Raw genomic sequence first — 55,861 nt, 5'->3', positions numbered from 1 at the left:
GTTGGTGATGACGTTCATGGGGGTGCTTCTCCTCGTACAGGTACATCAGTGGGACTGATGCTTCAGTGGGACTGCGCGGTCACGGTCTGCAGCCCTTCGATCGCGCACCGCAATCATCCGACGCCGTACGGGGGTTGAGCAACGAATGCCGGAACGATCACACGTTCTGGGGAACAACCGCTCCCACGTTCGCCTGTTCGGCTTCGGCGGTGGCGGCGTCCATGACGCCGGTGGCGCTCCGCGCGTCGCGCCGGACCAGGGCCGCGTACTTCCCGTCCCGGGCGAGCAGCTCCTCGTGCGTGCCGCGCTCCGCGATCCGGCCCGCCTCCAGGACGACGATCTGGTCGGCGTCGCGGACGGTGGAGAGCCGGTGGGCGATGGTGATCGTGGTGCGGCCGGCCGACAGGGCGTCGATGGCCTGCTGCACGGCGTGCTCCGTACGGGTGTCCAGGGCGCTGGTGGCCTCGTCGAGGATCAGTACGGGCGGGTCGCGCAGGATGGTGCGGGCGATGGCGAGGCGCTGCTTCTCGCCGCCCGAGAAGCGGTAGCCGCGCTCGCCGACCAGGGTGTCGTACCCCTCGGGCAGTGAGGCGATGTGGTCGTGGATCTGGGCGGCGCGGGCGGCCGCCTCGATCTCCTCGTCGGTGGCGTCCGGCTTGGCGAAGCGGAGGTTGTCGGCGACGGAGGCGTGGAAGAGGTACGTCTCCTGGGAGACGACGCCGACCGCGCGGGCGAGGCTGTCGAAGTCCAGGTCGCGCACGTCGACCCCGTCGAGGGTGACGCGGCCGCCGGTGACGTCGTAGAGCCGGGGCACCAGGTAGCTGAGGGTGGACTTGCCGGAGCCGGTGGGGCCGACGACGGCCAGGCTGCCCCCGGCGGGCACGGTCAGGTCGACGGCGTCGAGCGTGGGGCGGTCCCCGCCCTCGGGGTCGTAGCGGAAGTCGACCTTCTCGAAGGCGACCTCGCCGCGGACCTCGGCGAGCCGGACGGGCTCGGCGGGCTCGGTGATGTCCACGGGCAGGTCGAGGTACTCGAAGATGCGCTGGAAGAGCGCGAGGGACGTCTGGATCTGCACGCCGGTGGAGAGCAGGCTGACGGCGGGCCGGAAGAGGCCCTGCTGGAGCGAGACGAAGGCGACGAGGGTGCCGAGCGAGATGGCGGCCCCGCCGGAGCTGAGGGCGATGCCGGCGGCCCAGTAGATCAGGGCGGGCATGGCGGCCATGACGATGCCGATGGTGGACATCCGCCACCGTCCGGCCATGGAGGAGCGCACTTCGAGGTCGACGAGGCGCTCGGACTCCTCAGCGAAGGACTTGCTCAGGGAGTCGGCGCGGCCCATGGTGCGGCCGAGCAGGATGCCGCTGACCGACAGGGACTCGGTGACGGTCGCGGCCATGGCGGCCATCTGCTTCTGGCGCTGGGTGGTGATCCGCTTGCGCTCGTCGCCGACGCGGCGGCTGATCCACACGAAGACCGGCAGCAGGAGCAGCGAGACGAGGGTGAGGCGCCAGTCGAGGGCGAGCATCGCGGCGACGGTCGCGATGACGGCGGTGAGGTTGGAGACGAGGGAGGTGGCCGTGGAGGTCACGGTCGCCTGCATGCCGCCGATGTCGTTGGCGATGCGGGACTGGACCTCGCCGGTACGCGTGCGCGTGAAGAAGGCGAGCGGCATCCGCTGGAGCTGCTCGTAGACCCCGGTGCGCAGGTCGTGCATGACGCGCTGGCCGACGGTGGTGGAGATCAGGGTCTGGAGCACGCCGAAGACGCTGGTCAGCACGGCGGTGGCGATCATGCCGAGGACGAGCAGGCTGAGCAGCCCGGTGCGCCCCTCGGGGATCGCGGTGTCGAGGATCTCCTTGAGCAGGAAGGGTGAGGCGACGGTGACGAGCGAGGCGGCGCCGACGAGGAGGCCGACGAGCGCCAGGCGGGCACGGTAGGGGCGGAAGAGCCGCAGGATGCGCCCCAGCTGCGCGGGCTCCTTCGGCTGCGAGGAGTCGCGGGGCGGGGGCGTCCAGTCGGACTGGCCGTGGGGGCGCATGGGCTCCTTCGAGGGTTCGGCGATGTCGATGAGAGCTTAGCTCATTGTTACCTATACTCACAATGAACCAGGTCCTGATATTGTTCCCGTATGAGCACCTCCGCCGTCCCGACCGGACCCGGCCGTTCGGGGGAACCCGACACCGAGGGCACCGACGGCCTCCTCGCCGAGCAGCTGCTGCGCCTCACCCGGCGTCTGCACCGGATCCAGAAGCGCCACCTGGAGCCGGTCGGCATCACGCCCGCCCAGTCCAGGCTGCTCCGCACGGTCGCGCACTTCGGGGAGCCGCCCCGGATGGCCGACCTCGCGGCCCGGCTCGAGGTCGTCCCACGTGCGGTGACCAGTCTCGTCGACGGCCTGGAGGCCGTCGACCGGGTGCGCCGGGTGCCCGATCCGAGCAACCGCCGGGTGGTGCGGATCGAGCTCACCGACGCGGGCCGCGCCACGCTGCGCGAGCTGCGCAGCGCGCGCCGGGCGGCCGCAGAGGACATCCTTGCTCCATTGACCGCCGCACAGCGCGAGGTGCTCGGAGGTCTGCTGTCCGCCCTGGTCGACCCCGGCCCGGAGGGCGGCTGCTGACCCCTCGGGCGCGGACGCGCGAAGGGGAGCCGTGACATGCCGCTGTTCGAGCCGAACCCGCAGGCCCTCCGCCCCGGGACGAAGCGGAGTCCGGCCCCGGACCGCGTGCCGGAGCTCCAGGCCAGGGGGACGCCGAGGCGGCTGCGCGAGGAGCTCACCGAGCTCCTCGGCCCGGAGAAGGTCCTCTCGAAGATCTCCGACCTCGTGCGGTACGCCTCCGACGCCAGCCCGTACCGCTTCGTCCCGCAGGTCGTCGTGGTCGCCGAGGACATCGACGACATCTCCACGATCCTGTCGTACGCGCACGGCAAGGGCCGCGAGGTCGTCTTCCGGGCCGCCGGGACCAGCCTCAACGGGCAGGCGCAGGGCGAGGACATCCTGGTCGACGTGCGCCGCCACTGGGCGGGCGTCGAGGTCCTCGACGGCGGCGCGCGGGCCCGGGTCCGCCCCGGCACCACGGTCGTACGGGCCAACGCCGCGCTCGCCCCGCACGGACGGGTCCTGGGCCCCGATCCGGCCAGCGCCATCGCCTGCACGATCGGCGGGGTCGTCGCCAACAACGCCTCCGGCATGACGGCCGGGACGACGAGGAACTCGTACCGGACGGTCGCCTCGCTGACCTTCGTGCTGCCGAGCGGGACCGTGGTCGACACGGCCGACCCGGCCGCCGACGAGGAGCTGGCGCGGGCCGAGCCGCGGCTGTGCGCGGAGCTGATGGAGCTCAAGGCGGAGATCGAGGCGGACACCGCCCTCACCGACCGGATCCGCGCCAAGCACGCCATCAAGAACACCAACGGCTACCGCCTCGACGCGTTCCTCGACGGCGACACCCCGGTGCGCATCCTGCGGGGTCTCATGGTGGGCTCCGAGGGCACCTTCGGATTCATCTCCGAGGTCGTCTTCGACACCCTGCCGCTGGACCGCGAGGTCTCCTCCGCCCTGCTCTTCTTCCCCTCGCTGCCGGCGGCGGCCGAGGCCGTCCCCCTCTTCAACGCGGCGGGAGCGCTGGCCGTCGAGCTGATGGACGGCAACACCCTGCGGGCCTCGGTGAGCGTGGCGGGCGTCCCGGCGGACTGGGCGGAGCTGCCCAAGGAGACGGCGGCGCTCCTGGTCGAGTTCCGGGCGCCGGACGCGGCCGCGCGGGAGGCGTACGAGCGGGCGGCGCGGGAGGTCGTCGGCGGGCTCGACCTGGTGGCCCCGGTGGCCTCCGTGGAGAACGCGTTCACCACGGACCCCAAGCGGATCGGCGGCTACTGGAAGGCCCGCAAGGCCTTCGTGACGGCGGTCGGCGGCTCGCGCCCCTCCGGCACGACCCTGATCACCGAGGACTTCGCGGTCCCCCCGGCCCGCCTCGCGGAGGCCTGCGAGGCACTGCTCGACCTCCAGTCCCGGCACGGGTTCGACGCCGCCGTGGCCGGTCACGCCGCGCACGGCAACCTCCACTTCCTGCTCGCCTTCGACGCGGGGGACCCGGCCGACGTCGAGCGGTACGCCGCCTTCATGGACGAGTTCTGCAAGCTGACCGTGGAGCGCTTCGACGGCTCCCTGAAGGCGGAGCACGCCACCGGCCGCAACATCGCGCCGTTCCTCGAGCTGGAGTGGGGGACCCGGGCGACCGACCTGATGTGGCGGGTCAAGGAGGCCATCGACCCCGACGGGGTGCTCGCCCCGCGGATCGTCCTGGACCGCGACCCGCACGCCCATCTGCGGGGCCTCAAGACGATCCCCACCGTGGAGCGGATCGCCGACCCCTGCATCGAGTGCGGCTTCTGCGAACCGACCTGTCCCAGCCATGACCTGACGACCACTCCGCGCCAGCGGATCGTGCTGCGCCGGGAGATGATGCGGCAGCGGGACGGCTCCCCGGTCGAGGCCCGCCTCCTGGAGTCGTACGGGTACGACGCCGTCGACACCTGCGCCGGCGACTCCACCTGCAAGCTGGCCTGTCCGGTCGGCATCGACACGGGCGCGCTGATGAAGGAGTTCCGGCACGAGCGGCACACCTCGCGCGAGGAGCGGATCGCCGCCCTGGCCGCGAAGAACTTCCGCGCGGCGGAGGCCTCCGCGCGGCTCGCGGTCGCCGCGGCCGACCGGATCGGGGACCGGGTCCTCGAGACGGTGACCGGCCTGGCGCGCAAGGCGGTCAGCACCGACCTCGTACCGGAGTGGCTGCCCGAGATCCCGGGCGCGGCGGCGCGGCGGCTGCCCCGCACCCACCGTCCCGCGGCGGTCGCCGTCTACTACCCGGCCTGTGTGAACCGGATCTTCGGCAATCCGGACGGCGAGCGGGGCCCCTCCCTCCCCGAGGCCGTGGTCGCGGTGTCGGCGCGCGCGGGGAAGCCGGTGTGGATCCCCGACGACGTGGCCGGCACGTGCTGCGCGACGATCTGGCACTCCAAGGGGTACGAGCGGGGCAACGAGGTGATGGCGAACCGGATCGTCGAGGCGGCCTGGGGCTGGACCGCGGGCGGGACGCTGCCGCTGGTCGTGGATGCCTCCTCGTGCACGCTGGGCATCGCGCACGAGGTCGTGCCCTATCTGACGGAGGACAACCGGGCGCTGCACGCCGAGCTGACGGTGGTCGACTCGCTGGTGTGGGCGGCGGACGAGCTGCTCCCCCGGCTCGACGTCCGCCGCCGGGTCGGCTCCGCCGTGGTCCATCCGACCTGCTCGATGCGGCACCTGGGCGACGAGGACAGGCTGACGGAGCTGGCCGGGGCCTGCGCGGAGGAGGTCGTCGTCCCCACCGACGCGGGCTGCTGCGCCTTCGCGGGCGACCGGGGGATGCTGCATCCGGAGCTGACGGCCGCGGCGACGGCCCGGGAGGCGGCCGAGGTGACGGCACGGCCCTTCGACGCGCACCTCTCGGCCAACCGGATGTGCGAGATCGGGATGGACAGGGCGACGGGCCGCAGGTACGGATCGGTCCTCCTCGCGCTGGAGCACGCGACACGGCCCTGACGGCCCTCGCTTCCTCACGGCCCTCGGTTCCCGACGCACCTGGTTCCTGACGCACCTGGTCCTGACGATCCCACGGCTCCCGACGGCCCCTCACCCTTCGTGGTGAGGGGCCTTTCGTACGTTCGGGTGAGGGTGGGTGTCCGGTACGGCCGGGTGAGAGATCCGGAACAGTACAGTCCGACTACCTGTCGCAAGAGTCCTGTCGGCGCCCTTGCGCACCATCGGTCACCGGGGCCAGTGGGCCTGAGCGGGATTCATGAAACAGCCGCGCCCACAGCTCCGGGAGGTTCCATGAACGAGCAGTCACCGCACGAGCCGAGCCGCCGCGAGGTCCTCAGGACCACCGCCGCGGCGGCCGGGACGGGACTCGGCATCGGCGCCCTCGGCGCCCCCGCCGCGGAGGCGGCGACCCCGGCGGGCCCGGCCGCGTCCGCCGCCGCGTCCCCCGCGGCGGCCGGGCGGAAGCGCCTCGGGCCCACGATGGCCGGGGTCCCCTTCGAGCGCCGCTCCACCGTCCGGGTCGGCATCGTCGGCTACGGCAACCGGGGCGCCGGCATGATCGGCCACTTCCTCTCGCTCCCCGGGGTCCGGGTGAGCGCGGTGTGCGACCCCGTGCGCGACAAGGCCGAGCGGGCCGCCGCGGCGGTCGTGGCCGCCGGACAGCCCGCCCCCGCCGTCTACGCGAACGGCGAGAACGACTACGAGAACCTCTGCGCCCGCACCGACCTCGATCTCGTGTACGTGGCCACGCCCTGGGAGACCCACTTCCCGATCGCCCGCGCGGCGATGCTGGGCGGCAAGCACGTCGGCGTGGAGTGCCCGGTCGCGATGCGGCTCGACGAACTGTGGGGCCTCGTCGACCTGTCGGAGCAGACCCGCCGCCACTGCATGCAGCTGGAGAACTGCTGCTACGGCCGGAACGAGATGCGGGTGCTGCGGATGGCGCACGCCGGGAAGTTCGGCCGGCTCCTGCACGGAGCGGGGGCGTACAACCACGACCTGCGCGGGCTGCTGTTCTCCCCGACGTACTACGAGGGCCCCTGGCGGCGGCGCTGGCACACGCAGTTGACGGGCGACCTCTACCCCAACCACGGCTTCGGCCCCGTCGCCACTTACATGGACGTCAACCGGGGCGACCGGGCCGTGAGCATCAGCAGCTTCGGCACGCCGGCGCTGGGCCTCGCCGAGTACCGCGAGGAGCACATGCCGGCCGGCGACCCCAGCTGGAAGGAGACGTACGTCGGGAGCGACCGGACGGTCAGCCTGGTCCAGACGGCGCTGGGCCGGGTCATCCGCCTGGAGCACGACGTCTCCACCCCGCACCCGTACAGCAGGGTCAACAGTCTGGGCGGCACCCGGGGGGTCTTCGAGGACTACCCGGCGCGGATCTATCTGGAGCCGGACCACAAGGACGACCAGTGGGCCGACTTCTCCGCGTACGCGGGCGAGTTCGACCACTGGCTCTGGAAGGACCACGCCAACCCGCCGGGCGGCCACGGCGGCATGGACTACATCATGATCTTCCGCCTGATGCAGTGCATGCGGCTGGGGCTCGTGCCGGACTTCGACGTCTACGACGCCGCCACCTGGACGGCGCCGGTGCCGCTGAGCCACGCGTCCATCAAGGCGCAGGGCGCGCCGCAGGAGATCCCCGACTTCACGCGCGGCGAGTGGCGCAAGGCCCGGTCGGGCGTGGACTCGGTGAAGCCGGCCTGACGCCGGGGCGCCCGGCACCCGGCGCGGGGTGCCCGGCGCGCGGCCCGCACGTGCGGTGCCCGGCCTCCACACCCGGGGCCGGGCACCGCCCGGTTCAGCAGCGCCGCAGGTCCTGGGTGACCGTTCCCTGAACGGTCGTCAGACTGCGGTCGTGGCAGCCCTCGGAGCCGTACAGCCGGTAGCGCTCGGTCGTGGTGCCGACCGCGTGCCGCTGGTCGCGCGGGACACCGGTGGTGTACGTGGCGTCCCCGGTGTACGTGTCGTCGAGCCGGGACCAGGACAGACGGCGGCCGTCGCGCAGGACGGTGGTGTCGGCGCGGTCCCCGAGGGTGAGGACCGTCCTCAGCCGGTCGCCCGCGCCGATCGTGGTCTCGCCGTCCATCGTGTAGGTCCGGTCGACGCGGGTGACGGTCCGGCCGCTGGTCACGGTCTCGCGGTCGGTCCAGCGCGCGGTGAACGCGTCCGGGTTCTCCCCCTCGCCCCAGCGGTGTGCGGAGCCGTGGGCGACGGTCCGGTCGACGGTGGTGGCGACCCGGCCGTGGGAGGTGTTCAGGTGTCCGGCGACGGTGAGCCGGTGGCCGGCGTCGGTGTCGAGCCGGTGGAGGGAGTCCGCGGTGCCCGCCGTGTAGACGGAGGAGTTGCGCGGGGCGGTCTCCTCGTGGCGGTCGAGGCCGCCGGTGACGACCCGGCTGCCCTCGTCCTGCCAGAGGAGCACGTTGGTGGGGGTGGACCAGCCCGCCTGGCCGGCCGGGACCCCGGCGACGGTGACCTCCACGCGGTGGGCGCGGCCGTCGTTGAGGACGGCGGCGAAGGGGGTCAGGTCGTACAGGATCGGCTGGACGTCGAAGGCGCGCGGCCCTGGGGTGACGTACCAGAGGAAGGGGTTCGACCAGCCGCCGGTCCAGACGGTGGGGAAGGGCGCGGCGATCCCGGCGAGGCGCCCGTCGACGGAGACGCGGACCTCCCGGTGCGGTCCGTCGGTGGCCCGGCAGGAGTAGGGGGCCGCGTCGGGGACGGAGAGGTACCAGTACTCCTCGCAGCCGCCGCCGGAGCCGGTGGCGTACACCTCGGCGAGGACGCGCTCGGTGTTGCGCGGGGTGGTGAGGGTGGGGCCGGTGAGGGGGATCACCCGGTCGGGCGTACCGGCGGCGGGCTTCACCCGGCCCTGGGCGGTGTGGAAGGTGAGGGTGACGCGGACGTCGAGGACGCCGGTGTAGGTCTCGTTCACGACATTGCCGATGAGCATCTCGACGGCGCCGGGGCGGCTGAGGGTGTCGCGGTAGCGGGTCACGTCCTTCTCGACCGACCAGGTGATGCCGTCGGGCGAGGGCTGCGGTGTGGAGGTGCGGAGGATCTCCACACCGCCGACGGTGAGGTACCCGAGGCGGTCGTACTGGCGGCCCTTCACCTGTCCTTCGAGGCGCAGGACGACCTTGTTCCAGCGGGTGCCGCATTCCTTCGGCGGGGTGTAACCGCCCTGGTAGGGCGTGAAGTCGCGGAACCGGGCGGCGGCCAGGGTGATCTCGCAGCTGCGGGTGCCGGGCGTCTCGACGGGCGGGGCGGCGGTGACCGGGTCGTGCCAGTCGGAGGTGAACTCGGCCGGGGGCGTCGGGCCGTTCGGGCCGTCGGCGGCGGCCGGGTGGGCGGCGAGGAGCGCGCCCGCGGCGAGGACCAGACCGCTGAGCATGCTCATGATCTTGAGTGATCTCATGGGGCTGGAGTGAAGCGTGCTCGGCGCCGTGCGGTCCAGAGGACGATGAGCGGACATGGCGCGATCTGTTCCCCCGTGGGGAAAATCGATTGCCGCACCTGGGGGAAGACGCGAACCTTGCACGGCCTTCCCCGCCGTCGCACACCCCCGGCGTGCGTTCCCCCCCAGACGAGACCCGGAGACCCTGGGACGCCATGCAGATTCGAGATCTACCCTTCGCCGACCCAGGCGTGCCCGATGTCCGCTCGGGCACCCGGTTCCTCGTCTGGCTCGGCCGTCAACAGCTCGGCGGGCAGGTGAAGTCCATGCTGTGGGGACTTCTGCACCACCTGGGCATCGCCGGACTGCCCCTCGGCATCGGCATCGCCGTCCAGTCGGTCGTGGACCGCGACGGCGGACGCCTCGGGCTCGCCGGACTGCTCCTCGCGGTGCTGGGCGCCGCGATCGCGGTCGGCGACGTGATGCTGCACCGCACCGCCGTCACCAACTGGATCACGGCCGCCGCCCGCGTCCAGCAGCTCCTCGCCCGCAAGACCGCCGAACTCGGCTCCGTCCTGACCCGGCGGGTCGCCGCGGGCGAGGTCGTCGCCGTGTCCACCGGCGACGTCGAGAAGATCGGCTGGTTCGTCGAGGCCCTGTCGCGGTTCGCCGCCGGCGCCGTCGTGCTCGTCGTCATCTGCGTCGGACTCGTCGCCTACCAGCCCGCCCTGGGCGTCGTCGTGGCCGTCGGCATCCCGGTCCTCGCCCTCTCCGTCCTGCCGCTGCTCCCCCGCGCCACGCGCCGGGCGGACGTCCAGCGCGAGAAGGCGGGCAGGGCCACCGAGCTCGCCTCCGACACCGTCGCCGGGCTCCGTGTGCTGCGCGGCATCGGCGGCGAGGAGCTGTTCCTCGACCGCTACCGCGCCGCCTCCCAGGAGGTCCGCGCGGCCGCCGTGCGCAGCGCGCGCATGTGGGCGCTGATCTCCGCGATCCAGGTCGTGCTGCCCGGCATCCTGCTCATCACCGTGGTGGCGTACGGCGCGCGCCTCGCGTTCGACGGGCGGATCACGGTCGGCGAACTGGTCACCGTCTACAGCGCGGTGGCCCTGACGTACCACCCGCTGCGCAACTTCGAGGAGATCGCCATGGCCTTCTCCTTCTCCCGGCCGTCCGCGAAACGGGCCGCCCGGGTCCTGGCGCTGGCCCGCACGGCCGGCACCACCGCCGGCGCGGACGGGGACGAGGACCGCAAGGCGACCGGAGACCTGTACGACCCGCTGACCGGGCTGCTCGCACCGGCCGGCCGCTTCACCGCGGTCGTCTGCGGCGACCCGGACGTGGCCGGGCGGCTCGCGGACCGGCTCGGCGGCCACCCGGCCGATCCGGGCGAGGAGCACACCTCGGTGCTGCTCGGCGGTGTCCCCCTCGACGAACTGCCGCTGGACACCGCCCGTACGGCCGTCCTCGTCCAGGACAAGGACCCGGTCCTGCTCTCGGGCACCCTGCACGAGCTGCTGGACGTGCCACGATCCGGCGAGGTGCTCCCCGACCGGGCCCTGGCCGCCGCCCGGTGCGACGACGTCCTCGACGCGCTCGCCCAGGCGTCCGTGGACGCCGACGGCGATCCGATGCGCACCCGGATCACCGAGCGGGGCCGGTCGCTCTCCGGCGGCCAGCGCCAGCGCCTCGCCCTCGCCCGGTCCCTCGTCACCGACCCGGAGGTCCTCGTCCTCGACGAGCCCACCTCGGCGGTCGACGCGCACACCGAGGCACGGGTCGCCGCCGGCATCGGCGCCCTGCGCGCGGGCCGGACCACCGTGGTCCTGGCCTCCTCGCCGCTGCTCCTGGACCGCGCCGACCGGGTCGTCCTGGTCGACGGGGGCCAGGCCGTCGCCGTCGGCACCCACCGCGAACTGCTCTCCCGAGAGCCGCGCTACCGCGCGGTCGTCACCCGCGAGACCGACGAGGAACTCGCCGCGAAGGCGCCGCCCGCCGACCCGGTCGACGGAGACGCCGGCACCGCACCGGTCGGCGCGCTCGACGCGAGCGACGCACTCGAAGCACTGGAAGGGGAATCGGCATGATCGGCCTGGCGCCGCCGGAGTACGATCCGGCGGCCCCGACGACGGCGACGACACTGCCCGTCGCCGCCCACACGACCGTCCGCGGCTACGTACGCGAGCTGCTGCGCCGCCACCGCCGGGCGTTCGCGCTGCTCATCGGGGTGAACGCGGTCGCCGTGGTCGCCTCGATGGCCGGCCCGTACCTGCTCGGATCGGTGGTGGACAAGCTCGCCACCGGCGCGCGTGACCTCCATCTGGAGCGCACGATCGCCCTGTTCGCGGCGGCCCTGCTCGTCCAGACCCTCTTCGTCCGGCTCGTCCGGCTGCGCGGCGCCATGCTCGGCGAGGAGATGCTCGCCGACCTGCGGGAGGACTTCCTCGTCCGCTCGGTCGGCCTGCCGCCGGGCGTCCTGGAACGGGCCGGTACGGGCGACCTGCTCTCCCGGATCACCACCGACGTCGACCGGCTCTCCAACGCCATGCGCGAAGCCGTGCCCCAGCTGGCCATCGGCGTCGTGTGGGCCGGACTGCTGCTCGGCGGCCTCGCGGTCACGGCGCCGCCGCTCGCGCTCGCCGCGCTCCTCGCCGCGCCCCTGCTCGTCGTGGTCTCCCGGTGGTACTTCCGGCGGGCACCGGCCGCCTACCGCTCGGAGTCCGCGGGGTACGCGGCGGTGGCCGCCGCCCTCGCCGAGACGGTCGACGCGGGCCGCACGGTCGAGTCGCACCGCCTCGGCGCCCGCCGGATCGCGCTGTCGAACCGGCGGATCTCGGAGTGGGTCGCCTGGGAGAGGTACACGCTCTTCCTGCGCTCGGTGCTCTTCCCCGCCGTCAACCTCACCCATACGACCGTGCTGCTCGCCGTGCTCCTGTTCGGCGGGGTGTTCGTCCTGCAGGGCTGGATCGACGTCGGACAGCTGACGACGGGCGCGCTGCTCTCCCAGATGCTGGTCGACCCGATCGGCATCGTGCTCCGCTGGTACGACGAGCTCCAGGTCGCCCAGGTGTCCCTGGCCCGGCTCGTCGGCGTCCGCGACATCGAGCCGGACGCCGGCGACGCGGAGGTGCGGCCCGAGGGCCGGGCCGTCCGGGCGGACGACGTCCGGTTCGGCTACCGCGAGGGGGTCGACGTGCTGCACGAGGTGTCCCTGAGGGTGGCGCCCGGCACCCGGCTCGCCCTGGTCGGCCCGTCCGGCGCCGGCAAGTCGACGCTCGGCCGCCTCCTCGCGGGCATCTACGCCCCGAGGACCGGCTCGGTCACCCTCGGCGCCGCCGAGCTGGCGCGGATGCCCGCCGAGCGGGTCCGTGAGCACGTGGCCCTGGTCAACCAGGAGCACCACGTCTTCGTGGGCTCGCTCCGCGACAACCTGCTCCTGGCCCGGACGGGGGCCGCGGACACCGAGCTGTGGGCGGCGCTGACGGCGGTGGACGCGGACACCTGGGCGCGGGGGCTCGACGAGGGCCTGGACACGGAGGTCGGCTCGGGCGGCCGTTCGCTGACCCCGGCGCAGGCCCAGCAGATCGCCCTGGCCCGGCTCGTCCTCGCGGACCCGCACACCCTGGTCCTGGACGAGGCGACCTCGCTGCTCGACCCCCGCGCGGCCCGGCATCTGGAGCGGTCCCTCGGCCGGGTCCTGGACGGGCGGACGGTCGTGGCCATCGCACACCGGCTGCACACCGCGCACGACGCCGATCTGATCGCGGTGGTCGAGTCGGGGCGGATCAGCGAGCTCGGCAGCCATACGGAGCTGGTCGCGGCGGACGGAGCGTACGCGGCCCTGTGGAGGTCGTGGCACGGGTGACGCCGGAGGGGGAGAGCGGGCCGGGCCGGGGCGTCGTGCGACGCCCCGGCCCGGCCCTTGGGCGCTCGGCTAGAAGAAGCCGAGCGCCGAGGCTCCGCCCACCCCGCCGAGCACCATGAACGCGGGCATCAGGACCTTCAGCTCGACCCAGCTGCCGGCCCGGAAGCGCATGGCCTTCGGCGGGCCGATCGGGTACCAGCGCTTCCGGCCGACCGGGATGGGCCACAGGATCGGGCAGCCGGAGACGGTGAGCGCGTCGCCGATGTCGTGGACGAGGGCGCCCAGCACGATGGGCAGCCCGAGCCACAGGTACTCCTGGCCGGGGGCGGTGAAGAACCAGTCCGCGCCGTTCCCCGGCTTGTCGAGGACGCCCGCCAGGATCCACGCGCTGGTCGCGCCGAGCAGCCAGACCAGGATGTCGCTGGACACCCGGGCGGCCCGCCACAGCAGGCCTTCCACGGCCAGGACCAGGTGCACGAAGAGGATGGCGAGCACCGCCCACCGGCCCCCGGTGACCGCCGCGACGGAGGCGCCGCCGCCTGTCAGGACCGCCCAGAGCCAGGTGTGGGTGAGGGTCCGGTGACCGCCGGACCTGCGGGGGTCGGCGGTGGAGCGGGTGGCCTTGTAGACGGCGTACGACAGTTTGTCGACGATCTCGCACAGGCCCTTGGAGACCGGACCGAAGGCGCGCGAGATGGTCGCCGACTTGTGGTCGAGGTCGGGCGCGAGCGCCGCGCCCGCGCAGATGAGCGCGCCGACGACGAGGACCGGCCACGGCATCGGCCGGTCGAAGGCCGCCGCGGCCGCCCCGACACCCAGCCAGGCCGCCGCTCCGGACAGCGAGTGTGCCGGTCCCATCATGGTTGGCCCGCCCCGTTTCTCCCCTGCCGACGCCCAGTTGACGACCGGTCGACGGACGAGCCTATCGTCCGTGATCTTCGAACCGGTGGCCGGTTCCCTCATCCGAGCGGAATCCAGGCAAGATGGGGGGCGTGACCCTTATCGATCAGCTTCCGCCGACCGCCGACCCCGACGCCCTCTTCGAGGCCTTCTCCTCCTGGGCCGAGGACCGGGGCATCACGCTCTACCCGGCCCAGGAAGAGGCGCTGATCGAGGTCGTCTCCGGGGCCAACGTGATCCTCTCCACGCCCACCGGATCGGGGAAGTCGCTGGTCGCGGCGGCGGCCCACTTCACCGCGCTCGCCAACGACCAGGTGACCTTCTACACCGCGCCGATCAAGGCGCTGGTGTCGGAGAAGTTCTTCGACCTGTGCAAGATCTTCGGCACCGAGAACGTCGGGATGCTGACCGGCGACGCCTCCGTGAACGCGGACGCGCCCGTGATCTGCTGTACGGCCGAGGTGCTGGCGTCGATCGCGCTGCGGGACGGCAAGTACGCCGACATCGGCCAGGTCGTCATGGACGAGTTCCACTTCTACGCCGAGCAGGACCGCGGCTGGGCGTGGCAGATCCCGATCCTGGAACTCCCCCAGGCGCAGTTCGTCCTCATGTCGGCGACGCTCGGCGACGTGTCGATGTTCGAGAAGGACCTGACCCGGCGCACGGGCAAGCCCACCTCGGTGGTCCGCTCGGCGACCCGCCCGGTGCCGCTCTCCTACGAGTACGTGCTCACCCCCATCACGGAGACCCTGACGGAGCTCCTGGAGACCAGGCAGGCGCCGGTCTACATCGTCCACTTCACGCAGGCGCAGGCCGTCGAGCGCGCGCAGTCGCTGATGAGCATCAACATGTGCACGCGCGAGGAGAAGGACAAGATCGCCGAGCTGATCGGCAACTTCCGCTTCACCACCAAGTTCGGCCAGAACCTCTCGCGTTACGTCCGCCACGGCATCGGCGTGCACCACGCGGGCATGCTGCCCAAGTACCGGCGGCTCGTCGAGAAGCTGGCGCAGGCCGGTCTCCTGAAGGTGATCTGCGGGACGGACACCCTCGGCGTGGGCGTGAACGTCCCGATCCGCACGGTCCTCTTCACCGCCCTCACCAAGTACGACGGCAACCGGGTGCGGACGCTGCGCGCCCGTGAGTTCCACCAGATCGCGGGCCGGGCCGGCCGGGCCGGCTTCGACACCGCCGGATACGTGGTCGCCCAGGCGCCCGAGCACGTCATCGAGAACGAGAAGGCGCTCGCCAAGGCCGGCGACGACCCGAAGAAGCGCCGCAAGGTGGTCCGCAAGAAGGCTCCGGAGGGCTTCGTCGCCTGGAGCGACACCACCTTCGAACGGCTCATCGACGCCGAGCCCGAGCCGCTGACCTCACGCTTCAAGGTCACCAACATCATGCTGCTCTCGGTGATCGCCCGCCCGGGCAACGCCTTCGAGGCGATGCGCAAGCTCCTGGAGGACAACCACGAGCCGCGCAAGGCGCAGCTGCGGCACATCCGCCGGGCCATCGCGATCTACCGCTCCCTGCTCGACGGCGGTGTCGTCGAGCAGCTGGACACGCCCGACGCCGAGGGCCGCACGATCCGCCTGACGGTCGACCTCCAGCAGGACTTCGCACTGAACCAGCCGCTGTCGACGTTCGCGCTGGCCGCCTTCGACCTGCTCGACCCCGAGTCCCCCTCGTACGCCCTGGACATGGTCTCCGTCGTCGAGTCGACGCTCGACGACCCGCGCCAGATCCTCGCCGCCATGCAGAACAAGGCGCGCGGCGAGGCCGTCGGGCGGATGAAGGCGGACGGTGTCGAGTACGAGGAGCGGATGGAACGGCTCCAGGAGATCTCGTACCCGAAGCCGCTGGAGGAGCTCCTCTGGCACGCGTACAACGTCTACCGGACGTCGCACCCGTGGGTCGGCGACCACCCGGTGTCGCCGAAGTCGGTCATCCGTGACATGTACGAACGGGCCCTGACCTTCACCGAGTTCACCTCCTGGTACGAGCTGGCGCGGACCGAGGGCATCGTCCTGCGGTACCTCGCGAGCGCGTACAAGGCACTCGACCACACCATCCCCGACGACCTGAAGACCGAGGACCTGGAGGACCTGATCGCCTGGCTGGGCGAGATGGTGCGCCAGGTGGACTCCTCGCTGCTCGACGAGTGGGAGCAGCTCGCCAACCCGGAGATCCAGACCGCCGAGGAGGCCCAGGAGAAGGCCGACCAGGTCAAGCCGGTCACGGCCAACGCCCGCGCCTTCCGGGTCCTGGTGCGCAACGCGATGTTCCGCCGGGTGGAGCTGGCCGCCCTCGACAACCTGAACGCGCTGGGCGAGATGGACTCCGAGGCCGGCTGGGACGCGGACGCGTGGGGCGAGGCGATGGACGCGTACTGGGACGAGTACGACGACCTCGGTACGGGCCCCGACGCGCGCGGCCCGAAGCTGCTCGCCATCGAGGAGGACGCGGCCCACGGCCTGTGGCGCGTCCGGCAGACCTTCGCCGACCCGAACGGCGACCACGACTGGGGCATCAGCGCGGAGGTGGATCTCGCGGCCTCCGACGAGGAGGGCCGCGCGGTCGTCCGCGTGACGGCCGTCGGACAGCTGTAGAGGAGAGAACCGACGTGACCAATCCGGCCGAGAGGCTCGTGGATCTGCTCGACCTGGAGCAGATCGAAGTCAACATCTTCCGCGGGCGGAGCCCGCAGGAGTCGCTGCAGCGGGTCTTCGGCGGGCAGGTCGCCGGACAGGCCCTCGTCGCGGCCGGCCGCACCACCGAGGGCGACCGGCCGGTGCACTCGCTGCACGCCTACTTCCTGCGGCCCGGGCGGCCCGGGGTGCCGATCGTCTACCAGGTGGAGCGGGTGCGGGACGGCCGGTCCTTCACGACCCGCCGGGTCACGGCGGTCCAGGAGGGCCGGACGATCTTCAACCTCACGGCCTCCTTCCACCGGCCGGAGGAGGGCGCCTTCGAGCACCAGCTGCCGCCGCGGCACCTGACGGACCCGGAGAGCCTGCCGAACCTCGCCGACGAGATCCGCGAGCACCTGGGGGCGCTGCCGGAGGCCCTGGAGCGCATGGCCCGTCGGCAGCCCTTCGACATCCGGTACGTGGACCGGCTGCGCTGGACCCAGGACGAGGTCAAGGGCGCGGATCCGCGCAGCGCGGTGTGGATGCGGGCCGTGGGGCCGCTCGGCGACGACCCGCTGATCCACACCTGTGCCCTGACGTACGCCTCGGACATGACGCTCCTCGACGCGGTGCGCATTCCGATCGAGCCGCTCTGGGGCCCCCGGGGCTTCGACATGGCGTCGCTGGACCACGCGATGTGGTTCCACCGGCCGTTCCGCGCGGACGAGTGGTTCCTGTACGACCAGGAGTCCCCGATCGCCACGGGCGGCCGGGGTCTCGCGCGGGGCCGGATCTACGACCGCGAGGGGCAGCTCCTGGTGTCGGTGGTCCAGGAGGGCCTGTTCAGAAAGCTCTGAGCCGGGCGCCGGGCGGGACGGGCACGGCGCCGGGCGGGACGCGGGGCGGCCGGGGCGGCTCGTTGCCGTCCCGGCCCGCCCCGTCGCGACCTGCACCGCTCCGTCCCGACGCCCACCGCGCTGCCCCGCCCCGGACGCGCGCGCCGGTCACTCGTACTCGGTGCCGCCCTTCCGCGTCAGATAGGCCGGGCTGACCGCCTTGGCGATGGCCCGGCCGCCGGTGACCGGGCTGTACCGCTCGGTCGCGGGCCGGATCACGACGCCCTCCCGCAGGTGCGCCTCGCGTCCCGAGACGGTCTCCCGGCCGCTCGCGTGGGCGAGGACCGTCTCCAGGTCGTACGGACCGGAGTACAGCCGCGGTACGAGCGGGACCTCGCCGGGCTCCAGGACCTCGGCCGGGTCCAGCCACTCCACCCGGCCGTCGATCTCGGCCGACACGTCGAACAGCGCGTAGCCGACGGTCTGGGAGCGGGCGTCGGCGCCGTAGGCCAGATCCTGCACCCCGGAGCCGTAGACCTCGCCGAAGAAGCCGACCCGGCGGGCGCCGAGACGTTTCGCCAGCCGCTCGGCGACGGCGGGCAGGCCGTGGCCGTGGACGGCGCGCCAGTACAGGTTGCGCGGGTCCTCCTGGAGGGCGAGGCCCTTCGACCCGAAGCCCTTGGACGAGACCTGGACGCGCCCCTCCTCGGCGAGGAAGGTCATCAGGCAGGCCGAGCCGTGGAGCTTCTCCGTCAGGACGACGGGCTCGCCGGGCTCGAAGACGTCCGGGTAGCGCTGGAGGTTCTCGATGTCGACCCAGGGCAGCAGGTCAGGGGCGACCTCCACGTCACCGCTCATGGTCGGCGGTATCGGCGGCACCCACTTGGTGATCCCCAGCGTCTGCGCGAAGTCGGTCCGCTCGGCCGCGGCCAGGGCCAGGTCGGCCCCGGCGAGCGCAGCGGGCCGGCACACGATGCCCTGCGACAGCTCCCCGCGCAGCCGGACGGCCTTGACCCGGTCCGAGTTCCCGCCGGCGAGCCGCCCGGTGAGTCCGAGCTCCTCGACGAGCCCGGCGGGCAGGACGGCCTGCTCCGGGATGTAGACGGCGGCGTCCCCCGTCCGGTACGCGCCCTTGGCGACGACGGCCCGGTACAGGCCGACCTGCGCCAGCTCCAGGGCGTCGGCGTTCGGATGGGGATGGACGGTCAGGACTTCGGCGGTGACGCGCAGGGTCGACATCTCAGGACTCCGGGTGCTCGGGTTTCAGTCTCATCGGGGCCCACTGTGCCGACGGGGAAACGGCTGGGCGATCTCTTTTCGGGCTGGTAGCGTCGCCGGGTTCCGGCCCAAAGCCCCTACAGGGCCTGGTCGATGCCCGGCAGCGTGTCCTGGTCCACCTCGTGCCGGCGGGTGCGGATGTCGGCGGCCGGCGGGTGCAGTTTGGCGTCGCAGGTGGGGCCGAGGCCCGTGCGGCGGGAGTCGGCGCCGGTGAGGGGGCGGCCGCAGAGACGGCACGCGATCCGGCGCGGTCGGGGCCCCGGTTCTGCCTCCGCCGCGGAATCGATCGAGATTGCCAGTGGTTCGTCTCCCATGCTGAGATCAAACCCTATTCCGACGAGGAGCAGTCCATGAGCCTGTACGACATCCCGCTGAAGACCCTGACCGGCGAGCCCGTCTCCCTTGCCGACTACCGGGACCGCGCGGTCCTGGTCGTGAACGTCGCCTCCAAGTGCGGCCTCACCCCGCAGTACGAGGGCCTGGAGAAGCTGCAGAAGGAGTACGGCGACCGCGGCTTCACCGTGCTCGGCGTGCCCTGCAACCAGTTCGCCGGCCAGGAGCCCGGCAGCGCCGAGGAGATCCAGACCTTCTGCTCGACCACGTACGGCGTCTCCTTCCCGCTCCTGGAGAAGGTCGACGTCAACGGCGACGCCCGCCACCCGCTCTACACGGAGCTGGTCAAGGTCGCCGACGCCGAGGGCGAGGCCGGTGACGTCCAGTGGAACTTCGAGAAGTTCCTGATCGGCCGCGACGGCCAGGTCACGCGCTTCCGTCCGCGCACCGAGCCGGGCGCCCCCGAGATCGTCTCCGCGATCGAGGCGCAGCTTGTCTGATGTCGAGAGCGGCACGGGGGTCGTCGAACGGCTGCGGGCCGCGGGCTGTGTCTTCGCCGAGGAGGAGGCGGAGATGCTGCTCGCGGCGGCGGCCGGGCCCGCCGAACTCGACCTGATGGTCGAGCGGCGGGCCTCCGGCCTGCCGCTGGAGCACGTCGTGGGCTGGGCCGAGTTCGCCGGGCTGCGCATCGAGGTGGACGGCGGGGTGTTCGTGCCCCGGCGCCGTACGGAGTTCCTGATCGAGCACGCGGTGGGCCTGGCCCGGCCGGGCGCCGTCTGCGTCGACCTGTGCTGCGGCTCCGGCGCGGCGGGCGCGGTGCTGCTCGACCGGGTCGAGGGCGCGGAGGTGCACGCCTCGGACATCGAGCCGGCGGCGGTGCGCTGCGCCCGCCGGAACGTCGAGCCGCGCGGCGGCCGGGTGTACGAGGGGGACCTCTTCGCCGCGCTGCCCCCGGAGCTCCGGGGCCGGGTCGAGGTCCTGGTCGCCAACGTGCCGTACGTCCCCACCGGGGACATCGGGCTGCTGCCCCCGGAAGCCCGCGACCACGAGCCGCTCGTCACCCTCGACGGCGGTCCGGACGGCCTCGACGTGCTGCGGCGGGTCGCCACCGAGGCACCGGGGTGGCTGGCGCCGGGCGGGCGCCTGCTGGTCGAGACGAGCGAGCGGCAGGCCGAGCGGGCGGTGGACGCGGTCACCGCATGCGGCCTGGAGGGACACGTCCTGAGCTGCGAGGAGCGGTACGCGACGGTACTCGTCGCGACGCGGGCCGGCTGACGGTACCGGTCGGCGGCGGTCGGCTGACCCGGGCCGGCTGACAGGTCGGCCGACAGCGGTCGGCTGACCAGGGCCGGCCGGCAGGTTCGGCCGGCAGCCGCCGCGGCCGCCGCCCGGTGTCCGAGCTCAGCGGCTCCTGGGCGCCGCTCGGTGTCGAGCTCAGCGGCTCACGGACCCGTCGGCCACGACCGGCTCCGTCCCGGAGCCGGGTCGCCGCCGGATGCCCGCGTAGGCCGCCACCGCCATGAGCTGCAGGGCCGCGATGGCGGCCAGGTCCCCGGTGGCCGAGCCCGAACCGGCCCATCCGGCGAGGGCGGCCCCGAGAGCGGCGGCGGAGATCTTCAGTCCGGCACCGATGGTGAACACCTGGGTCCGGCGGTGCGGCGGCGCGTGGTCCGCGCGCAGACGCAGGGTGGCGGTCAGCAGGAGGCCGTCGAACACCCCGGCGGCCGCGAACGCGGTCGCGCAGACGAGGGGCCCCGGAGCGAGGGCCGCCGCGGCGAGGGCGAGTCCGGTGCCGGCCAGCCCGGACATGGCGAGGCGTTGGGGGGCCGCGGCCGGCCGCAGCCTGGCCAGCGCGAGGGAGCCGGCCAGGGCGCCCGCGGCGAACGCGGTCATCAGCCAGCCGCCCGCGCCGGGGCGCCCCTGGCTGTCGGCGAGCTGGACGGCGGTCGTGGTGAGGGCGCCGAGGCCGAGGAAGGCCAGACAGGTGGCCGCGGTGATCGCCCGCAGTTCCCTGCTGCCCCGGACCGCCACCAGACCGGCGAGCAGGTCGCCCCGTACCGGAGAGGTGCCCGGCCGGGCGGCCGGGCGCGGAGGCAGGGGCAGCGCGCAGGCCAGCGCCGCCGCGCAGGCCGCGGCCACGGCCAGGGCGGCCACGGCCGTGCCGGAACCCGCCGCCGCGGCGGCCGACCCGGCCGCTGCCGGGCCGACGACTCCGGCGGCGTTGTAGACCGAGGCGTCCAGGGCGTAGGCGCGTTCCCGCTCCGGGCCCGGGCCGAGCATCAGGGCCGGCAGGCTGGAGAGGCCGCCGGAGACGACCGGGCCGCAGCAGCCGCCCGCCGCGGCGATGAGCAGCACCGCGGGCAGCGGAAGCCGCCCGACGCTCACCGCGAGGGCGGCGATGGCCGCGGCGAATCCCGCGAGGGCGACCGCGTAGAACACCCCGGGCCGCCGCGCCCGAGCCGCCAGGGCGCCTGCCGCCGGGGCCGCCAGGACGTGCGGCGCCATCCACGCCGCCAGGATGAAAACGCCCTGCGTGGCGCTGTCGAGGCGCTGCGCTGCGAGCATCACCACGCCCACCGCCATGCCCTCCTCGGCCGTCCGCGCGCAGAACGCCGTCGCCAGGTAGAGCCTCGTGCCCCCGGGTCCGGACATGCCCACCGTCACCCACTCCCCCCTGCGTAACGGGTTATCGCGATAAGAAGTTACAGTAGAGGTGTGCCGGAGCGGTGATCCCTGACAGATGGATACTGCGGACGGATACGGCAGGCATCGACGCCCTGGAGGGAGCGCCGTGAACCAGCAGGGCTTCCAGCCCGCCCAGCGTCTGATCGACATCGCGAGCGCGGTACGGACCACCCCGGACCTCTCCCGCGCCGCGCTCGCGGAACTCCTCGCGCGCCACGGCGAGAGCCCCGACGACCTGACCGAGGCCGCGTTCTCCGAGGAGGACGCCCGGGAACTGCGGGAGGCGGCCGACCGGATGTCCGGGATCCTCGCGGAGGCCGACATCGACCGGGCCGCACTCGCCCTCAACGGCGTGCTCGCGAGGCATGCCGCCGCGCCCCGCCTCTCCCGCCACGACGGGCACGCCTGGCACCTGCACATCGACCACGGCGACGACGCCGGCTGGGGCGACTGGTTCCTCGCTGCCGGCGCCCTGGCACTCGCGCAGATCCTGAGCGAGCACGAGCGCGTGACCTGGGGCGCGTGCGAGGCCTCGAACTGCGCGAACTTCTATCTCGGCACCGGGCCCGGCAGCCCCCGCCGCTACTGCTCGCCCACCTGCGCGTCACGCGCTCGGGTCGCGGCCCACCGCCGCCGCAGGCGGGAAGCGGGCCCCGCGGACGGGCCGGGCCACTCGGACGGGCCGGGCTCCGTGGACGGGCCGGGCAGTGCGGACGGGCCGCCGGCCAGCTAGCCGCCGCCCGGAGGCCCCACCGCCGGATCAGCGGCCGAAGGTGTCGATGTTCTCGACGAGCCAGCGACCGTCGCGGAGCACGACGTCCACGGCGAACATCGCACCCGCGTAGACACCCTGGTCCTTCGCCTCGGCCGCCTTGCCCTTCGCCGGCTTGCCGGCCGTGCTCACGCTGCTCTGGTCGGCATAGACCAGGACACGGGCGCGGTCGCCGTCGATCCGCTCCACGGCGCTGTCGGTGACGGAGGTGGTGATCACCGTCTTCTGCTGGGCCGCCTTGGCGAGCACACCGCCCAGCAGGGTCCGGTGCTGGGCGACGGCCTTGCCCGTGAGGAGCGTCCGGCCGGCCCGTTCGAAGGGAGCGGTGTCGGCGTGGTCGTACGAGAAGAGCGCGGAGACCGCGGCGCCGGTCTGCCCCTTGATCTCGCTGGTGCGGGCGAGGTCCGTGAGGGCGGTGTTGCCGCGTGCCGGGTCGTCACGGATCTCCGCGGCCCTGCTGTACGCCCATCCGGCGAAACCGCCCAGCAGAAGCGTCAGGACGCACAGGACGACGAGGGGGACGCGCCCGGACGGATCGCCGCTCGTCCGCTCACGGCGGGTGCGCCCGCCGCCGGTGCTCCGACCGCCGGTCGTCTCGCGGACCCGCGCCTCCCCCTTCGGCTCCGCGGCCGTCTCCCGTACGGACGTCCCGGCCGGTCGTTCCCGGATTCCCGGGTCGGGGTCCGTGAGCACCCCCGCGGGGGTACGGGGCCCGCCGCCGGGCGCCTGCCGGTCGGTGAGGGCCGCCCGGCGGCGGCGCTGGCGGTTGAGGTGGTGGCGGGGCGTCGGCATCGTGCGTGTCCTTTCGGGTGCGGGCGGCTGTCGCGGTACGGCCCGGTCAGCCGACCGCCGTGCCGCCCACCGGGGCCTGCCCCAGCGCACTCAGCTTCCAGTGGCCGTCGGTGCGGGTGAGTTCGCCGAGCATGCGGCTGTCCTTGTCCGTGCTCTTGCTGTCGGGTGTCGTGACGGTGATGCGCAGGGCGACGAGCAACCGGGCCCGCCCGGCCCGGTCGTCCAGCTCGGTGACGGCCCCGGACAGCACCCGGGCGGTCGTCACCGTCCTCGCGGCCTTCACCTGGCCGGTGAACTCCTCCCGTCCCTCGACCAGTTGCTTGTGCAGTTCACCGGTCGTGGAGGACTCCCACAGGTCGAGCCCCTGCTCCACCCGCTGGTGGTCCAGGGTGTTGAGGTTCTGCACGGCCTGCTCCCCGGCCGCGAGCGCCTCGTCGCGCTGCACGGCGTACGCGGCGGAGTCGTCGTGGGCGGCGGCGTACCAGTCCCGGCCGGCCCAGGCCGCGGAGGCACCCGCGGCGAGGGTGAGCACGAGGGCCACGGCCAGGGCGGGGCGGATGCCCGCCCGGGTGCGGACCGGGCGTGTCATGGGGTGCTCCCGTCTCCCGCTCATGCTCAGCGGGCCTTGATGTCGACGATCAGCCACCGGTCGCCCTGGAACGTGGCGGTGACGGTGAGCTGGGCCGCTGCGGACGTGGCGGTCGCCCTGTCCTGACGGGCCTTGTCCTGGGGCGTGCCGGCCCCGCGCGGGCTGTCCCGGCGCGAGGTCTGGTCGAGGAACACGAGGAGGCGCGCGCTGTCCCCGTCGAGTTCGATCACGCCGGTGCGCACGGTCTGGGTGCTGAGGGTGATGCGCTGCTCGACGAGCTTGGCGCGGACCTGGGTGAACAGGTCCGCGTACTGTCGGGCGGCGCGTCCGGCGAGAACGGTCCCGGCGGAGCGCTCGACCGCGTCGTCGCTCGTGGGCGTGTAGGAGAAGATCCGGGCGAGGCCCTCGCCCACGTCACCGCCGACGCGTGCGGTGGCCCCGGCGTCCGTGAGCGCGTGGTTGCGCGCGGAGGGCGTGGACCTGAGCTGGTGGGCGCCGTAGAAGAAGGCGCTCCCGGCGAGGAGCAGAACGGCCACGAGCGCGGCGAGGGCGGCCTTCTGCCAGGTGGCGGGGAAGCGGCGGGCGGCATCGCCCTCGGGAACCTCGGCGCCGTCGTCCTCGGGAACCTCGGCGGCGCCGCCCTCGGGAACGCCGGCGTCCTCGTTCGCCGTCTCGTTCGCCGTCTCTTCAGCCGATTCCTTCGCCGATTCGTTCACCGCTTCGTTCGACGTCTCGGCCGCGCCTTCGCCCCCGGCCTCCGCGGCGGGCTCGGCCGACCGGGAGTTCGTCGTCCCGCGCAAGAGTCGCGTCATTCGTCGTCCTCGCTCTCCTCGGCCCCGGCGACGGGCACCGCACTCAGCGCCGCGACCCTCCACGTGTCCTCGCCGGTGCGCGTCAGGACCGCCTCCAGACGCTTGCGGTCGCTGGACGCGGCGCCGCCCCCGCGCGGAGTGACGTCGACGCGGACGGTCGCGATGAGTTTCGCCGTACCGGCTCTCGCGTCGAGCGCGGTGAGGGCGGCCTCGGTCACCGTGGCGCGCGCCGAGGCGCCCACCGCGGGTGCGGTGCGCCCCAGTTCGGTGCGGAGCGGTCCGGTGGACGCGTCGCGCCAGGCCCGGATGCCCGCTTCGGCCTGTTCGCGGGTCGAGGCGTCGAGGGAGTTGAGGACGGTGAGGCGGGCCCGGCCCTCGGCGAGGGCCGTGTCCCGCTCGCGGCTGAAGGCGAGGCCCTCGTCGGTACGGGCCTCGGCGTAGGTCCAGGCCCCCGTGCCGCAGAAGCCGAGGGCGACGACGAGGGCAGCGGCGCCGAGGATCCCGCCCCGCCTCATCGGGTGCCCCCGGTGCCCAGGCCGAGGAGGCCGGCCATGTCCGTCGGCCCGCCGTTCTGGCCGGGCAGCGCGAGCGCTCCGGGCAGTGCCTGCCGGTTGTCCGCCGTGGTGCGCGCGCTGCCCGAGGGCAGCGAGCCGGGCCGGGCCGGTACGGGGACGGGGCCGCCCTTCGGCGCGTTCGCCGAGCCGCGGACGTTGACCCCGGCCGCGGCGGAGCCCGTGCAGGAGGCGCCGGTGTTGAGGGCGGGCGCGGTGCCCAGGTCGAGGCCGTTGCGGTAGCGCGTGGCGCCGTACCCCGAGGTGCAGGGCAGGGGCTTGAAGAAGGTGACGGCCATGCCGAAGTTCATGCGGCCCCCCTCGACGGCGGTGGCTCCGGCCGAGACGGCCGCGGGGTACTTCACGAACAGTTCCTCCATGCCGCGCTGCCGGGTGACGGCGATCTCCGAGGTGGTCAGCAGGTTGGCGAGGACGACGCTCAGACTCGGGTCGAGGTCGCGCAGGAGCCCGCTGACCTGGCCGGTCGCGTCGGGGGTGACGGCGAGGAGGCGGCGCAGGTCGGCGTCGGATCCCTTGAGGGTGGCGGCCAGGGTGCGCGCGCCGGTCGCGAAGTCCCGGATGGCGCGGCCCTCCTCGGCCTGGGTGCGCAGGACGACCTCGCCGTCGTTGATGAGCCGGGTGGTGGCCGGCAGCGACGTGTCGGCGGCCTGGACGAAGCGGCTGCCGCTGTCGAGGAGGACCTGGAGGTCGTCGCCGTGTCCCTGGAAGGCCTTGCCGAGTTCGTCGACGACCGTGCGCAGGGACTCCAGGGGTACGGAGTCGGTGAGGTCGTTCATGCTCGCGAGCACGTCGGTGACCGGTGCCGGTACCTGGGTGTCGGACTGTTCGATGCGGGCGCCGTCGGCGAGGAAGGGGCCGTCGTCGCTCTCGGGGCGCAGGTCGATGTACTGCTCGCCGACGGCGGAGAGTCCGGCGACGACGGCCCGGGCGTCGGCGGGGATGCTCGGGGCGGACTTCTTGATGCGCAGTTCGGCCACGACGCCTTCGGCGGTCAGGCCGATGTCGCCGACGCGGCCCACGGAGACGCCCCGGTAGGTGACGTCGGAGTGGGTGAACAGGCCGCCGGTGCGGGCGAGATGGACCCGCACGGTGTAGTGGTCGGCGACGCCCGCGTAGCGGCCGAGGTCGGCGTAGCGGACGCCGACGAAGCCGAGGACGAGGACGGCGATGACGAGGAACGCGAGGTTCTTCAGCCGTATGGTGCGGGTGATCACCGGGACTCGCCTCCGTCCTTGGGCGGGGTGGCCGGGGGCAGCGGCAGGGGCTGGTCGGGGCTGGGGACGCCGGTGCCGGCCCCGCTTCCCCGGCGGGCGGCCGGGCCCGGGTCGGTCGGGGCGGGCGTGGGCGCGGGGGTGGGCTCGGTCCTGGGGATCAGCGGCGGGATCACCTCGGTTCCGGGTGCGGCGGCGAGGTGCAGATAGGTGTTGAGGTAGTCGCCCTTGACGCCGCGCAGCACCTCGTCGGTGAAGGGGTAGGTGAGCAGGACCTGGAGCGATTCGGGCAGGTCGGCACCGGCGTCCGCGAGTGCCGTGAGGGTGGGCGCGAGGGCCTTGAGGTCGGCGACCATGTCCTTCTTGCTCGCGTCGATGGTGGTGACGGCGACCCCGGACAGGGTGTCCAGGGCGCGCAGCATGGTCAGCAGGGAACCCCGCTGGTTCTCCAGGGTCTTGAGGCCGGGCGAGAGTCCGGTGAGGACCGTGTCGACGTCCTTCTTGCGGCCGGCGAGGGTGGCGGAGAGCCGGTTGATGCCGTCGAGGGCGCGGGTGATGTCGCCGCGGTGGGCGTCCAGGGTGGTCACGAGGGTGTTGACCCTCCGGAGCATCGAGCGGACCTCGGGTTCGCGTCCGCCGAGCGCGGCGTTGAGTTCGCGGGTGATGGTCTTGAGCTGGTTGACGCCGCCGCCGTTGAGGAGCAGGGACAGTGCGCCGAACACCTCCTCGACCTCGGTGTTGCGGCTGGTGCGGGCGAGTGGGATGACGCTGCCGTCGGTCAGCCGTGCGCCGGCGTCCTTCGGCGGGGCGACGAGCTGGATGTACTTCTCGCCCAGGAGGCTCGACTGTTCGAGGCGGGCGCCCGCGTCGGCGGGCAGCCGGACGTCGCCGTTGATCTTCAGGGTGACGCGGGCGGACCAGGTGTCGGTCGTCCCGAGCTCGATGGCGGTGACCCGGCCGACGGCGACGTCGTTGACCTTCACCGCGGACTGCGGCACGAGGCTGAGGACGTCGTCGAGTTCGGCGGTGACCGTGTAGGGGTGGGGGCCGAGGTCGGCGCCGCCGGGCAGCGGCAGGTCCTCGATGCCGTCGAACCGGAAGGGGTTCCCCGGGGTCGCGCCGAGGACGACGGCGAGTCCGACGCCGAGCGCGACCACTCCGACGGCTCCGGCTCCGGCCGCCCGCCGGGTGGGCAGGGTGGGGCGTCTCATCGCTTCCCCTCTCCGGTGGCCGCCGAGGGAGCACCGGTCGGTGTGGAGCCGCCGGGTCCCGCCGCGCCGCCGGGTCCCGCGGATCCGCCGGCCGACGCGGAGCCGCCGGTCACCGGCAGCGGGAGCAGCGCTCCTCCCATGCTGATCTCGTTGAGGTTGGCGCGGCCGTCGAGGGTGCGGGTGTCCGTGTTGTAGGCGTTGACGACGTTGGTGGCGGCGAGCGGGGCGACGTCGAGGGCTTCGGCGAGGGAGGCGCGCTGGTCGACGAGGGTCTGGGTGAGGGGGACGAGCCGGTCGACGTTCTTCTTCAGTTCGCCGCGGTTGTCCTTGATGAACGCCTTGACCTGGACGAGGGCCCTGCCGAGTTCCTTGAGGGCTCCGGCGAGGTCGTCCTTGTTCTCGGCGAAGTAGCCGACGACCTCGTCGAGGCGTTCCTGAGCGGTGCGGACGTCGCCGTCCTTGTCCTTGAGCATGGTGGTGAAGGTCTGGAGCTGGCCGAGGGTGGTGAAGAGGTCCTCGCTGCTGCCGTCGAGGGTCTTGGCGGCCTTGCCGAACTCCTTGATGGAGGTGCCGATGGACGTGCCGTTGCCCTTGAGGTTCTTCGCGCCGGTGTCGAGGAGTTCGGACAGGGCGCCGGTGGAGTTGGCGCCGTTCGGTCCGAGTGCCCGGCTCAGTTCGGTGATCGAGTCGTAGAGCTGGTCGATCTCGACGGGGGTGCGGTTGCGGGCGGCGGGCAGTTCCGCGCCGTCGGCGAGGGCGGGGCCGGTGCTGTACGCGGGGGTGAGCTGCACGTACCGGTCGGCGACGATGCTCGGGGCGACGACGAGGGCCCGGGCGTCGGCGGGGACGCGGACGCCCTCGTCGAGGTGGAGCCGGACGCGTACCCGGGTGCCCTGCGGCTCCACGGACTCGACCTCTCCGACGCGTACGCCGAGGACGCGCAGGTCGGAGCCGGCGTAGATGCCGACCGTCCGGTCGAACCAGGCGGTGATCCGGGTGCCGTCGTCGTCGAGGACGCGGACGGCGACGAGACCGCAGGCGGCGAGCAGCACGAGGGCGAGCCCGGCGACGAGGGGTTTTCCGGGTCTGGTCATCATTCACCGCTCCCCTTGGCCGTCGCCTTCTGTTTCGGCGGCAGGCATCCGGTCGTGGGCTGCGAGGTCTCGGGCAGGTAGGTGCGGGGCACCACGCCGCACAGGTAGCTGTCGAACCAGCGGCCGCTGCCGAGGGTGTTGCCGACGAGCCGGTAGTACGGGCCGATCAGCGCGAGGGTCTTGTCGAGCTGGCCGCTGTTCTTCTCCAGGACTCCGGTGACGCGGCTGAGGGCCTTGAGGGTGGGGCCGAGCTGCCGGTCGTTGTCGCTGACGATGCCGCCGAGTTCGGTGCCGAGCGCCCTGCTGCCCTTGAGGAGGGCGCGGATGGCGTCGCGGCGCTTCTGGAGTTCGCCGAGCAGGGAGCCGCCGTCCTCGATGAGGGTCTCGAAGCTGGAGTTCTTGGTCTCGAGGGTCTTGGTGAACTTCCTGCTGTTCGCCAGGAGCCGGGCGAGTTCGGTGTCGCGCTCGGAGACGGACTTCGACAGTTCGGAGAGGCCGGTGGCGGCGTTGCGGACGTGCGGCGGTGAGTTCTTGAAGGTGTCGGAGATCGTCTCGAAGCTCTCCGCGAGCTGGGCGGTGTCGATGGCGTCGACGGTGCCGCTGAGGTCCTGGAAGGCCTGGGTGACGTCGTACGGGGAGGTGGTGCGCGACTGCGGGATGCGGGTTCCGGGGTCCTGCCGGGCGGAGCCCAGCGGGTCGAGCGCCAGGTACTTCTCGCCGAGGAGGGTCTTGATGGCGATGGCGGCGGTGGAGCGGTCGCCGACCCAGGCGTCGCCGACCTCGAACGTCACCTTGACCTTGGGTCCGTCGAGGGAGACCCCGGTGACCTTGCCGACCTTGACGCCGGCGATGCGCACCTCGTCGCCGGTGTCGAGTCCGGCGGCCTCGGAGAAGTCGGCGCTGTAGGTGGTGCCGTCGCTCACGAGGGGCAGCCGTTCCACGTTGAACGCCAGGGCGGCGACCAGGGCGAGGAGGAGCAGTCCGGCGACGGCGACGGCGACCGGGTTGCGTTCCTTGACCGGCTTGAGCCGGGGGCGGGGGCTCATCCGCGGCACCTCGGCTGGGTCACGGCGATCCCGGTCGGCGGCTTCGAGCCGTCGGAGGTTGCCACGCCGCTCACGCGCGCCTCGCAGAGGTAGAGGTTGAACCACGATCCGTACGAGGACAGCCGGGCCAGGGCGGTCATCTTGGCGGGGGTGCGGGCGAGGAAGGCCTCGATGGCGGGGGTGTGGTCGCCGAGGGTGCCGGAGAGCCGGCCGAGTTCGCGGATGTCCTTCTTGAGGGGGGCCCGCGCCTCCTGGAAGAGGCCGGCGGTCGTCGTGGTGAGGTCGCCGATGGCCTGGACCGCCTCGCCGAGGGGCTTGCGGTCGGTGTTGAAGCCGGTGACGAGTTTCTGGAGGGTGACGACGAGGTCGTCGAAGGCCGCCTCGCGGTTGTTGAGGGTGGTGAGGACGGTGTTGAGGTGGGTGACGACCTGGCCGATGACCTTGTCCTTGGCGGCGACCGTCCTGGTGAGGGATCCGATGTGGCGCAGCAGGCTGTCGACGGTGCCGCTCTCGCCCTGGAGGACCTGCACGAGTGATCCGGCGAGGTCGTTGACGTCGGCGGGCGAGAGGCCCTCGAAGAGCGGCTTGAACCCGTTGAAGAGCAGGGTCAGGTCGAGGGCGGGCGTGGTGCGGGCCAGCGGGATGGTCTCCCCCTCGCCCAGGGTCCCGGTCAGGTCGCCGCTGCCCCGGCCGAGGGAGACGTAGCGCTGCCCGACCATGTTGAGGTACTTGACGGCGGCGGTCGCCGAGCGGGGCACGGAGCGGTCCTCGCGGACCGAGAAGGTGACCTGGGCGGTGCGCCGTTCGACGACGCGTACGTCGGTCACCTCGCCGACCTTCACCCCGGCGATGCGCACGGAGTCGCCCTTGACGAGCCCGGTGACGTCGGTGAACAGCGCCTTGTACGAGCGGGTGGCGGATCCGACCCCGGTGTTGGCGATGCTGAGGCCGAGGACGGTGGTGGCCATGGCCGTGACCAGGACGAACGCGAGGGACTTCAGGAGGGTGCCGGTTAGTCCGCGGCGGCGGGTGTGGGTGGGCGTCCTGGTCATCGGAGGGTCACCTCCGCGCCGCGGAACGCCGGGCCGACGAGGGTGCTGCTCCAGTCCGGGAGGTCACCGGGCCGCTTGTCCGCCCCGGGGGCGAGGAGTTCGTTGACGAGGTCGTTCTCCTGCGGGGAGTTGGCGGGGCCGAGGTCCTGGGCGGCCGCGGCGGAGGCCCGCGCGGCGGGTGCGACCGGGAGGCCGAGGTAGGGCACGGGGTAGCAGCGGGGGCCGCCGCCGGAGCCGTACGACGGTGTGTCGCGGCCGGGGGCGTACGCGCCGCGCGAGGGCACGGTGGTGACGTCGACGTGCAGTCCCGGCTGGTTCGTTCCCTTGCCGAGGGCCTTGTCCATGGCCGGGACGAACTGGGCGAGGGTGCGCAGGGTGCAGGGGAAGGAGGGCGCGTACTCGGCGAGGAGCTCCACGGTGGGACGGCTGGTGGCGCTGAGCCGGATGATGTTGTTCTTGTTCTGGCGCAGGAAGGCGGTCAGGTCCTGGGCCGTCCGGGTGGTGGAGCCGAGGGCGCCGGCGAGGTCGGCCTCCTTCTCGGCGAGGGTGCCGCTGGTGGTGGTGAAGTCGGTGAGCGCCGTGACGATGTCCGGTGCGGCGTCGGCGTAGAGGTGGCTGACCTTCACGAGTTCTTTCAGGTCGCGGGTGAGGGCGGGCAGTTGGGGGTTGAACTTCCGGAGGTGGCCGTCGAGCCGGGTGAGGGTGTCGCCGAGCTTGTCGCCGCGTCCTTCCAGCGCCTGGGAGACGGCCGACAGGGTGGCCGAGAGCTTCTGCGGCTGGACGGCGGTGAGCAGGGGCAGCACGTTGTCGAGGACCTGCTGGAGTTCGACGGCGTTGCTGGAGCGGTCCTCGGGGATGACGGCACCGGGGCCGAGCGGGTCTGCCGTGGAGCCGCCGGGCGGTACGAGGGCGACGAACCGTTCGCCGAAGAGGGTCGTGGGCAGCATCTGGGCCCGCACGTCGGACGGCACGTGGCGGAGGGTTCCGGGGCGCATGGCGAGGATGAGGCGGGCGCCTCCGTCGGTGGCGTCGATGGCGCGGACCTCGCCGATGACGACGCCGCGGAGTTTCACCTCGGCGCCGAGGTGCATCTCGTTGCCGACGCTGCCGGTCTCGACGACGATCGGGTCGGAGTCGGTGAACTTCTTGTCGTAGACGGCGACCGCGAGCCAGGCGAGCAGGGCGGGCACCAGGAGGAAGACCAGGCCGGCGAAGCGGCGGCGCAGGGTCTCGGCACGGGAGTCGCTCATCTCACCCCGCCACCTTCACGGTCGTGGTCGCGCCCCAGAGGGCCAGCGACAGGAAGAAGTCGGTGACGCTGATCAGGACGATGGCGTTGCGTACGGAGCGGCCGACCGCGATGCCGACGCCGGCGGGGCCGCCGGAGGCGCGGAAGCCGTAGTAGCAGTGGGCGACGATCACCATGACGCTGAAGATCAGCACTTTCAGCACCGACAGCAGGACGTCCGTCGGTGACAGGAAGAGGTTGAAGTAGTGGTCGTACGTGCCCTGGGACTGGCCGTTGAAGAGGACCGTCACATAGCGCGAGGCGAGATAGGAGGAGAGCAGGCCGATCGCGTAGAGCGGGACGATGGCGACGACGCCGGCGATGATGCGGGTGGTGACGAGGTACGGCATGGAGCGGATGCCCATGCCTTCGAGGGCGTCGACCTCCTCGTTGATGCGCATGGCGCCGAGCTGGGCGGTGAATCCGGCGCCGACGGTCGCGGAGAGGGCGAGTCCGGCGACGAGCGGGGCGATCTCGCGGGTGTTGAAGTAGGCGGAGACGAAGCCGGTGAACGCGGCGGTGCCGATCTGCTCCAGGGCGGCGTAGCCCTGGAGGCCGACGACGGTTCCGGTGAAGAGCGTCATCGCGATCATGACGCCGATGGTGCCGCCGATGACGCCGAGGCCGCCGGAGCCGAAGGCGACCTCGGCGAGCAGTCGCTGCACCTCCTTGAGGTAGCGGCGCAGCGTCCGCGGGACCCAGAGCAGGGCCTTGACGTAGAAGAGGAGCTGGTCTCCGGAGCGGTCGAGCCAGACGAACGGGGAGGCCATCGGTCAGCCTCCCTTCGGCGGGACGATCTGCAGGTAGATGCCCGTCAGCACCATGTTCACGAAGAACAGCAGCATGAAGGTGATGACGACGGACTGGTTCACCGCGTCGCCGACCCCCTTGGGGCCGCCGCGGGGGTTGAGTCCCCGGTAGGCGGCGACGATGCCGGCGATGAACCCGAAGATCAGGGCCTTGAGTTCGCTGATGTAGAGGTCGGGCAGCTGGGCGAGGGCCGAGAAGCTGGAGAGATAGGCGCCGGGGGTGCCGCCCTGGAGGATGATGTTGAAGAAGTAGCCGCCGAGGGTGCCGACGACGGAGACCATCCCGTTGAGCAGGACGGCGACGGCCATGGTGGCGAGGACCCGGGGGACGACCAGCCGCTGCACGGGCGAGACGCCCATGACCTCCATCGCGTCGAGCTCCTCGCGGATCTTGCGCGAGCCGAGGTCGGCGCAGATGGCGGAGCCGCCGGCGCCGGCGATCAGGAGGGCGACGATGAGGGGGCTGGCCTGCTGGATGACGGCGAGCACGCTGGCTCCGCCGGTGAACGACTGGGCCCCCAGCTGCTGGGTGAGCGAGCCGACCTGGAGGGCGATCACGGCGCCGAACGGGATGGAGACGAGCGCGGCCGGCAGGATGGTGACGCTGGCGACGAACCAGAACTGCTCGACGAACTCCCGGAACTGGAAGGGGCGTCGGAAGACGGCCCGGGTGACCTCGGCGGCGAGGGCGAAGAGCCGCCCGGTCTGCCGCAGCGCGCCGGTGATCACGAGCCGCTCCCGGTGATCCGCGTCCGCTGGGGCAGGGTGTACGCCGCGTCCCTGGCGTAGGTGTCGCGGATGGCGGCCTGGGCGGCGTGCGGCAGCCGGTCGAGCATGCCGAGGACGCGTTCGCGGCGGCGTGCGACGGCCGCGCGCGGCGGGAGGCCGGGCGAGGGTTCCAGCTGCGGGACGATGGCCCGGGGCAGGGCCGGGCGGCCTGCGGGGTTGTCCAGCTCGGCGGCGAGCAGGGCGGCGTCCTTCTCCTCCGACATGCCGATGGGGCCTTCGCGGCGGCCGGCGAGGAACTGGGTGACGACCGGTTCGTCGCTGGTGAGGAGGACCTCGCGCGGGCCGAAGGTGACGAGGTTGCGCCGGAAGAACATCCCCATGTTGTCGGGGACCGTGGCGGCGATGTCCAGGTTGTGGGTGACGATCAGCATCGTCGCGTCGATGCGCGCGTTGAGGTCGATGAGCAGCTGCGACAGATAGGCGGTGCGGACGGGGTCGAGCCCGGAGTCCGGTTCGTCGCAGAGGACGATCTGCGGGTCGAGGACCAGGGCGCGGGCCAGGCCGGCCCGTTTGCGCATGCCGCCGCTGATCTCGCCCGGCAGCTTGCCCTCCGCGCCCAGCAGGCCGACGAGGTCGATGCGCTCCATCACGATGCGCCGGATCTCGGACTCGCGCTTGCGGGTGTGCTCGCGCAGTGGGAAGGCGATGTTGTCGAAGAGGGTCATGGAGCCGAAGAGGGCGCCGTCCTGGAACATGAGGCCGAAGAGTTTCCGGGTCTCGTAGATGTCTCGTTCAGGACTGCTCACCATGTCGACGCCATTGATGAGGACGCGGCCCTTCTGGGGCTTGAGCAGCCCGATGAGCGATTTCAGGAAGACCGTCTTCCCGGTGCCGGAAGGGCCGAGCATCACGCTCACCTCTCCGGCCGGCAAGGTCAGGGTCACGTCCTGCCAGATATTCTGCTTGCCGAAGGACATGGTCAGACCCTCAACGACTACTTCGATTCCCATCCCACCTCCAGCAAGCGTGCGTCGGGGGTGCGCCGCGGGCGCACGTTAAGTCGGTGCGGATCACTTGGACAAGAGGCGTGGCGCAAAATCCTTGATCCGCTCCTGTATTTGTCACCACGGAGACAAAGACCGGGTTCGACTTTGTCTGCTCGGAGACACACGGATGGGCCGACCTGCGACTCCTGGCGTCGCCACGGGAACGTTACGGCCGAGTAACCTCCCCGGGCAATACCGGATCCGGAGTTTTCGGCGAAGGGAGGGAGGCGGCCGGGCGTTTATCAGCTGGGAGACAGTTCCTTTTCACCGCTTGTCACCTGGGAGAGCAATGCTGAATCCAGCCATCCCTGATCGATCATTATTGTCGACATTGCGCACCGCGGAACCAAGCCGATTCCGGCCACCGCTCACCCGCTTGACAGGCAATTAGCCTTCTTCAAAGAATCATGGACAGCGGCATTGTTCAGCTAAGTTTCTCGCAAGTAACGTCAGGTTTCGCGGCCGAGAAATACCGGGCCGCCGGCCGCTCCCCCCACCGCGGTCGCACCCTCAGCTGGTCAATCCACAAGGAGAGTCCGGGACCCATGAAGAAGCAGATCAGAAACTTCGCCGTCGTCGCCGGGGCGGCCACCGCCGCGTTCGCCCTCGCCGCCGGCCCCGCCTCGGCCGTGCCGTCGACGGTCTGGACCGTCAACCCGTCGCCCGCCAGCTTCACGGCGACCAACAGCGGCAACGTCGTCCTGAGCGTCAACGGCATCGCCATGACGTGTACGAACTCGAAGGCCTCGGGCAGCATGGCGAGCGCCACCGGCAACCCGGCGACCGTCGCCTCCATCAGCGCCATCGCCTTCGGCGCCACCGGCGCGCCCTGCACCAGCGTCCTGGGCAACGTGACCACCGTCGCGACCACCCCGTGGACCCTCGTGGCACAGGACTACACCGCCGCGACCGGGGTCACCAAGGGCTACGTCGGCAACGTCGACGCCAAGGTGACGGTGGGCGCCTGCGTCTTCCGCGTGACGGGCAAGGCCTCCGGCACGTACACCAACTCGACGGGCAAGCTGGCCGTCAACAGCGTCACCGGCGAGCTCACCGTCGTCTCCTCGACCAACTGCGGCTCCGCCGTCCCGGTCGGCGCCAAGCCGCTCTTCAAGGGTGACTACCTGGTCAAGGTGGCCAACACGACCACCATCCCGACGATCGTCGGCTCCAACCCGTAGGACGTGAGAGCCCGCGTCCGCCCGGCCGGTGACCCCGGCCGGGCGGACGCGGGCCGTCCGCGACCCCGACGGCCTTGCCCCTCGCGCCCGCGCACCCGACGCTCGCGCGCACGATCCGAGCGGAGCACCAGATGAGAGGCCAGCGAGCCGCCCTGCGGCCCTCCCGCGCCCAGACGCGTGGCGCGGCGATCGCCGCACTCGTGGCACTCGCCCCCCTTCTCCCCGCGGCCGCCGTGGCCCTGGGCTCGCACGAGGTCGACACCCGGCTCCCCTACCTCTGCACCCTGCCCTCGGGCCCGCAGAGCGCGACGGTCCGGATCAGGGCGACCGTCCCCGACCGGGCGACCGTCGGCGAGACGATCGAGCCCGCCGACGTCAGCACGACACTGGAACTCCCGGCCGCGGTCGCGGCCGAACTCACCGCCCTCGGGGCCGCCACGGTACGGGCGGAGACGACGCTCGCGGTCGGCGTGGGCCAGAACGGCGCGCGCACGGACATCACATGGCTCGGCACGGCCCAGCCCGCCGCCGTCCCCGCCGAAGGCCCGCTCACGCTCACCGGCACCGGCGACGTCCCCGCCCTCACGACGGACACCGCCGGCGACCTGACCCTCACCGCCGGGAGCCTCGCCGTCGGCCTCGCCCCGAGCAAGGCCGACGGTACGCCCACCGGTCCGGCGTCCCTCTCCGTCAGCTGCGTCCCCGGGCCGGACGCGGAGGGCCGGACGGCGCTCGCCGCGATCCCCGTCACGCCGGGCTCCGCCGCGACCACAGCCCCCGGGACGCCGTCCACCTCCCCTGCCGCTCCCTCGTCGTCCCCGCCCTCCTCCCCCTCGTCCTCGGCCACCCCCTCCGGGCGGCCGTCGGCCCCGGCCGTCCGGGAGACCACGGGAGGAACGACCGGAGCACCGACCGGCCCGGCGTCCGTCACGAACCCCGGCAAGGGCCCGAGGGTGGCCACCGACAACGCGCCCGGCACCGCCGGACGCCCGAAGGCACCGCCCTGCGTCACCGAGAAGCCGACCTCCACCTCGCTCTCCGCGTACATCACCGGCTACTCCAACGTGCGCAAGCTCGACGGGGCCTCGCTCATCCCGGTGTCCTGCGTGCAGCTCGAACAGGGCGAGCCGGTGATCGACTTCCGCCCGGACGGCACCCTGCACCTGCTCCAGAAGTCGGAGGGCTCCCTCCGGTACCAGGGGCGCAAGCAGACCCCGCCCTTCACGTCCACCTTCCTGACCTTCGGCTTCGCGCCCACCACGGCGACCCTGGTGCTGGAGCAGGCGGGACCCCTGGTCGTCGAGTCGGACGTCCTCCTCGTCTTCCCCGACAACATCGCGGAGACCTACATCCGGGTCCCGCTCGTCCTGCGCGTCCTCGACGTCGAGGTCAACGGCACCCGGCTGGACGTCGGCCCCGACTGCCGTACGGTCACCCCGCTCAGGTCCCCCGAGCCCCAGCCCTCCAAGTACCCCGGTGACCACCTGGTGCTGCTCGGCAAGGGCCAGCTCCTCAACGGCACCGACGCCACCGGCTACGTCCTCACCAGTGGCGGCCCGCTCACCGGCGAGGTGACGGTGCCCGCGTTCAAGGGCTGCGGCACCGGCGGCGAGAACCTCGACCGCCTCCTCACCGCCTCCATCTCGGGCCCCGGCAACCACATCCGGCAGATCCAGGGCCAGACCTGCGCGGTGGGCGTGGAGGTGCCCACCGAGGGCCAGTGCACCGCGGACCGCCAGCCGTACGTGGTCCCCAAGCCCGAGCGCTGAGCCGGAGCACCCTCGCACCCTCGCTCCACCGCTCGCCCCGCAATCGCACCGCCGCACCCCGCACCCCGCACCCCCTCAACGGAAGGCATCGTCATGCCCCTCGTCTCCTCCCGCACGCGCCTCGCCACCCTCTCCGCCCTGACGGCGCTCGGCGCCTTCGCCTCCATCGGGTCGGCGACGGCCGCCGACCCGCAGCTGAACGGCAGTTGGGGCCCGTCCACCCGCTGCCCCGTCGACGCCGGAGCCATGCTCGCCTCGGACGGTCTCGACACCTCGCCCCAGTGCGTCGTCTCCTACTCCACGAGCGGCTCCATCAAGCTGGGCAACACCACCGTGACCACCGGCAGCACCAACCTCCAGATCGGCGTCGTCCAGAACGCGGACGGCACCAGCACCGTCGCCGCCCCGGCCGGCGGCGCGCTCATCGCCGCCCCTGCCACCGTCCCCGGCGGCCTCCTGGGTCTGATGTGTCCCAGTGACATCCCGTTCATCAGCGACATCTGCCGGCAGCTCACCGACGCCAAGCTCAACAAGATCACCGCCACCATGGAATCGGTCGGCACCCCCTCCGACTTCGACCAGATCGCGGGCGTCCTCACCGACAAGCCGATCGTGTCCATCCCGGTCCGCATCCGCCTGGAGAACCCGTTCCTGGGCGGCAACTGCTACATCGGGACCAAGGCCAACCCGATCATCCTGCGGCCGAGCAACCTCACCTCGCCCGACTTCGGCGTCGAGCGCTTCAACGGCGACGGCTCCCCGAACGAGGAGGGCGACATGAGCCGCCTCAACATCCTCGGCTCCACCCAGAGCGACAAGACCTTCGCCGTCCCCGGCGCCAGCGGCTGCGGCCTCGGCTGGTTCGGTCTGATCGACGCCGCCGTCAACCTCAAGACGGGGCTGCCCTCCGCCGCCGGCAAGAACAGCCTCACCCTCAACAACACCCAGACCCACCTCACGGGCCTCTTCGCCCCCGGTCTCGCGGCCCCCGACGCCGGCAAGGCACTCTCCCGGAACTGGCACTCGGCCGTCCGGTAACAGCCACTCAGGGTCGATTCCCGGCCTACTAGGTAAGCGCGTACCCCTCAGGCACGCCAACTCTTGCGCAACGTGTGTACAGCACACAGCAGGTGACCTAGCTTCAGCAGATCACGTTGGTACGCACCTGACGACCAAGGCGGCGCCCACCACGCCAGGCTGGGCTCCGCACCGTCGCTCCCCCACCGGTCGCGTAGGAGAGCAAGGGATCGGTTCATGCCCGCAATCACCCAGTCGCCGGACATCGGTGAACCGCTCGAACCGCTCCCCAGGGAGTTCGCCGCCCTGATGAGGCCGGAGATACCCGGCCTCATCAAGGAGATCGGCATGGAGGTCCAGCGGACCTACCCCGTGTACGCCCATCTCTTCAACGGGCCGCACTCGGACGCGATCCGCCAGGGCGTCGAGCAGGCGCTCGCCGCCTTCGTGGAGCGGGTCGCCGACCCCGGGACGAACTCGGCCCTCAGGGACGAACTGCTCCGCAAGTTCGGCCGCGTGGAGGCCTACGAGGGGCGCGACCTCGACACGCTGCTGGGCGCCTACCGCCTGGGCGCACGCGTCGCGCTGCGCCGGGCCAAGATCATCGGGCGTACGTACAACCTCTCCCCCACGCTGATCCTCGCCTTCGCGGACGCCCTCTTCGCCTACGTCGACGAGCTGGAGGCCCTCTCCCGCGAGGGCTACGTCATGGTCCAGAGCCGGGCGGTGTCCGATGTGGCCGCGCTGCGAAGACAGTTACTCCACCTGGTCGTCGCCGGCCCCCCGCTGCCCCGGGCGACCATCGCCGAGCTGTGCCGGGACGCCTCCTGGCAGCTCCCCGCCGAGTGCACGCTGGTCGCCCTGCGCCCGCCGCTCGCCGAACTCGTCCAGGCGGGGCTCGACCGGGACGTCCTCGCCGACCTCAGCCTTCCCCAGCCGTACCTGCTCATCCCCGGGCCGCTGACCGCCGACCGCCTCGCGATGCTCGGCTCCGCCCTGGCCGGCACCTCCGCCGTCGTCGGCCTGACCGTGCCGCCCGCCCAGGCCGCCCACTCCATCCGGTGGGCCCGGCGCGTCCTGCAGCTCATCGACGACGGCGTGGTCGCCGACGCTCCCCTCGTGCACTGCGAGGACCACCTGACAACGTTGTGGCTGCTGTCCGACCCGGCCCTGGTGGCCCAGCTCGCCCAGCGCGAACTCGCGCCGCTCGACGAGCTCTCCGGCACCCGGCGCGACCGGCTGATCGAGACCCTCCGGGTCCACATCTCCACCCGGGCCCCCGCCGAACAGGTCGGCGAACTCCTCGGCGTACACGCCCAGACGGTCCGCTACCGGCTGCGGAACCTGGACAGCCACTTCGGCGACCGCCTCCTCGACCCCGACCACCGCTTCGCCCTCGAAGCGGCTCTGCGCGCACTCCACCTCGGCGGGCGGCGGACGGACTGAACCGGGCCGGGTACGCGCCTCCGCGTCCCGGCCCCGGTCGTACGGACAGCCGCCTACGCCGTCCGGGGCGTGAGGCGGCAGCGGGCCGGGCCCGCCGCCTGCAGGGTGATCGCGGGCGCCACGGGCACCACGGTGTCGACGGCCTCGAGGTCGTACCGCTGCAGGATCATCGCCAGCGCGACCACCGACTCCAGCATCGAGAAGTGCTGGCCGATGCACGCGCGCGGGCCGCCGCCGAAGGGGAACCAGGCGTAGCGGGGCCGGGCGGCCTCCGCCTCGGGCGTGAAACGGTCGGGGTCGAAGCGCTCCGCGTCCTCCCAGTAGTCCGGGTGCCGGTGGGTGACCCAGGGGGCGACGATGACGTCCGCGCCGGCCGGGATGGCGACGCCGCCGATCGAGGTGGCGGCGACGGCGCGGCGCCCGATGACCGGGGCGGCCGGGAAGAGCCGCATGGCCTCCTTGAGGACCCGGGTGACGTACGGCAGGGCGTCGAGGTCCGCGGCGCCGGGGGTGCGGCCGGCGAGGACCCGGTCGACCTCCTCGTGGGCCCGCTTCCGCTCCTCCGGGTGCAGGGCGAGGAGGTGGAGGGCGAATCCGAGGGAGGTGGCGGTGGTCTCGTGGCCGGCGAGCAGGAAGACGAGGACCTGCTCGCGCAGCTCCGTCGCGTCGAAGCTGCCGTCCTCGGCGCTCTCGGCCTCGACGAGCAGGGTCAGCAGGTCCTGGCCGTCGCCGGGGGCCCGGCCCGACGCGCGGCGCTCGGCGATGATCCGGTCGCAGACCTCGTACAGCGCCCGGTGGACGGTGGCGGCGCGGCGGTTGCCGGGGGTGGGCCAGTCGCGGGGGACGTTGAGCGGGGAGTAGCCGCGGCGCAGGACGTAGGCGCCGACGTCGGGGAAGCTGTTCTCGACGATCTCCACGGCCGTGTCCACGTCGGTGCCGAAGAGGATGCGGGCGACGGCGCGCAGGGCCAGGCGGGCCATGTCCTGGAGGACGTCGACGGAGCCGGCGCCGACCTCCCGCCATTCCTCGGTGAGGGTGGTGACCTCGGCCGCGATCGCGGCGGCGTAGCCGTCGACCCGGCGGCGGGTGAAGAGGGGCTGGACGAGCCGGCGCTGGCGGAGGTAGTCCTCATCCTGGCTGGTGAGGAGCCCGTTGCCGAAGGACTCGCGGACCTCCTGGTAGAAGGCGTTGTCCTTGCGGAAGTTGGCCGATTCCCCGGCGAGGACCTGCTGGGCGCCCTCGGCGGAGAAGACGCCGTAGACGGTGGCGCGGATTCCGGGCGGGCCCGCGGTGATCCGTACGACGTCGCCGTGGTCGCGGCGGGCGCGGAGGAAGGTGCCCAGGGAGTCGTTCTTGAGGTCGAGCATGGAGCCGAGCAGCGCTCGTCCCTCGAGTTGCGGCGCTTCGGTACCGGTGGTGACGGCCATGAACGGTTCCCCCTCGATGTCGCCTGACGGGTGATTGTCCCGCAGTAGGTGACTCGCGGGTAGGGATGCCCGAACAGCGGACCGGATCTGGCCTGTTGGCTCGATCCGGCGCCTGAGGGAGTGCTCGCTCCGGGCCACTGTCAGTGCCGTCTGAGAGGCTCGCCGCATGGAGCGACCCGAGATGACCCTGCAGCTGACCATCGACTGCGCCGATCCCCAACGGCTGGTGCCGTTCTGGCTGGAGGCCCTGCGCTACGTCCCCGATCCGCCGCCCGAGGGCCACGCCACCTGGCGGGACTACTGGGAGGCGATCGGCGTCCCCGAGGACGAGCTGGGCGAGGACGCCGGGGAGCTCCCGGAGTCCATCGTGGACCCGAAGGGCGTGGGCCCCCGGGTCTGGTTCCAGCGCGTCCCCGAGCCGAAAACGGCCAAGAACCGCGTCCACCTCGACCTGAAGGTCGGCGGCGGCCGCGGGGTACCGCTCGCCCTGCGCCGCGAGCGGGTGGACGGCGAGGTGGCACGGCTCACGTCCCTCGGCGCGACGATCCTGTACACGATGGACGAGCCCAACGGCATGGAGTACTACGCGGTGGTCCTCCAGGACCCCGAGGGCAACGAGTTCTGCCTCGTCTGACCGCCCGCCCGCCCCGCTTGGCGGGACGGGCGGCGGAGGCGCGCCAGGGGGCCGGTCCCGCGGTCTTCCGGGTGGGAAGCGTGGCGCAACGCACGCCCGAACCGTGCCCGGTTCGCCCGACGGGGGCCCTAGCCTTGTACACATGTCCGATCACCACAGAGAGACCCCTGGCCCCGAAGCCCTGAACGACGCCATCCGTACGTTGTGGGTGCGCGCCGGCGAGCAGAAGCGCTCGCTGACGGCCGACGAGCAGCGGATCTACCAGGTGCTCGTGGCGGCGTGGGCCGAGGCGACGCAGATCGACCAGGGCCTCGCGGCCTAGCCGGACACCCGCCAGGGTCGTCCTGCCGGGCTCGCGGGGCCTGATCGGCAAGGCACTCCTAGGGCCGCCACTCGGTGCGGTAGTCGGGGTGGCCCGCGTACGGCAGGGCCAGGACCCGGATCGTCCACTCCGGTGTCACGGGCGGAGCCGTGAACCGGGCGCCGGTGTCGTCGTGGACCCAGCGCCCGCCGTCGGCTTCCGTGACCGGCCCCATCCAGCGGAGGGCGCACGCCCCGCTGAACGCGTGCTCGCCGCCGCGACCGCACGCGGGCGGGCAGGCGACGGCGGAGGCTTCGAGCAGCTGCCGCTTCGACATGACCTCGGTCACCACCCGTGCCCTGGCGATCCGGAGGTGCGGATCGCCGGCGATCTCCCACGGACGCAGGCTCTCGACGCTCCCGCCGGGCCGGGCCGCGGTCGCGACTTCCTCGTCGTACCGGGCCGTGAGGAAGGCGATCAGGTCGTCCACGGGGCTCTCCGGAAGGTGTCCCGCCCCGGTACGTCGCCTCGGGGCGGGCCCGGGTGCCGCATCGGCCGGCGGGGGCGGATGGATGGCCCCACTGTACGAGCGGCCGCCGGCGGTTCGGGGGCGTTCCCCCGGGTACGGCGGAGAGGCCCGCACCCGCACGGTGCGGGCCTCTTCCCCGGCCCTCCTCGGTGCGCGTCCGCCCGGAGCTCCGGCCGCGCTCCCGCCTACTTCGCGATGGCCCGGCTGATCACCATGCGCTGGATCTCGCTGGTGCCTTCGAAGATCGTGTAGATGGCCGCGTCGCGGTGCATGCGCTCCACCGGGTACTCGCGGGTGTAGCCGTTGCCGCCGAGGATCTGGATGGCCTGGGCCGTGACCTTCTTGGCGACCTCGCTGGCGTACAGCTTGGACATCGAGCCCTCGGCCGCCGTGAAGGGCTTGCCGGCGGTCGCCATCCAGGAGGCACGCCAGACGAGCAGGCGGGCCGCGTCGATCTGGGTGGCCATGTCGGCGAGCTGGAAGGCGACGCCCTGGTTCTCGATGATCGGGCGGCCGAACTGGACCCGGGTCCTGGCGTAGTCGAGGGCGACCTCGTACGCGGCGCGGGCCGTGCCGACGGCCATGGCGCCGACCGCCGGGCGGGAGGCCTCGAAGGTGGCCATGGCGGCGTTCTTCACGCGCTCGCCGCCGCCGGCCTTCGCCTTCTCGCGGGCGCGGGCGAGGCGCTCGTCGAGCTTCTCCTTGCCGCCGAGCAGGCAGTGGCCGGGGACGCGGACGTCCTCCAGGACGACCTCGGCGGTGTGGGAGGCGCGGATGCCGTGCTTCTGGAACTTCTGGCCCTGGGAGAGACCGGGGGTGTTCGGCGGCACGATGAAGGAGGCGTGGCCCTTCGAGCCGAGCCCGGGGTCGACGACCGCGACGACGACGTGGACGTTGGCGATGCCGCCGTTGGTCGCCCAGGTCTTGGTGCCGTTGAGCACCCACTCGTCGTTGGCCTCGTCGTACACCGCACGGGTACGCATGGAGGCGACGTCCGAGCCCGCGTCGGGCTCGGACGAGCAGAACGCGGCGACCTTGACGTCGTTCGCGTCGCCGTACATCTGGGGGACCCAGGTGCCGATCTGCTCCTCGGTGCCGTTGGCGAGGACGCCGACGGCGGCCAGGCCCGTGCCGACGATGGAGAGGGCGATGCCGGCGTCGCCCCAGAAGAGCTCCTCCATCGCCATGGGGATGCCGAGACCGGTCGGGTCGAAGAACTGCTGGGCATAGAAATCGAGCGAGTAGATGCCTATCTTGGCCGCTTCCTGGATGATCGGCCAGGGAGTCTCCTCACGCTCGTCCCATTCGGCGGCCGCGGGGCGGATCACATCGGCGGCGAAGCCGTGGAGCCAGTCGCGGACCTGCTTCTGGTCATCGTTGAGATCGAGCGTGAACTCGCCCATCGTCCCTCCCAGCTGTACGTTACTTGCGGTAACACCAGTCTGTTACCGGCGGGTACGGGCTGTCAACCTGCAGGGGAGCGGTTCGGCCCGACCCGCGGCGGACACCGACCGGGTGTTACGTTGCGACAGCCTCACGAATCGCACGGGCGGGGAGACACGCTTATGGACATCGCACACCGGGACACCGACCAGCAGACGCCCGCCGAACTGCGGCGACGCGAACTGCTGGAGGCGGCGGACCGGGTGGTGCTGCGGGACGGCCCCAAGGCGTCCATGAACGCGATCGCGGCGGAGGCGGGCATCACGAAGCCGATCCTCTACCGCCACTTCGGCGACAAGGGCGGCCTCTACCGCGCCCTCGCGATCCGGCACACGGACGCCCTCCTCGCCGCCCTGCGGGCCGCGCTCGACGCGCCGTCCGACCGCCGCCGCCGCGTCGAATCCACCCTCGACACCTACCTCGCCTCGATCGAGGCGCTGCCGCAGGTCTACCGCTTCCTCATGCACCCGGCGGAGGAGTCGCACCAGACCGAGCAGGGCTTCGACGTCGGCCGCCACTCCGCGCCGCTGCTCCGGCGGATGGGCGAGGAGCTCGGTCAGGTCATCGCCGAGCGCGTCGACCTCGGCCCGGGCGCCGAGGCCCAGGCCCGGATCTGGGGTCACGGCATCGTCGGCATGATGCACGCGGCCGGCGACTGGTGGCTCGGCGAGCGCCCCTGCTCCCGCGAAGACCTCGTCCGCAGCCTGGCCGACCTCCTGTGGGGCCGCCTCGCGCAGGCACCGGACCTTCCCGGCGGACCGGGGTTCTGACGTCCCGCCGGGGCCGCCGGGCCCCGGCGACCGCGGGACCGCCCGGGGCCCGGCGCGCTCGATCCGCCGGAGCGCCGGACCCGGCCGCCCGCAGGCCTTCCGGCCCCGGGACGCTCGCGACACCACGGGGCCCCCGCGACGCCTCCGCGCCGACCCGGCCCCTCGACCTCCGGTCCCACGGGGCCTCGTCAGCCCTCCAGGACGCCGGCCCCGCTCCCCCAGGGCTGCTTGCGGATCGCGCGGATCAGACGTGACTTCCGCCACCCCGTGACGCGGTCCGCGTAGACCCCGCCGTCCAGGTGGTCGGCCTCGTGCTGGAGGCAGCGGGCGAAGAACCCGGTGCCCTCCACCCGTACCGGCGTCCCGTCCAGCCGTACGCCCTCGACCACCGCACGGTCGTAACGAGGCGTCGGAGCCTCCAGACCCGGCAGCGAGAGGCAGCCCTCGGGCCCCCGGAACACCTCGCCGTCCGCCTCCACCAGGCGCGGGTTCACGACATGTCCCAGGTGGCGGGTCTCCTCGTCGTCGGGGCAGTCGTACACGAACACCCGCAGGCCCACGCCCACCTGGTTCGCCGCCAGGCCGACGCCGTTCGCCGCGTACATCGTGGCGAACATGTCCTCGACGAGCCGGGCGAGTTCGGGCCCGAAGTCGGTGACGGGCGCGCAGGGCGTGTGCAGCACGGGGTCGCCGAGCAGAGTCATCGCTCGGACCAGGCCGGAACTGCCGGGGATGGGGCGGTTTCGCATGGCCGTAAGGGTACGGTCCGCCGTGACCTGGCTGTTTCGGGTGTCTCACCACGGTGCCGCTGTTCGGGCTGCTGGCCGGATCTCGATAGGCTGAGCCCGGACCGACGCAAGGAGGAACAAGAACGATGTCAGGACACCCCGGTAATCCAGAGCCGCTGTCGCCGCGCGCCAAGCTGGCCGTGACGGCGGGCAGGGCCGCGGCCGCGGTGTCGCGTGCGGCGGGACGCGGCAGCGGATCGGTGATCGGCGGCAAGGTGGCGCTGAAGCTCGACCCCGACCTGCTCGGCCGGCTCGCGCAGCATCTGGACGTCGTCCTGGTGTCGGCGACCAACGGCAAGACGACGACGACCCGGCTGATCGCGGAAGCGCTGCGCGCCGCCGGCCCCGTCGTCTCGAACGCCCTCGGCGCCAACATGCCCGCCGGCATCACCTCGGCGCTGGCCGGTGGCTCGGACTCCAAGTACGGCGTCATCGAGGTCGACGAGAAGTACCTGGCCGGTGTCGCCCGCGACACCACGCCCAAGGTGATCGCGCTGCTCAACCTCTCCCGCGACCAGCTCGACCGCGCCGCCGAGACCCGCATGCTCGCCGAGAAGTGGCGCGAGGGCCTCAACGGCACGAAGGCCGTCGTCGTCGCGAACGCCGACGACCCGCTCATCGTGTGGGCCGCCTCCTCCTCGCCGAACGTGGTGTGGGTCGCCGCCGGCCAGGAGTGGAAGGACGACGCCTGGTCGTGCCCCGCCTGCGGCGGTGTGATGCAGCGTCCGGGCGACGACTGGTTCTGCGGCGAGTGCGGCTTCCGCCGCCCCGCGCCGAGCTGGGCGCTCAGCGGCGACCACGTGCTCGACCCGCACGGTTCGGCCTGGCCGATCCGGCTCCAGCTGCCCGGCCGCGCCAACAAGGCGAACGCCGCGACCTCGGCCGCCGTCGCCGCCGTCTTCGGAGTGCCGCCGCAGGTGGCCCTGGAGCGCATGTACGCGGTGCAGGCCGTCGCCGGACGCTACGACGTGGTGTCCTTCCAGGGCCGCGAGCTGCGCCTGCTGCTCGCGAAGAACCCGGCCGGCTGGCTCGAGACGTTCTCCCTCATCGACGGGCCGCCCGCCCCGGTGATCCTCTCCGTCAACGCGCGCGGCGCCGACGGCACGGACACCTCCTGGCTGTGGGACGTGGACTACGGCCGGCTCGCCGGGCACCCGATCATGGTGATCGGCGACCGCAGGCTGGACCTCGCCGTCCGCCTGGAGGTCGCGGGTGTGGACTTCCGCGTCTGCGAGACGCTGGACGAGGCCGTCGCGATGGCCCCGCCCGGACAGATCGAGCTGATCGCCAACTACACCGCCTTCCAGGACGTCCGCCGCCGCGTCGGCAACTGACCCGTAGAGGACTTGCAGCATGAGTGACAGCAGCCTGCGCCTGGTCTGGGTCTACCCGGACCTGCTCAGCACCTACGGCGACCAGGGCAACGTCCTCGTCGTCCAGCGCCGCGCCCTCCAGCGCCGGCTCAACGTCGAGCGCGTCGACGTCCGCAGCGACCAGCCGGTGCCGACCTCGGGCGACATCTACCTGATCGGCGGCGGCGAGGACCGTCCCCAGCGGCTCGCGGCCGAGCGGCTGCTCCGCGACGGCGGACTGTCCCGGGCCGCCTCGAACGGCGCGATCATCTTCTCGGTCTGCGCCGGCTACCAGATCCTGGGGCACGAGTTCGTCAACGACGTCGGCGAGCGGCAGCCGGGCCTCGGCCTGCTCGACGTCACGACGACCCGCGGCGAGGGCGCCCGCTGCGTCGGCGACGTCCTCGGGGACATCGACCCGCGCCTCGGCCTGCCCCAGCTGACCGGCTTCGAGAACCACCAGGGCATCACCCATCTCGGCCCGACGGCCCGGCCGTTCGCGCGGACGGTGTTCGGCAACGGCAACGGGACCGGCGACGGCACCGAGGGCGCGTACAACGACACCGTCTTCGGTACGTACATGCACGGCCCCGTCATGGCCCGCAACCCGCAGATCGCGGACCTGCTCCTGAAGCTGGCCCTCGACGTGAACGCGCTGCCGCCGACGGACGACCGCTGGTACGAGGCGCTGCGCGCCGAGCGCATCGCGGCCGCCACGCAGCCCGCGTAGCGGTCGTACGGCCCGTCCGGGACGGGCCCCGGGGGCAACGCGCGCGCCGCTGTTGGTCCCTCGTACGAACGTACGTTGTCCACTGTGCGGACATCCGGTTCGGCCCCGCCACCCTGCGGCGATAGGGTGGCGGGGATCCAGCCGGACGACGTGGTCCGGGAGTCGGCCCACGTTGCAAAGGTTTTTGGGCTATGCGCATTGGCGTGCTCACCTCCGGCGGAGACTGCCCCGGTCTGAACGCTGTCATCCGTTCCGTCGTGCACCGCGCCGTCGTCGACCACGGCGACGAGGTCATCGGCTTCCACGACGGGTGGAAGGGCCTCCTCGAGTGCGACTACCGCAAGCTCGACCTCGAGGCGGTGGGCGGCATCCTGGCCCGCGGCGGCACCATCCTCGGCTCCTCGCGGGTCCAGCCCGCGCACCTGGTCGACGGCGTCGAGCGCGCCCGCGGCCATGTGGCCGACCTGGGGCTCGACGCGATCATCCCGATCGGCGGCGAGGGCACCCTCAAGGCGGCGAACCTGCTCTCCGAGGCGGGTCTCCCGATCGTCGGCGTCCCGAAGACGATCGACAACGACATCGCCTCCACCGACGTCACCTTCGGCTTCGACACGGCCGTGACCGTCGCCACCGAGGCCCTCGACCGGCTGAAGACCACCGCCGAGTCGCACCAGCGCGTCCTCGTCGTCGAGGTCATGGGCCGTCACACCGGCTGGATAGCGCTGCACTCCGGCATGGCCGCCGGCGCGCACGCCGTGGTCGTCCCCGAGCGCCCCTTCGACATCGACGAGCTGACCACCCGGGTCGGCGAGCGCTTCGAGGCCGGCAAGCGGTTCGCGATCGTGGTCGTCGCCGAGGGCGCGAAGCCGCGTGAGGGCTCCATGGACTTCAAGACCGCGGGCACCGACATCTACGGCCACGAGCGCTTCACCGGGATCGCCAACCAGCTCTCCGTGGAGCTGGAGCGGCGCCTCGGCAAGGAGGCGCGTCCGGTGATCCTGGGCCACGTCCAGCGCGGCGGCACCCCCACCGCGTACGACCGCGTCCTCGCGACCCGCTTCGGCTGGCACGCGGTCGAGGCCGCGCACCGCGGCGAGTTCGGCATGCTGACGGCCCTGCGCGGCACGGACATCACGATGGTCCCGCTGGCCCAGGCCGTGGAGAGCCTCAAGACGGTCCCGGCCGACCGCTACGCCGAGGCCGAGTGCGTGATCTGACGCACGTCGGTACGGACGCGTTCGCGTGAACCGCCCCCGGTCGCAGTCGCGGCCGGGGGCGGTTCTAGTCTGGTGCGGACAACAAGCGCGAATCGGGCTCCAGGAGTACTCACGATGGATCACAGCGGGCACGGCATGACCACGGATCTGCCGCCGTTCACGCTGGGACGGGGCCTGGAGTTCTCTCCCGACCTGTTCTTCCTGATCGGCTGCCTCGCAGCGCTCGGTCTGTACGGCTGGGGTGTGGCGCGGCTGCGGCGGCGCGGGGACGCGTGGCCGGTGAGCCGGACGGTGTTCTTCACGGTCGGCGTGCTGACCATCGCGCTCGTCATGTGCACCAAGCTCAACGACTACGGCATGGTCATGTTCAGCGTGCACATGGTGCAGCACATGGTGATCTCCATGCTGTCGCCGATCCTGCTGCTGCTCGGCGCGCCGGTGACGCTGGCCCTGCGGGCGCTGCCGGTGGCGGGCCGGGGCTCGACGGGGCCGCGCGAGCTGCTCCTGAAGCTGCTGCACAGCCGGTACATGAAGGTGATCACCCACCCCGGCTTCACGATCCCGATGTTCATCGCGAGCCTGTACGCGCTGTACTTCACGCCGCTCTTCGACTTCCTGATGGGCTCCAAGCCGGGCCACATCGGGATGATGGTCCACTTCCTGATGGTGGGCGTGGTCTTCTTCTGGCCGATCATGGGCGTCGACCCGGGGCCGCACCGTCCGGGCTACGTGATGCGGATGCTGGAGCTCTTCGCGGGCATGCCGTTCCACGCCTTCTTCGGCATCGCGCTGATGATGGCCTCGGAGCCGATGGTGAAGGCGTACGAGAACCCGCCGGCCTCCCTCGGCATCGACGCGCTCACCGACCAGAACGCGGCGGGCGGCATCGCCTGGGCGTTCAGCGAGATCCCGTCGGTGCTGGTGCTGATCGCGCTGGTCTACCAGTGGTACCACTCCGAGCAGCGGCAGGCCGTCCGCCAGGACCGGGCCGCCGACCGGGACGGGGACAAGGAGCTGGAGGCGTACAACGCGTATCTCGCCTCGCTCCAGGCCAAGCGGTGACCTGCGGCGCGCGGTGAGCGGTCGCTCTCCGGGCCCGGTGCGGGACCTCTGACGGGGTCCGGCGCCGGGCCCGGTTTCCTTTTCCGGCGCACGCCGGAGCGTCCGGGGAGTAGCGCGCGCCCCTCTCGGGGGGTCACGATGGGCTGGACGGCTTCCACGGCCTCGGTCGGGAGGAGGGCGGACTGATGTCCGGTGGCACGAAGACGATGGCGGTGCTCACCTGCGCCGCGGTGGTGCTCACGACGGCGTACACGGTGGCGCTCGGCAGCAGCGGCTGGCTCTGGTTCGGCTCGGTGGTCCTCGCCGTGGCGACGATCGGCATGGCCGCGTCGGACAGCGCGGCCCCGGCGGGCCCGCGCCGCCGGCCGCCCGCCGGTCCTGGCCCGGCGAACCCCTGAGGCGGCCCGACCGCCCCGCCGCGCGCTCAGGCCCGCGGTGCCAGGACCACGGGCCCGGGCGACCCGCCGCGCGCTCAGGCCCGCGGCGCCAGGACCACCCACACCTGGCCCGGTGCGAAGGCGAGCGGCTCGCCGCCCGGGGTCGTGAACGTGGTGCCCGACGTCGGCGACGTACGGGACCAGCGGGCCTCGTACGCGCGCCCGTCGCGCAGGACGAGCGCGCTGCCGCTCCCCACGGTCTCGGTGTACGGGGAGACCGCTCCGGTGACGTCGTGGAAGCGGGAGGACCGGACGGCGACGTGCTGGACGACCACGGTCGACGGGGCGAGGGGTCCCGTGTCGGTGGCGCGCGCCGTACGGCCGTCCATCGCCACCCGCCAGGTCCGGTCGGGGGCGGACCAGGTGAAGGTGTAGCGGGCCGCCGGGTAGCGGACGGTCTCGGAGCCGACCGCTGTGCCGCCCGCCGGGGCGGGGCCGAAGCGGAAGCCGATGTCCCGGGCGTCCTGGGGCTCAGGGACGGCCGCGAGGGCGCGCGCAGGCCGCAGGTAGAGGTTGTGCGGGGCGGCCCGGTCCGGGGAGCGCAGGAAGGCGCCGGAGCGGGTGGACTCGGTGACGGGGTCGAGCGGCGCGGCGCTCAGCAGCGGGTTCAGGGCGGACTGCGCCCCGGAGTAGGCGAGGACGGGCCGGCCGAAGGCGCCGAGCAGCTCGATGTCGGACTCCCGGGCGCTGCGGACGGGGCCGACGCGCTCGGGCAGGCGGGAGGAGTACACGGCGAGCAGCCGGGTCGTCCCGCCCTCGACCTGTTCGACGTAGACGAGGTCGGCGGCGCCGAGTCCGGTGTGGGGGCGGGCCGCGGCCACGTTGTCGATCTTCACACCGAGGACGGGTCCGGACCGGGCCGGGAGCCCGGTGAAGGGCGAGAGACCGGTCCGGGCGGGGGCCGTGGTGGTGGGCGCGGGTGTCGTGGTGGCGGGCGCCGGCGTGGTGGGCGCGGGTGTCGGCGTGGGGGCCGGTTCCGGCGAGCCCGGGTCGGAGCAGCCGTACAGCCCGGCCGCCGTCACCGCGCACAGCAGGGCGGTGAGGACGCGGCCGGGGCGCCTGGCTCCGCGCTCGCGTGTCATGGTGACGCTCCCCCACCAGTGGACCACGGGGCCGCGCACGGATACAACGGGCTTGACGGACGACGAACGGGGGTCACGGGTGTTCTACCACCTGATGAAGTACGTACTGCTGGGACCGCTCCTGAAGCTGCTGTTCCGGCCGCGTATCGAGGGACTCGAGCACATTCCCGAGGAGGGAGCGGCGATCGTCGCGGGCAATCACCTCTCCTTCTCGGACCACTTCCTGATGCCGGTGGTGCTCGACCGGCGGATCACCTTCCTGGCGAAGCAGGAGTACTTCACGGGGCCGGGGATCAAGGGCCGGCTCACGGCCGCCTTCTTCCGGGCGGCCGGGCAGATCCCGGTCGACCGCTCGGGCAAGGAGGCCGGCAAGGCGGCGATCCGGGAGGGCCTCGGGGTGCTCGGGAAGGGTGAGCTGCTCGGCATCTACCCGGAGGGCACGCGCTCGCACGACGGGCGGCTCTACAAGGGGAAGGTGGGCGTGGCGGTGATGGCGCTGACGGCCGGGGTGCCGGTGGTGCCCTGCGCGATGGTGGGCACCTTCGAGATCCAGCCGCCGGGGAAGGTGGTGCCGAGGATCCGCCGGGTCACCATCCGGTTCGGGGCGCCGCTGGACTTCTCGCGGTTCGCCGGGTCGGCGGGTGAGAAGGCGGTGGTCCGCGCGGTGACGGACGAGATCATGTACGAGATCCTCCGGCTGTCCGGGCAGGAGTACGTGGACGACTACGCGGCGGTGGTGAAGGCGGCGGAGGCCGACGGCTGAGCCCCGGCCGCGGGTTCCCGCGGCGGGAACGCTGTGAGCGGATCCGCGCTCGGCGCAAAGCCCTGGGCCGCCGCGGCGGACGGTCGTAGCGTCTCGATCATGACCAAGGGAACCGCGTTCGTACTGGGTGGATCGGGACAGGTGGGGCGGGCGGCCGTGCGGGCGCTCGTCGCGGACGGCTGGGAGGTGACGGCCGCCTCGCGGGGCGGCGGCAGGGACGGGAGGTGGCCGGCCGAGGTCCGGTCGGTGGCGCTCGACCGGACACGGGAGGGTGCGCTCGCGGCCGGACTGGGCGACGGGTGCGACGTACTGGTGGACATCGTGGCGTACGACGCCGGGCACGGCCGACAGCTGACGGGGCTCGCGGACCGGATCGGTTCGGCGGTGGTGGTGTCCAGCGGCGCCGTCTACGAGGACGCGCGGGGACGCAGCTTCGACACCCAGGACCGGCCGGACGGCTTCCCCGACTATCCGCTGCCGATCCCGGAGGACTGGCGGACGGTGGCGCCCGGCGACACGTCGTACGGCACGCGGAAGGTGGCGCTGGAGCGGGAGTTGCTGGCGGCGGGCGACGCCCTGCCGACGACGGTGCTGCGGGCGGGCGCCATCCACGGGCCGTACTCCCCCGGTCCGCGGGAGCTGTGGTTCGTGAAGCGGGCGCTCGACGGGCGGCCGGTGCGGCTCCTCGCGTACGGCGGGGCCTCGCGGTTCCACCCGGTGCACGTGGACAACCTGGCGGAGCTGGTCCGGCTGGCGGCGGCGAACCCGGGGAGCCGGGTGCTGAACGGCGGTGACCCGGAGGCGCCGACGGTGGCGGAGATCGGGGCGGCGGTCGACGCGGTCATGGGCGTCGCCAGTGAGACGGTGCTGATCGAGGGTGCGCCGCCGGGGGACGTCGTGGGGGTCACCCCGTGGACGGCCCCGCGGTCCGTGGTCTACGACATGGCGGCGGCGGAGCGGGAGCTGGGGTACCGGCCGGTGGTGTCGTACGCCGATTCGCTGCCGGAGACGGTCGCGTGGCTGACCGAGCGGGTGGCGGGCCGTGCGTGGCGGGAGGCCTTCCCGGGTCTCGCGAAGTACGGGGTGGACTTCTTCGACTACGCGGCGGAGGACGCCTGGCTGGCGTCGCGGGGATGACACGGGTGAGGGGAGGGACGGCCGCCCCTCCCCTCACCTCGTCGTCAGCGTGTCACGGCTTCGGCGTGGCGTGCGGGGCGCAGGTCTGGTCCCTGGCGTCCAGCTTGCCGGTCAGCAGGTAGGCCTCGACCTTGGTGTTGAGGCACGGGTTGACCAGGCCGGTGATGCCGTGCGAGCCGGCGTCCTTCTCCGTGATGAGGCGCGAGCCCTTGAACCGCTTGTGCAGCTCGACGGCGCCGGCGTACGGGGTCGCGGCGTCGCGCTCGGACTGGGCGATGAGCACCGGCGGCAGGCCCTTGCCGGTCTTCACCTCGGTCGGGCGCTGGCGCGGCGCGGACCAGGTGGCGCACGGAAGGTTCATCCATGCGTTGGCCCAGGTCATGAAGGGGTACTTCTGGTGGAGCCGGGTGTTGTCCCGGTCCCACGTCTTCCAGCTGGTCGGCCAGGGGGCGTCGGCGCACTCGACCGCGGTGTAGACGGCGTTGCCGTTCTCCGAGGCCGCGTTGCCGGCGGTGTCCGTGGGGTCCGAGGCCGCGTTGTCGATGAGCGGCTGCGGGTCACCCGCGGCGTACGCGCTCCAGGCCTCGGCCACCGGGGCCCACATGGAGTCGTAGTAGGGGGCGTTCTGGAAGAAGCCGATGAGCTCGGCCGGGCCGACCTTGCCGCCGAGGGGCGCCTTCTTGGCGGCGGCGCGCAGGGTCACCCACTGCTGCTGGACCTCGGCCAGGGTGTCGCCGAGGTGGTAGGTGGCGTCGTTCTGGGCGACCCAGGTCATCCAGTCCTTGAGCCGGCCCTCGAAGGCGATGTCCTGGTCGAGGTTGACCTCGTACCAGATCTTGCGGGTCGACGGGTTCACGACGCTGTCGAGGACCATGCGGCGGACGTGGGTCGGGAAGAGGGTGCCGTAGACCGCGCCGAGGTAGGTGCCGTAGGAGACGCCGACGAAGTTGAGCTTCTTCTCGCCGAGGGCGGCGCGGATGACGTCGAGGTCACGCGCGGTGTTGGGGGTGGTCATGAAGGGCAGCATGTCGCCGCTCTTCTCGGCGCAGCCCTTGGCGTACTCGGCGGCGAGCTTGCGCTGCGCGCGCTTGTCGGCCTCGCTGTCGGGGACCGGGTCGGGCTTGGGGCCCTTGACGAACTCGCTCGGGTCGACGCAGGAGATGGGGGCCGACTTGCCGACGCCGCGCGGGTCGAAGCCCACGAAGTCGTAGGCCTTGGCGGCGCCCGCCCAGATGGCGTTCTTGGTGGTGACCCGGCGCGGGAAGCGCAGGCCGGAGCCGCCGGGGCCGCCCGGGTTGTAGAGGAGCGCGCCCTGGCGCTCGGCGGGGGTGCCGGTGGAGTTGATCCGGTCGACCGCGATCTTGATCTTCTTGCCGTTGGGCTTCGCGTAGTCGACGGGGACGGTGACCCAGCCGCACTGGATCGGCTTCTCGAGGCCCCAGTCGGCCGGACAGTCCTGCCAGTCGATGCCCGCCTGGGCGGCCCGCGCCGCCGCGACGGCGACGCCGATCGACTCGGCGTCACGCAGGTGACGGTTGCTGTCGGCGTTCGCTGCCGGGGCCGCGAGCGCGCCCGCGACGAGCGTGCCCGCTATCAGGGTGCCGGCCGAGCCGAGCATTGCCGTACGTCTCAACGTGTACTCCCCCAAGATGAGCGCCACCCCCCGTGGCGGCGCTGTGTGTTGGCTGTCCGGGGGATCCTTTCGTCCTGAGGGCACCCGATGAAAGGGCGAACACGTGTTTCTTTGCCGAACCAATAACCGGTGAACGGTGTACCGCTGAGCGGTGACCCCCCGGCGGTACGCGCAAATCCGGTCAGAACTATTCAGAACGGGGCGAGTTCGGACAGCGCGGTGTCGAGCAGCCGACGGACCGCGAGGGCGTCCGGGGCGACGGCGGTGACGAGGGCCGCGGGTCCCGCGAGCGGCGTGACGGCGGCGAACTCGCCGAGCAGCCGCGACCGCACCGGCTTGTCCTCGAACGCCGGATCGACGACGAGGAGCTGCCCGGTAGCCCGGTGGCCGCCGAGGACCGCGCCTCCGTCCCAGCCGCCCGGGGCCCCGGGACCGAAGGCCAGCTCCTGGTCGAGGAGGGGGCGCCCGGCGCGACGGACGGTGAGCCGGGTGACGAGAGTGCCGGGCGGTTCGCCGTGCCGGCCGAGGATCTGCTCCTCGCGGAGCACCAGCCGGGCCGTGGAGCCGAGTTCGACGACGGTCCGCATCCGCAGGTGGGAGCCCTGCACGGAGACC

Annotated in this window: 50 protein-coding genes (1 of these 50 only partly in view); 24 read left to right on the top strand and 26 right to left on the bottom strand. The window is 72.6% G+C overall.

Features of this window, described 5'->3' with window-relative positions; genetic code table 11:
- Positions 1–157 precede the first annotated feature (157 nt).
- The gene (locus AMK27_RS00970; protein WP_073902122.1) at positions 158–2,038 is read right to left on the bottom strand and encodes an ABC transporter ATP-binding protein; all 1,881 of its coding nucleotides are present in this window, start codon (positions 2,036–2,038) and stop codon (positions 158–160) included.
- Positions 2,039–2,128: 90 nt separating this feature from the next.
- On the opposite strand from AMK27_RS00970, the gene AMK27_RS00965 reads away from it, so the two are divergent.
- The 3 genes from AMK27_RS00965 (at position 2,129) to AMK27_RS00955 (ending at position 7,294) form a co-directional block, all read left to right on the top strand.
- Positions 2,129–2,617: a MarR family winged helix-turn-helix transcriptional regulator gene (locus AMK27_RS00965; RefSeq protein WP_073902121.1), complete on the top strand. Its 489-nt coding sequence runs from the start codon at positions 2,129–2,131 to the stop codon at positions 2,615–2,617.
- A 36-nt stretch (positions 2,618–2,653) separates the two neighbouring features.
- Positions 2,654–5,578 carry an FAD-binding and (Fe-S)-binding domain-containing protein gene (locus AMK27_RS00960; RefSeq protein ID WP_073902120.1) on the top strand — a complete coding sequence of 975 codons (2,925 nt, stop codon included), beginning with the start codon at positions 2,654–2,656 and terminating at the stop codon, positions 5,576–5,578.
- A 291-nt stretch (positions 5,579–5,869) separates the two neighbouring features.
- Entirely contained in the window at positions 5,870–7,294 is a 1,425-nt protein-coding gene (locus tag AMK27_RS00955; protein ID WP_073902119.1) for a Gfo/Idh/MocA family protein, read from the top strand.
- 94 nt (positions 7,295–7,388) lie between these two features.
- Here the strand turns inward: AMK27_RS00955 and AMK27_RS00950 are convergent, their stop codons facing one another.
- The gene (locus AMK27_RS00950; protein WP_073902118.1) at positions 7,389–9,005 is read right to left on the bottom strand and encodes a peptide-N4-asparagine amidase; all 1,617 of its coding nucleotides are present in this window, start codon (positions 9,003–9,005) and stop codon (positions 7,389–7,391) included.
- A gap of 194 nt (positions 9,006–9,199) precedes the next feature.
- Here AMK27_RS00950 and AMK27_RS00945 point away from each other — a divergent pair, with 194 nt between their 5' ends.
- Together AMK27_RS00945 and AMK27_RS00940 are read left to right on the top strand one after the other, a co-directional pair.
- Positions 9,200–11,068, top strand: coding sequence for an ABC transporter transmembrane domain-containing protein (locus AMK27_RS00945; protein WP_073902117.1), 1,869 nt, complete (start codon positions 9,200–9,202; stop codon positions 11,066–11,068).
- Positions 11,065–12,846, top strand: coding sequence for an ABC transporter ATP-binding protein (locus AMK27_RS00940; RefSeq protein WP_073902116.1), 1,782 nt, complete (start codon positions 11,065–11,067; stop codon positions 12,844–12,846). The genes AMK27_RS00945 and AMK27_RS00940 overlap by 4 nt, the downstream gene beginning before the upstream one ends.
- A 69-nt stretch (positions 12,847–12,915) precedes the next feature.
- On the opposite strand, the gene AMK27_RS00935 is transcribed toward AMK27_RS00940, so the two are convergent.
- Positions 12,916–13,707 carry a metal-dependent hydrolase gene (locus AMK27_RS00935; RefSeq protein WP_073902115.1) on the bottom strand — a complete coding sequence of 264 codons (792 nt, stop codon included), beginning with the start codon at positions 13,705–13,707 and terminating at the stop codon, positions 12,916–12,918.
- Between the two features lie 131 nt (positions 13,708–13,838).
- Between AMK27_RS00935 and AMK27_RS00930 the strand changes: the two genes are divergently transcribed.
- The gene (locus AMK27_RS00930; RefSeq protein WP_073903772.1) at positions 13,839–16,352 is read left to right on the top strand and encodes a DEAD/DEAH box helicase; all 2,514 of its coding nucleotides are present in this window, start codon (positions 13,839–13,841) and stop codon (positions 16,350–16,352) included.
- Between the two features lie 14 nt (positions 16,353–16,366).
- On the top strand, positions 16,367–17,230 hold the full coding sequence (locus AMK27_RS00925) for an acyl-CoA thioesterase (protein WP_073902114.1): 864 nt from the start codon (positions 16,367–16,369) through the stop codon (positions 17,228–17,230).
- A gap of 147 nt (positions 17,231–17,377) precedes the next feature.
- Here the strand turns inward: AMK27_RS00925 and AMK27_RS00920 are convergent, their stop codons facing one another.
- Together AMK27_RS00920 and AMK27_RS00915 are read right to left on the bottom strand one after the other, a co-directional pair.
- Complete coding sequence (locus AMK27_RS00920) at positions 17,378–18,448, bottom strand: RNA ligase (ATP) (protein ID WP_073902113.1); 1,071 nt, start codon at positions 18,446–18,448, stop codon at positions 17,378–17,380.
- A 116-nt stretch (positions 18,449–18,564) separates the two neighbouring features.
- Entirely contained in the window at positions 18,565–18,801 is a 237-nt protein-coding gene (locus AMK27_RS00915) for a DUF6011 domain-containing protein (RefSeq protein WP_073902112.1), read from the bottom strand.
- Positions 18,802–18,837: 36 nt separating this feature from the next.
- On the opposite strand from AMK27_RS00915, the gene AMK27_RS00910 reads away from it, so the two are divergent.
- Both AMK27_RS00910 and AMK27_RS00905 read left to right on the top strand, forming a co-directional pair.
- Complete coding sequence (locus AMK27_RS00910) at positions 18,838–19,320, top strand: glutathione peroxidase (RefSeq protein ID WP_073902111.1); 483 nt, start codon at positions 18,838–18,840, stop codon at positions 19,318–19,320.
- Positions 19,313–20,095, top strand: a complete 783-nt coding sequence (locus tag AMK27_RS00905) for a putative protein N(5)-glutamine methyltransferase (RefSeq protein ID WP_073902110.1) — start codon at positions 19,313–19,315, stop codon at positions 20,093–20,095. Before AMK27_RS00910 ends, AMK27_RS00905 begins: the two co-directional genes overlap by 8 nt.
- A 159-nt stretch (positions 20,096–20,254) precedes the next feature.
- Here the strand turns inward: AMK27_RS00905 and AMK27_RS00900 are convergent, their stop codons facing one another.
- The gene (locus tag AMK27_RS00900; RefSeq protein WP_073902109.1) at positions 20,255–21,472 is read right to left on the bottom strand and encodes an MFS transporter; all 1,218 of its coding nucleotides are present in this window, start codon (positions 21,470–21,472) and stop codon (positions 20,255–20,257) included.
- Positions 21,473–21,611: 139 nt separating this feature from the next.
- Between AMK27_RS00900 and AMK27_RS00895 the strand changes: the two genes are divergently transcribed.
- The gene (locus AMK27_RS00895) at positions 21,612–22,238 is read left to right on the top strand and encodes a CGNR zinc finger domain-containing protein (RefSeq protein WP_073902108.1); all 627 of its coding nucleotides are present in this window, start codon (positions 21,612–21,614) and stop codon (positions 22,236–22,238) included.
- Between the two features lie 27 nt (positions 22,239–22,265).
- Here the strand turns inward: AMK27_RS00895 and AMK27_RS00890 are convergent, their stop codons facing one another.
- Genes AMK27_RS00890 through AMK27_RS00830 form a run of 13 tightly spaced genes read right to left on the bottom strand, consistent with a single transcriptional unit; the run spans position 22,266 to position 34,492 of the window.
- Complete coding sequence (locus AMK27_RS00890; RefSeq protein ID WP_073902107.1) at positions 22,266–23,069, bottom strand: hypothetical protein; 804 nt, start codon at positions 23,067–23,069, stop codon at positions 22,266–22,268.
- A 46-nt stretch (positions 23,070–23,115) separates the two neighbouring features.
- A complete protein-coding gene (locus AMK27_RS00885) occupies positions 23,116–23,658 on the bottom strand; it encodes a nuclear transport factor 2 family protein (protein ID WP_073902106.1) in 543 nt (180 codons plus the stop codon).
- 26 nt (positions 23,659–23,684) lie between these two features.
- Complete coding sequence (locus AMK27_RS00880; protein ID WP_241847258.1) at positions 23,685–24,470, bottom strand: hypothetical protein; 786 nt, start codon at positions 24,468–24,470, stop codon at positions 23,685–23,687.
- Positions 24,467–24,985, bottom strand: a complete 519-nt coding sequence (locus AMK27_RS00875; RefSeq protein ID WP_073902105.1) for a hypothetical protein — start codon at positions 24,983–24,985, stop codon at positions 24,467–24,469. Before AMK27_RS00875 ends, AMK27_RS00880 begins: the two co-directional genes overlap by 4 nt.
- The gene (locus AMK27_RS00870; RefSeq protein ID WP_073902104.1) at positions 24,982–26,256 is read right to left on the bottom strand and encodes an MCE family protein; all 1,275 of its coding nucleotides are present in this window, start codon (positions 26,254–26,256) and stop codon (positions 24,982–24,984) included. Before AMK27_RS00870 ends, AMK27_RS00875 begins: the two co-directional genes overlap by 4 nt.
- Positions 26,253–27,464 carry an MCE family protein gene (locus AMK27_RS00865; protein ID WP_073902103.1) on the bottom strand — a complete coding sequence of 404 codons (1,212 nt, stop codon included), beginning with the start codon at positions 27,462–27,464 and terminating at the stop codon, positions 26,253–26,255. Before AMK27_RS00865 ends, AMK27_RS00870 begins: the two co-directional genes overlap by 4 nt.
- Positions 27,461–28,558 carry an MCE family protein gene (locus AMK27_RS00860; RefSeq protein ID WP_241847349.1) on the bottom strand — a complete coding sequence of 366 codons (1,098 nt, stop codon included), beginning with the start codon at positions 28,556–28,558 and terminating at the stop codon, positions 27,461–27,463. Before AMK27_RS00860 ends, AMK27_RS00865 begins: the two co-directional genes overlap by 4 nt.
- Positions 28,558–29,604 carry an MCE family protein gene (locus tag AMK27_RS00855; protein WP_073902102.1) on the bottom strand — a complete coding sequence of 349 codons (1,047 nt, stop codon included), beginning with the start codon at positions 29,602–29,604 and terminating at the stop codon, positions 28,558–28,560. The genes AMK27_RS00860 and AMK27_RS00855 overlap by 1 nt, the downstream gene beginning before the upstream one ends.
- On the bottom strand, positions 29,601–30,656 hold the full coding sequence (locus AMK27_RS00850) for an MCE family protein (RefSeq protein WP_073902101.1): 1,056 nt from the start codon (positions 30,654–30,656) through the stop codon (positions 29,601–29,603). The genes AMK27_RS00855 and AMK27_RS00850 overlap by 4 nt, the downstream gene beginning before the upstream one ends.
- Entirely contained in the window at positions 30,653–31,906 is a 1,254-nt protein-coding gene (locus tag AMK27_RS00845) for an MCE family protein (protein WP_073902100.1), read from the bottom strand. Before AMK27_RS00845 ends, AMK27_RS00850 begins: the two co-directional genes overlap by 4 nt.
- A gap of 1 nt (position 31,907) precedes the next feature.
- On the bottom strand, positions 31,908–32,714 hold the full coding sequence (locus tag AMK27_RS00840) for an MlaE family ABC transporter permease (protein ID WP_073902099.1): 807 nt from the start codon (positions 32,712–32,714) through the stop codon (positions 31,908–31,910).
- A 3-nt stretch (positions 32,715–32,717) separates the two neighbouring features.
- Positions 32,718–33,482 (bottom strand): MlaE family ABC transporter permease, encoded by a 765-nt coding sequence (locus AMK27_RS00835; RefSeq protein ID WP_030316734.1) that lies wholly within the window; start codon positions 33,480–33,482, stop codon positions 32,718–32,720.
- Positions 33,479–34,492 (bottom strand): ABC transporter ATP-binding protein, encoded by a 1,014-nt coding sequence (locus tag AMK27_RS00830; protein ID WP_073902098.1) that lies wholly within the window; start codon positions 34,490–34,492, stop codon positions 33,479–33,481. Before AMK27_RS00830 ends, AMK27_RS00835 begins: the two co-directional genes overlap by 4 nt.
- Before the next feature lie 581 nt (positions 34,493–35,073).
- On the opposite strand from AMK27_RS00830, the gene AMK27_RS00825 reads away from it, so the two are divergent.
- The 4 genes from AMK27_RS00825 to AMK27_RS00810 all read left to right on the top strand — a co-directional run bounded on the left by AMK27_RS00825 (position 35,074) and on the right by AMK27_RS00810 (position 39,941).
- Positions 35,074–35,709 (top strand): hypothetical protein, encoded by a 636-nt coding sequence (locus AMK27_RS00825; protein ID WP_073902097.1) that lies wholly within the window; start codon positions 35,074–35,076, stop codon positions 35,707–35,709.
- A gap of 131 nt (positions 35,710–35,840) precedes the next feature.
- Positions 35,841–37,478, top strand: coding sequence for a DUF6801 domain-containing protein (locus AMK27_RS00820; RefSeq protein WP_073902096.1), 1,638 nt, complete (start codon positions 35,841–35,843; stop codon positions 37,476–37,478).
- Positions 37,479–37,571: 93 nt separating this feature from the next.
- The gene (locus tag AMK27_RS00815) at positions 37,572–38,516 is read left to right on the top strand and encodes a hypothetical protein (protein ID WP_073902095.1); all 945 of its coding nucleotides are present in this window, start codon (positions 37,572–37,574) and stop codon (positions 38,514–38,516) included.
- A 216-nt stretch (positions 38,517–38,732) separates the two neighbouring features.
- The gene (locus AMK27_RS00810; protein ID WP_073902094.1) at positions 38,733–39,941 is read left to right on the top strand and encodes a helix-turn-helix domain-containing protein; all 1,209 of its coding nucleotides are present in this window, start codon (positions 38,733–38,735) and stop codon (positions 39,939–39,941) included.
- Positions 39,942–39,994: 53 nt separating this feature from the next.
- Here the strand turns inward: AMK27_RS00810 and AMK27_RS00805 are convergent, their stop codons facing one another.
- Positions 39,995–41,368 (bottom strand): cytochrome P450, encoded by a 1,374-nt coding sequence (locus AMK27_RS00805; RefSeq protein WP_073902093.1) that lies wholly within the window; start codon positions 41,366–41,368, stop codon positions 39,995–39,997.
- Positions 41,369–41,534: 166 nt separating this feature from the next.
- On the opposite strand from AMK27_RS00805, the gene AMK27_RS00800 reads away from it, so the two are divergent.
- Positions 41,535–42,002, top strand: coding sequence for a VOC family protein (locus AMK27_RS00800; protein WP_073902092.1), 468 nt, complete (start codon positions 41,535–41,537; stop codon positions 42,000–42,002).
- 142 nt (positions 42,003–42,144) lie between these two features.
- The gene (locus AMK27_RS42265) at positions 42,145–42,324 is read left to right on the top strand and encodes a hypothetical protein (protein WP_143204800.1); all 180 of its coding nucleotides are present in this window, start codon (positions 42,145–42,147) and stop codon (positions 42,322–42,324) included.
- A gap of 58 nt (positions 42,325–42,382) precedes the next feature.
- Here the strand turns inward: AMK27_RS42265 and AMK27_RS00795 are convergent, their stop codons facing one another.
- Positions 42,383–42,793 carry a DUF6221 family protein gene (locus AMK27_RS00795; RefSeq protein WP_073902091.1) on the bottom strand — a complete coding sequence of 137 codons (411 nt, stop codon included), beginning with the start codon at positions 42,791–42,793 and terminating at the stop codon, positions 42,383–42,385.
- A gap of 224 nt (positions 42,794–43,017) precedes the next feature.
- Positions 43,018–44,235, bottom strand: a complete 1,218-nt coding sequence (locus AMK27_RS00790) for an acyl-CoA dehydrogenase family protein (RefSeq protein ID WP_073902090.1) — start codon at positions 44,233–44,235, stop codon at positions 43,018–43,020.
- A gap of 162 nt (positions 44,236–44,397) precedes the next feature.
- On the opposite strand from AMK27_RS00790, the gene AMK27_RS00785 reads away from it, so the two are divergent.
- Positions 44,398–45,045 carry a TetR family transcriptional regulator gene (locus tag AMK27_RS00785; RefSeq protein WP_073902089.1) on the top strand — a complete coding sequence of 216 codons (648 nt, stop codon included), beginning with the start codon at positions 44,398–44,400 and terminating at the stop codon, positions 45,043–45,045.
- A gap of 188 nt (positions 45,046–45,233) precedes the next feature.
- Here the strand turns inward: AMK27_RS00785 and def are convergent, their stop codons facing one another.
- Positions 45,234–45,794, bottom strand: a complete 561-nt coding sequence (gene def, locus AMK27_RS00780; protein WP_073902088.1) for a peptide deformylase — start codon at positions 45,792–45,794, stop codon at positions 45,234–45,236.
- 125 nt (positions 45,795–45,919) lie between these two features.
- Between def and AMK27_RS00775 the strand changes: the two genes are divergently transcribed.
- From AMK27_RS00775 to AMK27_RS00755, 5 genes are all read left to right on the top strand, one after another.
- Complete coding sequence (locus AMK27_RS00775; protein ID WP_073902087.1) at positions 45,920–47,167, top strand: Mur ligase family protein; 1,248 nt, start codon at positions 45,920–45,922, stop codon at positions 47,165–47,167.
- Between the two features lie 19 nt (positions 47,168–47,186).
- Positions 47,187–47,915, top strand: coding sequence for a type 1 glutamine amidotransferase (locus tag AMK27_RS00770; RefSeq protein ID WP_073902086.1), 729 nt, complete (start codon positions 47,187–47,189; stop codon positions 47,913–47,915).
- Positions 47,916–48,106: 191 nt separating this feature from the next.
- Complete coding sequence (locus AMK27_RS00765) at positions 48,107–49,132, top strand: 6-phosphofructokinase (RefSeq protein ID WP_073902085.1); 1,026 nt, start codon at positions 48,107–48,109, stop codon at positions 49,130–49,132.
- Between the two features lie 114 nt (positions 49,133–49,246).
- A complete protein-coding gene (locus AMK27_RS00760; RefSeq protein ID WP_073902084.1) occupies positions 49,247–50,194 on the top strand; it encodes a cytochrome c oxidase assembly protein in 948 nt (315 codons plus the stop codon).
- Between the two features lie 185 nt (positions 50,195–50,379).
- The gene (locus AMK27_RS00755; protein ID WP_073902083.1) at positions 50,380–50,592 is read left to right on the top strand and encodes a hypothetical protein; all 213 of its coding nucleotides are present in this window, start codon (positions 50,380–50,382) and stop codon (positions 50,590–50,592) included.
- A 74-nt stretch (positions 50,593–50,666) separates the two neighbouring features.
- Here AMK27_RS00755 and AMK27_RS00750 read toward each other — a convergent pair whose 3' ends face one another.
- Positions 50,667–51,713 (bottom strand): DUF3048 domain-containing protein, encoded by a 1,047-nt coding sequence (locus AMK27_RS00750; protein WP_073902082.1) that lies wholly within the window; start codon positions 51,711–51,713, stop codon positions 50,667–50,669.
- A gap of 79 nt (positions 51,714–51,792) precedes the next feature.
- On the opposite strand from AMK27_RS00750, the gene AMK27_RS00745 reads away from it, so the two are divergent.
- Both AMK27_RS00745 and AMK27_RS00740 read left to right on the top strand, forming a co-directional pair.
- Positions 51,793–52,476 carry a lysophospholipid acyltransferase family protein gene (locus AMK27_RS00745; protein ID WP_073902081.1) on the top strand — a complete coding sequence of 228 codons (684 nt, stop codon included), beginning with the start codon at positions 51,793–51,795 and terminating at the stop codon, positions 52,474–52,476.
- 99 nt (positions 52,477–52,575) lie between these two features.
- Positions 52,576–53,613, top strand: a complete 1,038-nt coding sequence (locus tag AMK27_RS00740) for an NAD-dependent epimerase/dehydratase family protein (protein ID WP_073902080.1) — start codon at positions 52,576–52,578, stop codon at positions 53,611–53,613.
- A gap of 52 nt (positions 53,614–53,665) precedes the next feature.
- Here the strand turns inward: AMK27_RS00740 and AMK27_RS00735 are convergent, their stop codons facing one another.
- Both AMK27_RS00735 and AMK27_RS00730 read right to left on the bottom strand, forming a co-directional pair.
- Positions 53,666–55,231 (bottom strand): alpha/beta hydrolase, encoded by a 1,566-nt coding sequence (locus AMK27_RS00735; protein WP_073902079.1) that lies wholly within the window; start codon positions 55,229–55,231, stop codon positions 53,666–53,668.
- A 206-nt stretch (positions 55,232–55,437) separates the two neighbouring features.
- On the bottom strand, positions 55,438–55,861 hold the 3' portion of the coding sequence (locus tag AMK27_RS00730; RefSeq protein ID WP_073903768.1) for an urease accessory protein UreD. Its footprint extends 320 nt past the window's final position; the window shows 424 of its 744 coding nt (coding positions 321–744); the start codon falls outside the window, past its right edge; its stop codon occupies positions 55,438–55,440.

This window comes from Streptomyces sp. CB02009 (assembly GCF_001905825.1).
Classification (GTDB): domain Bacteria; phylum Actinomycetota; class Actinomycetes; order Streptomycetales; family Streptomycetaceae; genus Streptomyces.
Note: the sequence above shows the minus strand (reverse complement) of the source record. Positions and strands in the feature narration are given on the sequence as shown.

Excerpts from the sequence above, each read along its gene's own strand:
- AMK27_RS00760 (WP_073902084.1), top strand. The coding sequence starts at position 49,247 with ATGGATCACAGCGGGCACGGCATGACCACGGATCTGCCGCCGTTCACG.
- AMK27_RS00765 (WP_073902085.1), top strand. The coding sequence starts at position 48,107 with ATGCGCATTGGCGTGCTCACCTCCGGCGGAGACTGCCCCGGTCTGAAC.
- AMK27_RS00825 (WP_073902097.1), top strand. The coding sequence starts at position 35,074 with ATGAAGAAGCAGATCAGAAACTTCGCCGTCGTCGCCGGGGCGGCCACC.
- AMK27_RS00880 (WP_241847258.1), bottom strand. The coding sequence starts at position 24,470 with ATGACGCGACTCTTGCGCGGGACGACGAACTCCCGGTCGGCCGAGCCC.
- AMK27_RS00845 (WP_073902100.1), bottom strand. The coding sequence starts at position 31,906 with ATGAGCGACTCCCGTGCCGAGACCCTGCGCCGCCGCTTCGCCGGCCTG.
- AMK27_RS00910 (WP_073902111.1), top strand. The coding sequence starts at position 18,838 with ATGAGCCTGTACGACATCCCGCTGAAGACCCTGACCGGCGAGCCCGTC.
- AMK27_RS00890 (WP_073902107.1), bottom strand. The coding sequence starts at position 23,069 with ATGCCGACGCCCCGCCACCACCTCAACCGCCAGCGCCGCCGCCGGGCG.
- AMK27_RS42265 (WP_143204800.1), top strand. The coding sequence starts at position 42,145 with ATGTCCGATCACCACAGAGAGACCCCTGGCCCCGAAGCCCTGAACGAC.
- AMK27_RS00840 (WP_073902099.1), bottom strand. The coding sequence starts at position 32,714 with ATGGCCTCCCCGTTCGTCTGGCTCGACCGCTCCGGAGACCAGCTCCTC.
- AMK27_RS00920 (WP_073902113.1), bottom strand. The coding sequence starts at position 18,448 with ATGTCGACCCTGCGCGTCACCGCCGAAGTCCTGACCGTCCATCCCCAT.
- AMK27_RS00750 (WP_073902082.1), bottom strand. The coding sequence starts at position 51,713 with ATGACACGCGAGCGCGGAGCCAGGCGCCCCGGCCGCGTCCTCACCGCC.
- AMK27_RS00915 (WP_073902112.1), bottom strand. The coding sequence starts at position 18,801 with ATGGGAGACGAACCACTGGCAATCTCGATCGATTCCGCGGCGGAGGCA.
- AMK27_RS00735 (WP_073902079.1), bottom strand. The coding sequence starts at position 55,231 with ATGCTCGGCTCGGCCGGCACCCTGATAGCGGGCACGCTCGTCGCGGGC.
- AMK27_RS00885 (WP_073902106.1), bottom strand. The coding sequence starts at position 23,658 with ATGACACGCCCGGTCCGCACCCGGGCGGGCATCCGCCCCGCCCTGGCC.
- AMK27_RS00770 (WP_073902086.1), top strand. The coding sequence starts at position 47,187 with ATGAGTGACAGCAGCCTGCGCCTGGTCTGGGTCTACCCGGACCTGCTC.
- AMK27_RS00860 (WP_241847349.1), bottom strand. The coding sequence starts at position 28,558 with ATGACCAGACCCGGAAAACCCCTCGTCGCCGGGCTCGCCCTCGTGCTG.
- AMK27_RS00775 (WP_073902087.1), top strand. The coding sequence starts at position 45,920 with ATGTCAGGACACCCCGGTAATCCAGAGCCGCTGTCGCCGCGCGCCAAG.
- AMK27_RS00940 (WP_073902116.1), top strand. The coding sequence starts at position 11,065 with ATGATCGGCCTGGCGCCGCCGGAGTACGATCCGGCGGCCCCGACGACG.
- AMK27_RS00755 (WP_073902083.1), top strand. The coding sequence starts at position 50,380 with ATGTCCGGTGGCACGAAGACGATGGCGGTGCTCACCTGCGCCGCGGTG.
- AMK27_RS00800 (WP_073902092.1), top strand. The coding sequence starts at position 41,535 with ATGGAGCGACCCGAGATGACCCTGCAGCTGACCATCGACTGCGCCGAT.
- AMK27_RS00820 (WP_073902096.1), top strand. The coding sequence starts at position 35,841 with ATGAGAGGCCAGCGAGCCGCCCTGCGGCCCTCCCGCGCCCAGACGCGT.
- AMK27_RS00850 (WP_073902101.1), bottom strand. The coding sequence starts at position 30,656 with ATGACCAGGACGCCCACCCACACCCGCCGCCGCGGACTAACCGGCACC.
- AMK27_RS00830 (WP_073902098.1), bottom strand. The coding sequence starts at position 34,492 with ATGGGAATCGAAGTAGTCGTTGAGGGTCTGACCATGTCCTTCGGCAAG.
- AMK27_RS00965 (WP_073902121.1), top strand. The coding sequence starts at position 2,129 with ATGAGCACCTCCGCCGTCCCGACCGGACCCGGCCGTTCGGGGGAACCC.
- AMK27_RS00950 (WP_073902118.1), bottom strand. The coding sequence starts at position 9,005 with ATGAGATCACTCAAGATCATGAGCATGCTCAGCGGTCTGGTCCTCGCC.
- AMK27_RS00810 (WP_073902094.1), top strand. The coding sequence starts at position 38,733 with ATGCCCGCAATCACCCAGTCGCCGGACATCGGTGAACCGCTCGAACCG.
- AMK27_RS00855 (WP_073902102.1), bottom strand. The coding sequence starts at position 29,604 with ATGAGCCCCCGCCCCCGGCTCAAGCCGGTCAAGGAACGCAACCCGGTC.
- AMK27_RS00970 (WP_073902122.1), bottom strand. The coding sequence starts at position 2,038 with ATGCGCCCCCACGGCCAGTCCGACTGGACGCCCCCGCCCCGCGACTCC.
- AMK27_RS00960 (WP_073902120.1), top strand. The coding sequence starts at position 2,654 with ATGCCGCTGTTCGAGCCGAACCCGCAGGCCCTCCGCCCCGGGACGAAG.
- AMK27_RS00785 (WP_073902089.1), top strand. The coding sequence starts at position 44,398 with ATGGACATCGCACACCGGGACACCGACCAGCAGACGCCCGCCGAACTG.
- AMK27_RS00815 (WP_073902095.1), top strand. The coding sequence starts at position 37,572 with ATGCCCCTCGTCTCCTCCCGCACGCGCCTCGCCACCCTCTCCGCCCTG.
- AMK27_RS00955 (WP_073902119.1), top strand. The coding sequence starts at position 5,870 with ATGAACGAGCAGTCACCGCACGAGCCGAGCCGCCGCGAGGTCCTCAGG.
- AMK27_RS00790 (WP_073902090.1), bottom strand. The coding sequence starts at position 44,235 with ATGGGCGAGTTCACGCTCGATCTCAACGATGACCAGAAGCAGGTCCGC.
- AMK27_RS00875 (WP_073902105.1), bottom strand. The coding sequence starts at position 24,985 with ATGAGGCGGGGCGGGATCCTCGGCGCCGCTGCCCTCGTCGTCGCCCTC.
- AMK27_RS00945 (WP_073902117.1), top strand. The coding sequence starts at position 9,200 with ATGCAGATTCGAGATCTACCCTTCGCCGACCCAGGCGTGCCCGATGTC.
- def (WP_073902088.1), bottom strand. The coding sequence starts at position 45,794 with ATGCGAAACCGCCCCATCCCCGGCAGTTCCGGCCTGGTCCGAGCGATG.
- AMK27_RS00935 (WP_073902115.1), bottom strand. The coding sequence starts at position 13,707 with ATGATGGGACCGGCACACTCGCTGTCCGGAGCGGCGGCCTGGCTGGGT.
- AMK27_RS00865 (WP_073902103.1), bottom strand. The coding sequence starts at position 27,464 with ATGAGACGCCCCACCCTGCCCACCCGGCGGGCGGCCGGAGCCGGAGCC.
- AMK27_RS00805 (WP_073902093.1), bottom strand. The coding sequence starts at position 41,368 with ATGGCCGTCACCACCGGTACCGAAGCGCCGCAACTCGAGGGACGAGCG.
- AMK27_RS00900 (WP_073902109.1), bottom strand. The coding sequence starts at position 21,472 with ATGTCCGGACCCGGGGGCACGAGGCTCTACCTGGCGACGGCGTTCTGC.
- AMK27_RS00740 (WP_073902080.1), top strand. The coding sequence starts at position 52,576 with ATGACCAAGGGAACCGCGTTCGTACTGGGTGGATCGGGACAGGTGGGG.